This window comes from Flavisericum labens (genome assembly GCF_045446075.1).
GTDB classification, from domain to species: Bacteria; Bacteroidota; Bacteroidia; order Flavobacteriales; family Flavobacteriaceae; genus Flavisericum; species Flavisericum labens.
In genome coordinates this window covers 115,344-173,014 of sequence record NZ_JBJJBQ010000001.1, presented here as the reverse complement: position 1 = coordinate 173,014, position 57,671 = coordinate 115,344, and the positions used below count along the sequence as shown (strand labels likewise).

At 34.0% G+C, this 57,671-nt stretch carries 54 protein-coding genes (2 of these 54 cut by a window edge); 8 read left to right on the top strand and 46 right to left on the bottom strand.

Translation table 11 applies throughout. The features are described 5' to 3' along the window. The 4 genes from porW to ACIEHO_RS00735 all read right to left on the bottom strand — a co-directional run. A protein-coding gene (gene porW, locus ACIEHO_RS00750; RefSeq protein ID WP_406967633.1) for a type IX secretion system periplasmic lipoprotein PorW/SprE crosses the window boundary here: on the bottom strand, nt 1–16 show its 5' portion. It extends 2,543 nt beyond the left edge of the window; the window shows 16 of its 2,559 coding nt (coding positions 1–16); its start codon is at nt 14–16; the stop codon falls past the left edge of the window. A 255-nt stretch (nt 17–271) separates the two neighbouring features. After that, on the bottom strand, nt 272–967 hold the full coding sequence (locus tag ACIEHO_RS00745; protein ID WP_406967631.1) for an ABC transporter ATP-binding protein: 696 nt from the start codon (nt 965–967) through the stop codon (nt 272–274). A 12-nt stretch (nt 968–979) separates the two neighbouring features. Next, entirely contained in the window at nt 980–2,458 is a 1,479-nt protein-coding gene (locus tag ACIEHO_RS00740) for a DUF5687 family protein (RefSeq protein WP_406967629.1), read from the bottom strand. Nucleotides 2,459–2,464: 6 nt separating this feature from the next. Continuing rightward, nucleotides 2,465–2,872 (bottom strand): DUF2059 domain-containing protein, encoded by a 408-nt coding sequence (locus ACIEHO_RS00735; protein WP_406967627.1) that lies wholly within the window; start codon nt 2,870–2,872, stop codon nt 2,465–2,467. Nucleotides 2,873–3,002: 130 nt separating this feature from the next. On the opposite strand from ACIEHO_RS00735, the gene ACIEHO_RS00730 reads away from it, so the two are divergent. Beyond that, entirely contained in the window at nt 3,003–4,067 is a 1,065-nt protein-coding gene (locus tag ACIEHO_RS00730) for a 2Fe-2S iron-sulfur cluster-binding protein (RefSeq protein WP_406967625.1), read from the top strand. A 97-nt stretch (nt 4,068–4,164) separates the two neighbouring features. On the opposite strand, the gene ACIEHO_RS00725 is transcribed toward ACIEHO_RS00730, so the two are convergent. Both ACIEHO_RS00725 and ACIEHO_RS00720 read right to left on the bottom strand, forming a co-directional pair. Then, nucleotides 4,165–5,184: a glycosyltransferase family 9 protein gene (locus tag ACIEHO_RS00725; RefSeq protein ID WP_406967623.1), complete on the bottom strand. Its 1,020-nt coding sequence runs from the start codon at nt 5,182–5,184 to the stop codon at nt 4,165–4,167. Between the two features lie 38 nt (nt 5,185–5,222). Then, on the bottom strand, nt 5,223–5,828 hold the full coding sequence (locus ACIEHO_RS00720; RefSeq protein WP_406967621.1) for a DUF4254 domain-containing protein: 606 nt from the start codon (nt 5,826–5,828) through the stop codon (nt 5,223–5,225). Between the two features lie 145 nt (nt 5,829–5,973). Here ACIEHO_RS00720 and upp point away from each other — a divergent pair, with 145 nt between their 5' ends. Continuing rightward, nucleotides 5,974–6,633: a uracil phosphoribosyltransferase gene (gene upp, locus ACIEHO_RS00715; protein ID WP_406967619.1), complete on the top strand. Its 660-nt coding sequence runs from the start codon at nt 5,974–5,976 to the stop codon at nt 6,631–6,633. Here the strand turns inward: upp and ACIEHO_RS00710 are convergent. Further along, nucleotides 6,622–7,545, bottom strand: coding sequence for a DUF6427 family protein (locus tag ACIEHO_RS00710; RefSeq protein ID WP_406967617.1), 924 nt, complete (start codon nt 7,543–7,545; stop codon nt 6,622–6,624). The genes upp and ACIEHO_RS00710 overlap by 12 nt on opposite strands. Before the next feature lie 74 nt (nt 7,546–7,619). Between ACIEHO_RS00710 and ACIEHO_RS00705 the strand changes: the two genes are divergently transcribed. After that, a complete protein-coding gene (locus ACIEHO_RS00705; protein WP_406967615.1) occupies nt 7,620–7,847 on the top strand; it encodes a DUF6341 family protein in 228 nt (75 codons plus the stop codon). Here the strand turns inward: ACIEHO_RS00705 and purD are convergent. The 24 genes from purD to ACIEHO_RS00585 form a co-directional block, all read right to left on the bottom strand. Beyond that, nucleotides 7,842–9,116, bottom strand: coding sequence for a phosphoribosylamine--glycine ligase (gene purD / locus ACIEHO_RS00700; RefSeq protein ID WP_406967613.1), 1,275 nt, complete (start codon nt 9,114–9,116; stop codon nt 7,842–7,844). The two genes, ACIEHO_RS00705 and purD, sit on opposite strands and share 6 nt — an antisense overlap. 81 nt (nt 9,117–9,197) lie before the next feature. Then, nucleotides 9,198–9,950, bottom strand: a complete 753-nt coding sequence (locus ACIEHO_RS00695; RefSeq protein WP_406967611.1) for a glycosyltransferase family 2 protein — start codon at nt 9,948–9,950, stop codon at nt 9,198–9,200. Further along, a complete protein-coding gene (locus tag ACIEHO_RS00690) occupies nt 9,950–11,239 on the bottom strand; it encodes a phenylacetate--CoA ligase family protein (RefSeq protein ID WP_406967609.1) in 1,290 nt (429 codons plus the stop codon). The genes ACIEHO_RS00695 and ACIEHO_RS00690 overlap by 1 nt, the downstream gene beginning before the upstream one ends. Beyond that, complete coding sequence (locus ACIEHO_RS00685) at nt 11,236–12,255, bottom strand: glycosyltransferase family 4 protein (RefSeq protein WP_406967607.1); 1,020 nt, start codon at nt 12,253–12,255, stop codon at nt 11,236–11,238. Before ACIEHO_RS00685 ends, ACIEHO_RS00690 begins: the two co-directional genes overlap by 4 nt. 13 nt (nt 12,256–12,268) lie before the next feature. Further along, complete coding sequence (locus tag ACIEHO_RS00680; protein WP_406967605.1) at nt 12,269–13,624, bottom strand: undecaprenyl-phosphate glucose phosphotransferase; 1,356 nt, start codon at nt 13,622–13,624, stop codon at nt 12,269–12,271. Between the two features lie 2 nt (nt 13,625–13,626). Further along, a complete protein-coding gene (locus tag ACIEHO_RS00675; RefSeq protein ID WP_406967603.1) occupies nt 13,627–14,613 on the bottom strand; it encodes a UDP-glucuronic acid decarboxylase family protein in 987 nt (328 codons plus the stop codon). 35 nt (nt 14,614–14,648) lie between these two features. Continuing rightward, nucleotides 14,649–16,046 (bottom strand): UDP-glucose 6-dehydrogenase, encoded by a 1,398-nt coding sequence (locus tag ACIEHO_RS00670; protein ID WP_406967601.1) that lies wholly within the window; start codon nt 16,044–16,046, stop codon nt 14,649–14,651. After that, the gene (locus ACIEHO_RS00665) at nt 16,043–17,137 is read right to left on the bottom strand and encodes a DUF1972 domain-containing protein (protein WP_406967599.1); all 1,095 of its coding nucleotides are present in this window, start codon (nt 17,135–17,137) and stop codon (nt 16,043–16,045) included. Before ACIEHO_RS00665 ends, ACIEHO_RS00670 begins: the two co-directional genes overlap by 4 nt. A gap of 221 nt (nt 17,138–17,358) precedes the next feature. Then, a complete protein-coding gene (locus ACIEHO_RS00660) occupies nt 17,359–18,594 on the bottom strand; it encodes an O-antigen ligase family protein (RefSeq protein WP_406967597.1) in 1,236 nt (411 codons plus the stop codon). 59 nt (nt 18,595–18,653) lie between these two features. Then, nucleotides 18,654–19,751 (bottom strand): glycosyltransferase, encoded by a 1,098-nt coding sequence (locus tag ACIEHO_RS00655; RefSeq protein WP_406967595.1) that lies wholly within the window; start codon nt 19,749–19,751, stop codon nt 18,654–18,656. A gap of 33 nt (nt 19,752–19,784) precedes the next feature. Continuing rightward, nucleotides 19,785–20,474 (bottom strand): acyltransferase, encoded by a 690-nt coding sequence (locus ACIEHO_RS00650; RefSeq protein ID WP_406967593.1) that lies wholly within the window; start codon nt 20,472–20,474, stop codon nt 19,785–19,787. Then, nucleotides 20,455–21,651, bottom strand: coding sequence for a hypothetical protein (locus ACIEHO_RS00645; protein WP_406967591.1), 1,197 nt, complete (start codon nt 21,649–21,651; stop codon nt 20,455–20,457). The genes ACIEHO_RS00650 and ACIEHO_RS00645 overlap by 20 nt, the downstream gene beginning before the upstream one ends. After that, nucleotides 21,641–22,687: a hypothetical protein gene (locus ACIEHO_RS00640; RefSeq protein WP_406967589.1), complete on the bottom strand. Its 1,047-nt coding sequence runs from the start codon at nt 22,685–22,687 to the stop codon at nt 21,641–21,643. Before ACIEHO_RS00640 ends, ACIEHO_RS00645 begins: the two co-directional genes overlap by 11 nt. Nucleotides 22,688–22,690: 3 nt before the next feature. Continuing rightward, nucleotides 22,691–23,953, bottom strand: a complete 1,263-nt coding sequence (locus tag ACIEHO_RS00635; protein ID WP_406967587.1) for an oligosaccharide flippase family protein — start codon at nt 23,951–23,953, stop codon at nt 22,691–22,693. Nucleotides 23,954–23,992: 39 nt separating this feature from the next. Further along, complete coding sequence (locus ACIEHO_RS00630) at nt 23,993–24,937, bottom strand: NAD-dependent epimerase/dehydratase family protein (protein WP_406967585.1); 945 nt, start codon at nt 24,935–24,937, stop codon at nt 23,993–23,995. A gap of 3 nt (nt 24,938–24,940) precedes the next feature. Then, on the bottom strand, nt 24,941–25,666 hold the full coding sequence (locus tag ACIEHO_RS00625; protein WP_406967583.1) for an acylneuraminate cytidylyltransferase family protein: 726 nt from the start codon (nt 25,664–25,666) through the stop codon (nt 24,941–24,943). 62 nt (nt 25,667–25,728) lie between these two features. After that, entirely contained in the window at nt 25,729–26,607 is an 879-nt protein-coding gene (rfbD, locus tag ACIEHO_RS00620) for a dTDP-4-dehydrorhamnose reductase (RefSeq protein WP_406967581.1), read from the bottom strand. Further along, nucleotides 26,604–27,149, bottom strand: coding sequence for a dTDP-4-dehydrorhamnose 3,5-epimerase (gene rfbC / locus ACIEHO_RS00615; protein ID WP_406967579.1), 546 nt, complete (start codon nt 27,147–27,149; stop codon nt 26,604–26,606). The genes rfbD and rfbC overlap by 4 nt, the downstream gene beginning before the upstream one ends. Next, nucleotides 27,149–28,015 carry a glucose-1-phosphate thymidylyltransferase RfbA gene (gene rfbA, locus ACIEHO_RS00610; RefSeq protein WP_406967577.1) on the bottom strand — a complete coding sequence of 289 codons (867 nt, stop codon included), beginning with the start codon at nt 28,013–28,015 and terminating at the stop codon, nt 27,149–27,151. Before rfbA ends, rfbC begins: the two co-directional genes overlap by 1 nt. Continuing rightward, nucleotides 28,016–29,062 carry a dTDP-glucose 4,6-dehydratase gene (gene rfbB, locus ACIEHO_RS00605; RefSeq protein WP_406967575.1) on the bottom strand — a complete coding sequence of 349 codons (1,047 nt, stop codon included), beginning with the start codon at nt 29,060–29,062 and terminating at the stop codon, nt 28,016–28,018. Nucleotides 29,063–29,189: 127 nt separating this feature from the next. Then, nucleotides 29,190–30,239 (bottom strand): hypothetical protein, encoded by a 1,050-nt coding sequence (locus ACIEHO_RS00600; protein WP_406967573.1) that lies wholly within the window; start codon nt 30,237–30,239, stop codon nt 29,190–29,192. Nucleotides 30,240–30,252: 13 nt separating this feature from the next. Continuing rightward, the gene (locus ACIEHO_RS00595) at nt 30,253–31,944 is read right to left on the bottom strand and encodes a DUF6909 family protein (protein ID WP_406967571.1); all 1,692 of its coding nucleotides are present in this window, start codon (nt 31,942–31,944) and stop codon (nt 30,253–30,255) included. A 31-nt stretch (nt 31,945–31,975) separates the two neighbouring features. Further along, nucleotides 31,976–33,478: a GH3 auxin-responsive promoter family protein gene (locus ACIEHO_RS00590; RefSeq protein ID WP_406967569.1), complete on the bottom strand. Its 1,503-nt coding sequence runs from the start codon at nt 33,476–33,478 to the stop codon at nt 31,976–31,978. Beyond that, nucleotides 33,479–34,348 carry a M23 family metallopeptidase gene (locus ACIEHO_RS00585; RefSeq protein ID WP_406967567.1) on the bottom strand — a complete coding sequence of 290 codons (870 nt, stop codon included), beginning with the start codon at nt 34,346–34,348 and terminating at the stop codon, nt 33,479–33,481. 150 nt (nt 34,349–34,498) lie between these two features. Here ACIEHO_RS00585 and ACIEHO_RS00580 point away from each other — a divergent pair, with 150 nt between their 5' ends. Further along, nucleotides 34,499–34,681, top strand: a complete 183-nt coding sequence (locus ACIEHO_RS00580) for a twin-arginine translocase TatA/TatE family subunit (protein WP_406967565.1) — start codon at nt 34,499–34,501, stop codon at nt 34,679–34,681. A 78-nt stretch (nt 34,682–34,759) separates the two neighbouring features. Here ACIEHO_RS00580 and ACIEHO_RS00575 read toward each other — a convergent pair whose 3' ends face one another. From ACIEHO_RS00575 to ACIEHO_RS00565, 3 genes are all read right to left on the bottom strand, one after another. Next, entirely contained in the window at nt 34,760–35,740 is a 981-nt protein-coding gene (locus ACIEHO_RS00575) for a DUF4837 family protein (RefSeq protein ID WP_406967563.1), read from the bottom strand. 25 nt (nt 35,741–35,765) lie between these two features. Continuing rightward, nucleotides 35,766–37,355, bottom strand: coding sequence for a LysM peptidoglycan-binding domain-containing protein (locus tag ACIEHO_RS00570; protein ID WP_406967561.1), 1,590 nt, complete (start codon nt 37,353–37,355; stop codon nt 35,766–35,768). Between the two features lie 76 nt (nt 37,356–37,431). Beyond that, nucleotides 37,432–38,619, bottom strand: a complete 1,188-nt coding sequence (locus ACIEHO_RS00565; protein WP_406967559.1) for a phosphoglycerate kinase — start codon at nt 38,617–38,619, stop codon at nt 37,432–37,434. Between the two features lie 195 nt (nt 38,620–38,814). On the opposite strand from ACIEHO_RS00565, the gene ACIEHO_RS00560 reads away from it, so the two are divergent. Continuing rightward, nucleotides 38,815–39,966, top strand: a complete 1,152-nt coding sequence (locus tag ACIEHO_RS00560) for a DNA polymerase III subunit (RefSeq protein ID WP_406967557.1) — start codon at nt 38,815–38,817, stop codon at nt 39,964–39,966. A gap of 58 nt (nt 39,967–40,024) precedes the next feature. On the opposite strand, the gene ACIEHO_RS00555 is transcribed toward ACIEHO_RS00560, so the two are convergent. The 5 genes from ACIEHO_RS00555 to ACIEHO_RS00535 all read right to left on the bottom strand — a co-directional run bounded on the left by ACIEHO_RS00555 (nt 40,025) and on the right by ACIEHO_RS00535 (nt 47,605). Continuing rightward, on the bottom strand, nt 40,025–40,546 hold the full coding sequence (locus tag ACIEHO_RS00555; protein ID WP_406967555.1) for an OmpH family outer membrane protein: 522 nt from the start codon (nt 40,544–40,546) through the stop codon (nt 40,025–40,027). 250 nt (nt 40,547–40,796) lie between these two features. Then, nucleotides 40,797–41,657, bottom strand: a complete 861-nt coding sequence (locus ACIEHO_RS00550) for a class I SAM-dependent methyltransferase (RefSeq protein ID WP_406967553.1) — start codon at nt 41,655–41,657, stop codon at nt 40,797–40,799. A gap of 167 nt (nt 41,658–41,824) precedes the next feature. Beyond that, the gene (gene mnmG, locus ACIEHO_RS00545) at nt 41,825–43,696 is read right to left on the bottom strand and encodes a tRNA uridine-5-carboxymethylaminomethyl(34) synthesis enzyme MnmG (protein WP_406967551.1); all 1,872 of its coding nucleotides are present in this window, start codon (nt 43,694–43,696) and stop codon (nt 41,825–41,827) included. Nucleotides 43,697–43,769: 73 nt separating this feature from the next. Then, nucleotides 43,770–44,186, bottom strand: coding sequence for an rRNA maturation RNase YbeY (gene ybeY / locus ACIEHO_RS00540; RefSeq protein ID WP_406967549.1), 417 nt, complete (start codon nt 44,184–44,186; stop codon nt 43,770–43,772). Then, the gene (locus ACIEHO_RS00535; RefSeq protein ID WP_406967547.1) at nt 44,183–47,605 is read right to left on the bottom strand and encodes a DUF4175 family protein; all 3,423 of its coding nucleotides are present in this window, start codon (nt 47,603–47,605) and stop codon (nt 44,183–44,185) included. The genes ybeY and ACIEHO_RS00535 overlap by 4 nt, the downstream gene beginning before the upstream one ends. A gap of 190 nt (nt 47,606–47,795) precedes the next feature. Between ACIEHO_RS00535 and gltX the strand changes: the two genes are divergently transcribed. Together gltX and ACIEHO_RS00525 are read left to right on the top strand one after the other, a co-directional pair. Then, nucleotides 47,796–49,307: a glutamate--tRNA ligase gene (gene gltX / locus ACIEHO_RS00530; protein ID WP_406967545.1), complete on the top strand. Its 1,512-nt coding sequence runs from the start codon at nt 47,796–47,798 to the stop codon at nt 49,305–49,307. 9 nt (nt 49,308–49,316) lie between these two features. Further along, nucleotides 49,317–50,837 carry a sialate O-acetylesterase gene (locus ACIEHO_RS00525; protein WP_406967543.1) on the top strand — a complete coding sequence of 507 codons (1,521 nt, stop codon included), beginning with the start codon at nt 49,317–49,319 and terminating at the stop codon, nt 50,835–50,837. Nucleotides 50,838–51,039: 202 nt separating this feature from the next. Here the strand turns inward: ACIEHO_RS00525 and ACIEHO_RS00520 are convergent, their stop codons facing one another. Next, the gene (locus ACIEHO_RS00520; protein WP_406967541.1) at nt 51,040–51,726 is read right to left on the bottom strand and encodes a hypothetical protein; all 687 of its coding nucleotides are present in this window, start codon (nt 51,724–51,726) and stop codon (nt 51,040–51,042) included. A 73-nt stretch (nt 51,727–51,799) separates the two neighbouring features. Here ACIEHO_RS00520 and ACIEHO_RS00515 point away from each other — a divergent pair, with 73 nt between their 5' ends. After that, nucleotides 51,800–52,723, top strand: coding sequence for an SPFH domain-containing protein (locus ACIEHO_RS00515; protein ID WP_406967539.1), 924 nt, complete (start codon nt 51,800–51,802; stop codon nt 52,721–52,723). Nucleotides 52,724–52,782: 59 nt separating this feature from the next. Here ACIEHO_RS00515 and ACIEHO_RS00510 read toward each other — a convergent pair whose 3' ends face one another. The 6 genes from ACIEHO_RS00510 to ACIEHO_RS00485 form a co-directional block, all read right to left on the bottom strand. Continuing rightward, nucleotides 52,783–52,995: a hypothetical protein gene (locus tag ACIEHO_RS00510; RefSeq protein WP_406967537.1), complete on the bottom strand. Its 213-nt coding sequence runs from the start codon at nt 52,993–52,995 to the stop codon at nt 52,783–52,785. 109 nt (nt 52,996–53,104) lie between these two features. Then, nucleotides 53,105–53,452 (bottom strand): hypothetical protein, encoded by a 348-nt coding sequence (locus ACIEHO_RS00505; RefSeq protein ID WP_406967535.1) that lies wholly within the window; start codon nt 53,450–53,452, stop codon nt 53,105–53,107. Nucleotides 53,453–53,561: 109 nt separating this feature from the next. Beyond that, on the bottom strand, nt 53,562–54,194 hold the full coding sequence (locus ACIEHO_RS00500; RefSeq protein WP_406967533.1) for a response regulator: 633 nt from the start codon (nt 54,192–54,194) through the stop codon (nt 53,562–53,564). Beyond that, nucleotides 54,181–55,845, bottom strand: coding sequence for an ATP-binding protein (locus ACIEHO_RS00495; protein ID WP_406967531.1), 1,665 nt, complete (start codon nt 55,843–55,845; stop codon nt 54,181–54,183). Before ACIEHO_RS00495 ends, ACIEHO_RS00500 begins: the two co-directional genes overlap by 14 nt. Before the next feature lie 249 nt (nt 55,846–56,094). Continuing rightward, entirely contained in the window at nt 56,095–57,249 is a 1,155-nt protein-coding gene (locus ACIEHO_RS00490) for a GNAT family N-acetyltransferase (RefSeq protein WP_406967529.1), read from the bottom strand. Nucleotides 57,250–57,316: 67 nt separating this feature from the next. Further along, nucleotides 57,317–57,671: the 3' portion of a DUF1761 domain-containing protein gene (locus tag ACIEHO_RS00485; RefSeq protein WP_406967527.1), read on the bottom strand. Its footprint extends 125 nt past the window's final position; the window shows 355 of its 480 coding nt (coding positions 126–480); its start codon lies beyond the right edge, outside the window; its stop codon occupies nt 57,317–57,319.

Sequence of the window (57,671 nt, the reverse complement as noted above, 5' to 3'; positions counted from 1 at the left end):
TGTAGGATGTTTTCATTCACTTAAAAATTTTTATTCCTAAACATGGAATAAAATAAAATTTTTCTGCATTAATCAACCGCTTCGCTTTCGCACAAAAAATTATATTTCTTATTTTATAATTAAAAAAATAAATTTCTTTGTGCTCATTTCAATGCCGGTATTTTTAGTCTAAATAATAACTGTAAACTCGCTTTATTATTATAATAGAGTGGTAAAAATAAGCATCTTTTTGAATTTAGCTATAAAATGTAAAGACTTTTAAATAAAACGTTTAATTGGTAAAATGTTGCTCTAGTTCTTTTAAAGTGGCTTGATTAGTAACTAAATCTTTTACAATTTCACCTTTTTCTAAAACTACAATACGCTCACACACATCGGTAACATGCAACAAATCGTGGCTAGAAACCAAAACGGTAACGCCTCTCTTTTCGGCCAAATCTTTAATAATTGCTTTCAATCGAATTTGCGTGGTGGGATCAAGATTTGCAAAAGGCTCATCTAAAACTACTACCTCAGGATTTCCAATGAGCGCCCCAACTATGCCCGCTTTCTTTTGGTTGCCTTTACTCAAATCACGCAAATATTTTTTTTGCCCTAGAATTTCGCCATGGAAAAAATCTTCAAACTGAGAAACCAAATTATCAACATCGGCTTTATTTTGCCCTCTTAACTCTCCGATGAAATAAAAATATTCTTCTGGCGTTAAATAGCCAATTAAAAAACTTTCATCGATAAATGCTGAAGTAAAAGGTTTCCAATCTTCACTTTCATTGACTTGAACATTGTTGTTTTTTAGATGCCCTGTTGTTGGCTGAATCAAGTCTAGCAACAAACTAAAATAGGTTGTTTTACCAGCACCGTTGTTGCCCACCAAACCAAAACTTTGCCCTTTAGGAATATCTAAAGACGGTATATTCAAAACTTCCTTGCTGCCGTATTTTTTTGTAAGACTGTTAGTAATGATCATAATTGGATGGATTTAGGTATTTTGGTCAAAAGCACTAATCATTTTGTATTTAGATTTGCGGTATTTAGCTGTAATGGATTTCATTATTTTTTGGTGAATTACAATGCCAATAACGCCTAATACAGATAGAACCAAACAGGCTATTTCGAAATTCATTAAAAAATATACCAAGGCAAAAAGCCCCATTGGAATTAATAACAATGGAATTCCAATTAGCCATTGGACCGCCCCAGTACCTTGATAATTAAAGGCTGCTTTTTGGCTTAAATCAATTTTTTTTCTGTTAAACGAACCGCCATACAAAATAACATGGGTGTTTACCCCAACATTGTAAATAGCGGCCGCAAAATGCGCCAATAGAATTTTCCATCCAAAAAACACATATGGAATACCAAGTACAAACAAAACCAATATACTAGCGGCCATTAATGTGAATTTAGACTTTAAATAGTCTTCGTATTTTATATTCTGGCTCATTAAAAGCTTGTAGTAGCCGCTGTCCCAAGCTGGGATAAATTGCCCAAAATTTATTAAAAATATCCCTGTGGAAAACACCCCAATGAAAACAAAAAACCAAGGCCAGTTTTGGTATTGTTCCTGTGGATAGAAAAATAGGCCGTAAAGCAATCCAATAGCTAAAATCCAAACAGCGGATTTTGTTCGTTTATTACGCCAAATAAGTTTTAGATCCAATTGCAAAAACGGAGCTACATCACCAAAGTTTTTTGTCCACTCTAAATTAGATGCATTAACTTCTTTTACAACAATTTTTAGCCCACCATCTAAAAACATTTTTTGCTTCAAGAGTTTAAAATTAAGCACGTAGCAAAGCGTTAAAACTATAATCAGAACGATAACATAAATTGGGTTTTCATAAACAGAATTAAAAGCCATTCCAAAAATGCTATTTAAGTCTAAAACATTAAAATGGTTCAGTGCGAACATACCTCCAGATAGTAAAATAATGGGCAAAAAAGACAGTTCTGTTTCCGCCGAAAGGCTTTCAACAATAAAGTTGATGAAGTTTAAAATAAAAACAGTTAAAACCAATGCCAGCATCCACGAAAGTACTGAGGTTAAAGGATAGTCATTCATAATTAAGGTTACGCCAAATGGAATAATAGCAAAAAGAGGTAGCACATTAAAAAACGACATGACCGATTTTCCTAAAACGTAATTGACCATCTGGCTTCGTTTTATAGGAAGGGTGAGCATTGGTTTTACGCTCATTACTGGTAGTTTTTGAAAGAAAAAGCGAAGAACCAAATCGAACAAAATCCAGTAAAAAAGAGCATTGTTTACCATTCTTAAAGGGTCTTGTTCAGGATATAATTCTTTTAGTGCAGGATATAGCACAATACCGGTTCCTAAAAAAACCAATAAAAAATAAAGCCCAAAAAAGCCTAAAAGTATTTTTATGGCAACACTTTTACCAAGGCTAGCCGACCTGTAAAATGATTTCCATTCTAAACCTATAAAACGCCCTATCATGCTTTTTTATTGATGCTTTTGTGCAATACCTTGCACTTCCATGCCCCAAGTTTGTCCAAAGGCCATGGCCTTTTGGGTTAGACCAAGTTGTTTTTTGGCCAATTTTCTACCTAAATCTGAGTTGTAAAACGCTGTAAGTTCTTTTATTTCTTGGGGCGTAAATTCAGCCATATAAAGTTCGGCCATTTTATCGTATAATCCGCCTAATGTGCCTTTTGCCTCTTTAACATAGGCTTCTTTTTTATCGGCCGGAACCATGGTTCCTATTTGGTCTATGGCGCTCACAAAAGCATCACCAGCACCCGTAAGTTTTAAGAACTCAACCGTTTCATTTTTATAATCTGAATTGTCCTGTGCTTGTATTTGTATAACGAATGCCACAGAAAGGAAACATACTAGTAATACTTTTTTCATGCTTTTTGTTTTTCTAGTTAAAGTTCTTTGTTTAAATTTAATGTATTGGTGAAGTTTTTCAGCCATTTGTTACAACCAAAGTTAAAATTTACACTTCAACTTCACTATTTTTGCTAAAAATTATTTTTACATGTCATCATTTCACACACTTTCAATAAAAAATATAACTAGAGAAACTGATAAATCTATAAGTATTTCGTTTAATGTACCAGACAATTTAAAAGACACTTTTTCTTTTCAGGCGGGGCAGTACATTACCTTAAAAACTAAAGTTGAGGGCAACGAAGTGCGCCGCGATTACTCATTATGTGCTTCTCCTAAAAGTGGTGAACTTAAAGTGGCTGTAAAAGAGGTGAAAGACGGTACATTTTCATCTTATGCCAATAGTTCTATAAAAGTGGGCGATTCGCTTGAAATAGCACCACCAAAAGGACGTTTTATTTTCACACCCAACGACTCCAAAACAAAAAATATCGCTCTTTTTGCTGCTGGTAGTGGTATCACCCCTATTTTAAGCATAATTAAATGTGCTTTAGAAGAAGAAGTTTATAGCAAGGTTATTTTAGTTTATGGTAATAAAACTGCCGAAGAAACCATGTTTTTTAGTGAGCTTTTAGAGCTACAACATAAGTACAACGAGCGCTTCTCAATTCAGTTCGTATTCAGCCAACGAGATGAGGACGACGATTCCATCTTCGGAAGAATTGAAAAAAGCACCGTTAACTACGTGATGAAAAACAAGCACAAGCACATTGATGTTGACGCTTATTATCTATGTGGCCCCGAAGCAATGATTCACACCGTAAAAGATGTTCTGACTGGCCATGATGTTGACCCAAATAGAATTCATTTTGAATTGTTTAAGGCTGCAAAACCGGCTGATGTAAAGGAGGATACCACTGCTGCCTCCTCTGGAAAAACAACCATCACCATTACCGTTGATGATGAAACCACTACATTTGAAATGGCCCAAAAACAAACTATACTTGAAGCGGCTATCGACGAAGATTTAGATGCGCCCTACTCCTGCCAAGGTGGTATTTGTAGCAGTTGTTTAGCACGTGTTACCGAAGGAGCAGCCACCATGCGCCAAAATAACATTTTAACTGAAAGTGAAGTTGCAGAAGGCTTAATACTAACTTGCCAAGCGCAACCCACAACACCAACCATTTCGGTGGATTATGATGATGTGTAGTTTTTTTGTCAACCTGAACTCGTTTCAGGTTCTATAAGATTCTGAAATAAATTCAGAATGACTCTTTAGTCCTTTTTAGAAATCTTCGACAACTATTTTAAACGATAGACTTAATTTTTGAAACCACAGTTTCAGGAGAAATACTTCTTGAAGCCTCTTTATAGTTTTCTGGATATTTATTACCGTAAACGGAAGTGGGTATTTTTGGAAATTGGTTTCTATCAGCCAAAAGTGAATAATCTTCGGGTTGGTTAAACGGAGCAAATCCGGCATAAGGATGTGTAACGCCCCAAATTGTTATGGTTTTTACACCCAACATGGCAGCTACGTGTGCATTACCAGAATCCATAGAAAGCATCGCGTCGAGGTTTGAAATAACATCCAATTCTTCATCAAGCGTTAATTTTCCAGCTACACTAATTACGTTTTCAAACGTAGCTTCAAAATGGTTTAAAACGGCTATTTCTTTACTTCCGCCACCAAATAAAACCAATTGGTAATCTTTGTTTAAAACTTCAATGACTTCTTTGGTTAAATCCAAAGGGTACATTTTTCCTTCGTGTGCTGCAAATGGAGCAATCCCAATTCGTTTTTTTGAAGTATTTCCAATAACCTCCTTGATTTTTCCACTTAAATCTACCTTCTCTGGGAAATTAGGATTTGATAAATCAACCGGATACCCTAAACCTCCAAAAACATCAGCGTAGCGTTGGTGCGTTGTTTTTAAAGGTTCAAAACGTTTTCCAGAGGTTAGTTTCTTTTTTTCTTTTCGGCCTTTATCAATTGAAATAAAGCGTTTACTCTTTAAAAACTGCTTTAAGATTTTTGTGCGAAGTACATTATGCAAATCGGCGATAACATAAAACTTCTTTTTATTAAGTTCTCGTGCCAATTTATAAAGCCCAAAAAACCCTTTATGCGAACCCTTTAACTCGGCAGCAACCAGTTCAACATTCTCTAAGTGCCTAAAAAAAGGTATAAAAAAAGCCCGAGTTAAAATAGTGATTTTTAACTCGGGATATTGTTGTATTAACGCACGTAAAACGGGAACCGTCATGGCCACATCCCCCATAGCAGAAAGACGGATAACTAAGATGGTTTTTGAGGGTTTTGGCATCTCAACTTATAGAGTAAAGTTCCTGCTTTTACAGGAATTTATTTCTGTGAACGTAATACAGGGTTTAGCTCATCGTCATTATACATTTTCATTTGTTTATAAACCTTCATGTATTTATCACCTTGTTCAATATCGCTCAATAGCGTATCAATAGCTGTTGAAAGATCGACACGTTGCTCCAATAGAACATCCAACTTCTTTTGGCAAGCAGCGCGGTGTACGTCTGAAGCGTCTTCGCGCGTGGCTTCTTCGTTCATGTGGTATATTTTAAGCGCCAAAATAGAGAGCCTATCAATACCCCACGCCGGGCTTTCAGTATTTATAGTTGCCCCGGGTTTGACGGTTACATCTTTGTATTTATCAAGAAAATAGCCGTCAATATACTCCACCATATCGGTTCTGTCTTGATTAGAAGCATCTATTTGTCGCTTCAACGTTAAAGCCGCCACGGGATCTATTTGCGGATCTCTAATAATATCTTCATAGTGCCACTGAACAGTATCAATCCAACATTTTCTGTATAGTAAATGCTCTATTAAATCACTTTCTGGGTAAGCATTTTCAAAAGTTTGGTCCACCGAATTTATAACGTGGTATTTTTCTATTACGTTTTGAAATATTTTGTTTGCCTTATCTGTAAACATGTTCTTGATTTTTTACACCACAAAACTACATAATTTATACAAGACTATTTTGAATTTCGAATTAGTTATGAAGGTTTTAACTAATCTTAAGAATTGTTGTTTGGTTTGATTAACTTTATGAACACAAAATTATTGGCTACAGTACATGAAAATTCACAATTTATCACTTCAAAATTCAGTATTGAACAGGTTTATATCTGAAATTAGAAATGTAAACGTTCAAAATGACCGTATGCGCTTTAGAAGAAATATTGAACGTATTGGTGAAGTTTTAGGTTACGAAATGAGTAAAAACCTAACCTACCATAAAAAAAATATTGAGACTCCTTTAGGAACTTCATCGGTTAATTTACCGGAAAACGACTTGGTTCTATGTTCTATTTTGAGAGCTGGAATGCCATTACACAATGGGCTTTTAAACTATTTTGATATGGCCGATAATGCTTTTATCTCGGCATACCGCCACCACAAAAACACCTCAGATAGTATTGAAATTATTGTCGAGTATGTAGCCTGCCCAAGTTTAGAAGGAAAAACTTTAATTTTAGCCGACCCCATGCTGGCTACCGGACAATCGATGATAGCCACTTTTGAAGCCTTAAAACCCTTTGGTACTCCTAAAAATATTCATTTGGTTAGTGTTATTGGGGCTCAGCCCGGCGTTAATTTTATTGAAAAATATTTTGATTCATACGTACATTTATGGATCGCCACAGTAGACAAAAAGCTTAACGCTAAAGGATATATTATTCCTGGCCTTGGTGATGCTGGCGATTTGGCTTTTGGCGAAAAACTACAGCATTAAAATTACAAATGGCACTAGAAAAAGTACAGCGACAAATATTTCTTTGAACCACTTATCTTCTAGAATTTCAATATAATTTGAAATAACGAGTGCTAGAGGAGCAAATAAAAATAGAAATTCACTTCCATTTTTTTGAGGAGTCAATATTACAAGTAAAAAGCCGACAAAGACTGACAATACAACTACTTTGAACGACGCTCTGTTAGCCTTCTTTTTTTTCTTGATATTTTGAATATAAAAAATTAAAGACCATAACCCAAAAGATGTCAGCATTGTAATACCCACTAAAAACTTTACTGAATTATAACTTGAGAAATCAAAACTCACTTGCATTACATTATTAAGCAACTCGAAATAATTGTTGTACAATAAAATCGAACAGCCAACAGAAATCACAAAAACAGTGGCTACGCCCAAAAATGGAATAATCCAATGCCTAATATTATTTTCGGTGTACAAAATAAGAGAGGCTAAGATTAAAATAAAAAATAAAATAGCCCAAAAATAGAATAAGCAAGCAATAGCCACCCAAAAGGCCGCATCGAAATATTTCTTTTTCAGTTCCCTTTGCGAACGCACACTAATAATTCGTCTAAATGCAAGAAGGATAAAGAAATTAGACAATAAAACCTTAGCGCTGGTCGTGGTTTCGACAATGGTTAAAAAGAATAGACTGAACAACAGAATTTCATAATTGTTCACCTTAGTTAAACTGTGCTTTGCTACAATAAAGTTTAGAAGTAATATAGAGGCATAAGCGATAAATAAGAGCTGTGCTTGCTTAAATATATATGAAGCCGAAATAGTATCGCCATCGGTATATATTCTTGCCATTAAAAACGCCAATAATGTTATGAAAAATACAATAACAAAATTTACAGGTTTAGATTTATTAAAAAAACTTGTTATCATTATCTGTTTTTGTATTTTTGCGTAGTAAATATACTAACTATAAAATGGTTAGTGAACTTTAAACAAACACAAAAATGAAAGATTTCTTTTACGCGATACAGGATTTATTTGTTAATGTCCTTTTTGCGCCTTATGATGCATTAAGAGCACTTGAACTAGAAAGTTGGTTTGGAGCAAATTTCCTTTCTTGGATTTTTCTAATCATAGGCTTTGTTGCCATGGTGTATTGGATGATTCAATTAAAAGGTTTTAATGATAACAATGAAGAAGATAAAAGCATATCTTCTCATTCTTATTTATAAATCAAATCCAATATCTTTACGATAATTCATCTTATCAAAATGTAGTTTTTCTATATTTTGGTAAGATTTTTTTATGGCCTCTTGGTACGTGTTGCCATATGATGTAATGGCCATGACGCGTCCACCTGAAGTTACTATTTTTCCATTTTTTAATTGCGCCCCTGCATGAAAAGCTATGGAACCTTCAATGCTTTTAACACCGGTTATTTCCTTTCCTTTTTCGTAAGCCTCAGGGTAACCACCTGAAACAAGCATAATAGTTGTTGCCGCACGCTCATCAATTTCAATATTTATTTTGTCTAAAGTACCATTGGCCATAGCCTGTAATACCTCAACCAAATCGTTTTTAAGCCTTGGGAACACAACTTCGGTTTCTGGGTCGCCCATACGAACATTATACTCAATTACTTTTGGGTCGTCGTTTTCTACTTTTATCAATCCGATAAACACAAAACCGACATAAGGTAGCTTATCTTTTTTAAATCCGTTTATAGTTGGTTTTACAATGCGTTCTTCAATTTTATTTAAAAATTCATCAGTTGCAAAAGGCACTGGAGAAACAGCTCCCATACCGCCTGTATTTAGTCCTGTATCACCCTCACCAATCCTTTTATAATCTTTAGCCGTTGGCAGGATTTTATAGTTTTCGCCATCAGTCAACACAAAACAACTCAACTCAATACCGTCTAAAAATTCCTCAATTACAACTTTGGTACTGGCTTGTCCAAATTTAGCATCAACCAGCATACTTTTTAGTTCTGCTTTAGCTTCGTCCAGATCATTTAAAATTACCACACCTTTTCCGGCTGCTAATCCATCCGCTTTTAAAACATAAGGAGGTTTTAAAGTTTCTAAAAATGCATAACCCTTTTCTACAGTTTCGGCTGTAAAACTTTCATAAGCGGCCGTTGGAATATTGTGACGATACATGAATTCTTTGGCAAATTCCTTGCTGCCCTCTAATTCTGCGGCTACTTTTTGCGGCCCAATAACCTTAACTTGCTTTAAAGCATCGTCATTTAAAAAATAATCGTGAATGCCTTTTACTAATGGCGCTTCAGGCCCTACCACAACCAATTCTATATTTTCATTCAACACTAATTCCTTTATAGCAACAAAATCTGTCTCGCTAATATTTACATTGGTTGCTATTTCGGCTGTTCCGGAATTTCCTGGAGCTACAAAAAGTTGTTTACATTTTGGACTTTGCGCTATTTTCCATGCAAATGTGTGCTCTCTTCCGCCTGAGCCTAAAATTAAGATGTTCATGTTCTATGTTTTATTAAAACGACAAAAATAATTGCTTTTGAGTAAAGCTACTAATAGATACAAGGTTTTATTTGTTTTTCGCTAAGCTTTAAGCTTAATAACCACATTGCAAACCAAATAATATGCGGATTTTAAGAACGACAGGTTTTCCACTTCCCTAAATAGCTTCCAATTCCATTTGATTAAGTTGAGCTTGTTTCTGGACATTGAATCTTCTGTTTTTCGGTATTGCGACAATACTTCTTTAAGCCCATAAGCCTTTTCTCCTGTCTTCAGTATTTTTAACCAAAGCCCATAATCTTGCCTTTTTCGTATTAGCGGCATATACACCTTACCCAATTCTGTTTGATTGTAAATAGCCGTTAAACACCCTATTTTATTAGAATATAGCATGTCTTGATAGCTTAACACGGGTTCTGCATTTATGATTTTATTCAGTGGTTTTCCTTTACCATCAATTAACTCATAAGATGTATGGGATAAGTTATAGCCATTATCCAACATAAAACCTATATGTTTTTCTAATTTTTCGGACTGCCATTTATCATCGCTGTCTAAAAATGCTATAAAATCGCCTTGCGCTTCTTTGATAGCTTTATTTCTTGAAACTGCTGCACCAGAATTTTCGTTTAACAGAAACACTTTGATACGCTTATCTTCATTTTGAAATTTTGTTATTACACCCACTGTATTGTCAGAAGAACAATCGTCAACCAATAACAATTCCCAATTTTGGTACGTTTGATTTAATACACTGTTTATGGTTTCTGAAATATATTTTTCAGAATTGTAACAGGCCGTAACTATTGAAACAAGATGATTATTGGCTCCCATCAATTTACTTTTGAAATAAAACTTTTCTTCTTCTTTCCTTTGGTGACATTTAGCTTGGTATTTGAACGAATAGCAAAGTGCATATCTGTTTCGAAATAATTTTCAATTTCCTTAACTAAGACATCCTTTTCATCTTCTGATAAATCCGAAGAAATATTAAAAACCAGCTGTCCTTTTTCCTCTTGCAACACCTGATATTCTAAGTTAAGTCCGTACTTTTCCGATAGATTCTTGAAAATATAATAAAAATATAAACTAGGGTACTTGCCTTGAATACCATAAACGGTTTCGCCAATTCTTCCTAAAACATCGGATAAAATACGGTGTTTTTTGCCACATTTACAAGTGGTATTCCGTGGTGCCAGTTTTATATAATCGCCCAACTTATAGCGTATTATAGGAAACGACAGCATGTGCAAATTAGTTACGAGTATTTCGTTATTAACCTCTTCAACAATAACGCCTTCCATGTTTACATGCATATTGCCATCTAAACATTCAAATGCAATAATTCCTGCTTCGGCCGCACCATATTCGCTAATCATTTTAGTGCCAAAAGCCTTTTCGATTTCTGGTTGGTAGTAATCAAATATTTTTTCTGATGTGCCTTTTACCATTCGAATTTTTATAGGTTTAGGCATACTTCCTTCATTTATAGCTTTTGCGGTTTCATAGATACTAGAGGAATAGCCATGGATATATTTGGTGTGTTTAAGTTTTTTTATGAATTTGAACAACTCGGTTTTTGAATACGAAAACACCCTAAACCTATTTTGTAGGGCATCTAAAAATCTTGTTTTCAATCTATATTTCAATGATGGATTGAAGCCCCAAAAATAGCCATTTCTATCCCACGGGTTCACCCCAAAAATGCTATAATTGTGATTGATGACCGTTCTGTTAAAAGAATCGGAATATTCATTTCTTTTAAAAACCAACGACTCACCCGAAGTTCCTGAGGTTTTTGCTTTAAACGTTTTTTGAAATTTAAAATCTGAATGAATTTCAGTATTATATTTTATAAGTTCCTTTTTGGTAATTATAGGGAGTTTCTCTAAATCTGATAACGAACTTATATCGGAAGGTTTGATGCCTTTTTCTTTGAAGACTTTTCGGTAATATTCAGAATGTTGATAAGCAAATTCAACAATATCTTTCAATTTTTTTAGTTGATAATCTTCCAACTGATTTAATGTGTAGACTTGGGAACTTTCTAAAAACCGATAAATCTCTTTTGAAGATGGATTCCTCAAATTTCTTCCTAAAACATAAATCCATTTAAACATCATACTTTAGTTAATAGTTGGTTCCACTTGTGTTTCATTACTTCCCACTGAAACTCTTCTACCAATTTTCGCGCTTTTTGGGTTACGTCTCCAGAGCCATTAATTATTAACTCTTTAATGGTATTTGCCATGGCTTCATAGTCATTGGGGCATACTAAAAATCCATTGATTTTATCTTTTACAATAAATTTAATGCCACCAACATTTGTGGTTACCACTGGCAGGCCTAACGCCATGGCTTCAACAATACTTACAGGCATATTATCAACATTGCTGGTATTTATAAAAATGTTGTATTCCTCAGATTTTTTATGCCATTCTTCTTTTTTTAGAACCCCTGTAAACACAACTGAATCTTCTAATTTCAATTTCTTTACTAGGCTTTTGACATGTTGTAATGTTCCGTCTCGATCTGGTCCAACCATGCATAATTTCGCATTTGGATATTCATTTTTAAGCTCAAGGAGGGTTTTTATAGCCATTTCTGGATTATAAATCTTGGCAAATGATCTAACGTATAGCAGTTTTGGACTTAAAACATCTCTTTTTTTGAATTTATAATCCTCTATTTTTAAAGTATTGGGAATACAAATGGTTTCAAAACCTGCATTTTGAAAAACTTCAGATAAATATTCCGATGGAGCGACATTTATGTAGGCATTTGAAAAAATAGCTTTAGATAATCTAGGTGATTTTTTTATTCTTTCGGGAAGATTTCCGCCATGCAGAATAGGAATATAAGGCTTTTTAAGGCGTTTTAGGATAAAGGCGCACAAATAGGCGTAATAAAAATTTAGGGTGCTGTAAGTGTCTATTAACACCAAACTGGTGGTTTTTCCATGCTTAAAAATGGCAAGAACCATATCAAGCATTCTAACGACCTTATTTAATTTACTTGACGTTGTTATTACCGTATACCCTTCATTTTTTAGGAGTTCACTAAGAGTTTGTAATGTGGTAGGGTACCCTGTTTTGTTAAACAAGTCGTTCCCTATGTATAAAACCTTTGTGTTTTTCATTATGCTTATTGAGTTAATAAGCCTTTTCTTCTCCTTTTAAAGCGTTGGTTAAAGTTTGAATTATGATTTTAATATCCAGCAACAACGACCAGTTTTCAATATAAAAAATATCATATTTCACCCTGTTAATAATGTCTTTGTCTGTTTCAATCTCACCTCTAAAACCACTTGTTTGAGCTAAACCTGTAATACCAGGCTTTACAAAATGCCGCACCATAAATTTATCTATTCTTTGTGCATACATACTAGTATGACTGACCATATGAGGTCTTGGACCCACAACGGACATATCACCAAAAAGCACATTAAAAAACTGTGGAAGCTCATCAATACTTGTTCTTCTAATAAAAGCACCAACCTTCGTTACTCTATGATCTCCTTTTTTAGCTTGATACAAATGGGCATCTTTGTTTGGAGTCATAGAACGAAACTTATAACAATCAAACTCTTGATAATTAAAACCATTTCTAGATTGTTTAAAAAACACAGGGCCCTTCGATTCTATCTTAATGATAATGGCTAATAAAGGGGTTAACCACGATAGAACAAATATTATGATAAAAAGAGCAAAAGTGATATCGAAAATACGCTTAGTCAATTTATTTACTTTATCTTGAATTGGAATAGTTCTTAATGAAAGAATGGGGATATAATCGTAGTATTCGTATTTCAACTTTTTAGTATAGATATCTTTATTGTCAGGAATAAACTTCAACTCCCTAAGATTATTATCCGCAAAATCGATAAGTCTATTTATTTGCTTGTTACTAAGATCGGCAACTGAAAAATAAATTTCGTTAATATCGTTTTCTATAACATAGTTAAAGCATCTTTGAAGGGAAAAATCATTGCTATTTGCTATAAATTGCTTTTCAAACTTATAGCCAAATTCTTGTCTGGTATTGAAAATATTTATAAGCTGCTTGGTTTTTTCAGTATCACCGACAACTATGACTTTTCTGAAATTCCCCCCTAGTGCCGCCCTATATTTTTTTAATAGAAAAAAGAAAAAGAACTTGAAAAAACTAATTGCAGCAAAAACTGTTACCAAATAATTACTTAAAGCTAGCCTACTAATGTTAGGTTGTTTAAAAAATCCTATAAAGGCATATAGAACAACAGAAAAAAAGATAATTTGACGCAGCAGGAGGGTAATAATTTGTATGGCCTTTGTGTATCTATGAACTTCATAGAATTGATTTTTAAATGCTATTATAATCCAAAAAACAATAGCATATGACAGGAACAAATCAATATTGTTCAAATTGATTTCAAACAAGAGTATAGTTCCTCCTATTATACTTAAATCAACTAAATATAAAATGGGTTTTATGAATTTGGAATAACGCCCTTGTTTAAAAGTACTCAACTTTATTTTTTTATGTGTTTAGTAAAATCTTTATGCTCACTTTTAAACAATTCCTCTGCAGATAATGCCTTAAAATAATTATATGTAATGTTCATTCCTTGGGCTCTGTCAATTTTCGGTTCCCAATTTAGTGTTTTTTTTGCTAAACTGATGTCTGGTTGCCGTTGTAATGGGTCGTTTTGCGGAAGTTCCTTATAAATTATTTTTTGATTTGTCCCTGTAAGTTTAATGATTTCTTCGGCAAATTCCTTTATAGTAATTTCGTTCGGGTTACCAATGTTTACAGGAAACACATAATCGCTAAACAACAGCCTGTAAATGCCCTCTACTTGATCGTCAACATAACAAAATGAACGCGTTTGCGAACCATCGCCAAAAACAGTTAAATCCTCGCCACGCAAAGCCTGTCCAATAAATGCCGGAATTACACGACCGTCGTTAAGTCGCATACGAGGCCCATAAGTATTAAATATTCTAACAATGCGAGTATCCAGACCATGAAACCTATGGTATGCCATAGTAATAGATTCTTGAAAACGTTTGGCTTCATCGTAAACCCCTCTTGGCCCAATGGAATTAACATTACCATAATAATCTTCGGTTTGTGGGTGCACCAATGGGTCTCCATATACTTCTGAAGTTGAAGCAATTAAAATACGGGCACTTTTTTCCTTGGCCAAACCCAACAAATTGTGGGTGCCCAAAGAACCTACTTTTAAGGTTTGGATTGGGATTTTTAAATAATCTATAGGGCTGGCTGGCGAGGCAAAGTGTAAGATATAATCTAATTTTCCATCTATTTTTACGAATTCTGTAACGTCGTGTTCTACAAATTCAAAATTAGGATGATTTTCTAAGTGAGCTAGGTTTTTCTTATCACCGGTAATAAAATTATCCATGGCAATAACATTAAAACCCTCCTTAATAAATCTATCGCACAAATGAGATCCCAAAAAACCTGCTCCACCTGTTATAAGAATTTTGTTCATATGAGAAATTTGTTCAAATTATTATCAACCTCCGCTTACGTACCACTTCCTATTTTATAGCAAACAAAACCAATATCTTGTAATTTTTGAATATCTAAAATACCCCTCCCATCAAAAACAAAAGCCGGTTTGTGCATAGTCTCATAAATTTTTTCCCAATCGTAGGTCTTGAATTCATCCCATTCAGTTAAAATGGCAATGGCATGTGCACCGTAACAGGCTTCATAAGGATTTTTACTAACTTTCAATAAATCTCTATTTTCTTCAGGATTTCTTGAGTTTAGATAATCTAAGTCTACATAAATTTGTTCCTCAGTAACTTTAGGGTCGAAAACCTCAACATGAGCTTGTTCATTTAGCAAATTATCGGCTACCTTAATGGCTGCAGATTCTCTCGTATCGTTAGTGTCCTTTTTAAAAGCCCAACCTAAAAAAGTTATTTTTTTACCAGAAACTGTATTGTAAAGCGCGCTTACTATATTATGTGAAAAACGGTTTTTTTGGTAATCGTTCATTACAACCACCTGTTCCCAATAATCGGCTACTTCGTTAAGTCCATAGCTTTTTGCAATATACACCAAGTTTAGGATATCTTTTTGAAAACAAGACCCTCCAAAGCCTACCGAAGCTTTTAAAAACTTAGGCCCAATTCTAGAATCCATACCTATGGCTTTGGAAACTTCGTTAATATCCGCTCCTGTTTTTTCACAAATAACCGACATGGCATTAATGGATGATACGCGCTGAGCCAAAAAGGCATTGGCCGTTAGTTTTGATAATTCTGAAGACCAAACATTGGTAGTAAGTATGTTACTTTTGGGCACCCACCTGGCATAAATATCAACCAAAGATTGAATTGCCTTTTTCCCCTCCTCTGAATTATCTCCACCAATCAGCACTCTATCTGGTTCTAATAAATCTTGTATGGCCGTGCCTTCGGACAGAAACTCAGGATTAGATAAAATTTGAAATTTTACGCCATTACCCGTATGGTCTAAAATATTTTTTATCGCTGATGCAGTACGTACCGGCAGTGTTGATTTTTCAACAACAATTTTGTCTTGTTTTGCAACTCGGGCAATTTGACGGGCACAAAGTTCGATATATTTTAAATCGGCTGCCATGCCCTTACCCTTTCCGTAAGTTTTGGTTGGCGTATTTACCGAAATAAAAATCATATCGGCACCATTGATAGCCTCATCAACATTTGTTGAAAAGAATAAGTTTCTTCCTCTTGCCTCGTCTACAATTTTATCCAGCCCTGGTTCAAATACAGGAAGTTTACTTAAATCTTTTTCATTCCACGCATCTATTCTGGCCTCGTTAATATCAACAACCGTTACCTTGATTTTAGGATTTTTTTGAGAAATTACCGCCATGGTTGGCCCACCAACATATCCAGCTCCAATGCAACAGATCTTTTTTATTTTCATAATCCATTTACTTCAATTAACAAATCTAGATATTGTTTATTAATAATGTCCCAGTTAAATATAGTTTCTATCTTCTTTTTATTTTGCTTTAATATATCTGAATGTTCGTTTTTGCATAAGGCATCTATTTTTTCTGCAACTTCATTAGGAGATTTAAAATAAAAAGCGTCCTCTTTTAATATAGATTTGTTAAAAATATTATCATGAGCAACAATTAGTGCATTTGATGCCATTGCTTCTAATAACGACGGATTTGTACCTCCAACCGAATGTCCATGAAAATAGAGATTTGAAAAAAAACGTAAATTATTTAAAATTGTAATATCGTAAACACCCCCAATAAACTTAATATTCTTGTTACACTTAAATTTTTCTTTAAGGGTTTTTCCAAATTTATTAACATCATGTTTTCCAATAACTAAAAAAGGGGTTTGATTCTTGGCTCTAACCACACCATCCAATATTGTTTCAATATTGTTTTCTGGTTCCAATCTAGCTATTAGCATATTATATCCAAATTTAGCAAGATTATATTTTTTTAAAAAATCTTCATTTGCCCCAGAGAAAACCTTAGCTCCATAAGGGATGTAATTTGATTTCTTTTTGTACTTCGATTGAATATAATCTTTAATTCCTACCGAGTCTGAAACTAAATAATCACTATTTTTAACGGCTAATTTTTCGGCATACACCAGATATTTTTGCACTAATTTAGAATATTTTGAACGCTTCCATTCTAAACCGTCCATATTTGTAACAACTATTGCCGATTTGGGCATTAATTTATTCCAGATTGAACTGCTCGTGTAACCTAATTGAAGTATAATATGAAATTTTCTTTTTCTAGAATCTATAATACAATTAAGGTCATAGAAAAACTGTCCAATTGCCCCTACCTTTTCTTCAGGGTCTGAACAATGAATTATCTTTACTCCCTGAAATGTTTTTTCCTTATATGGGTGGGTGCTAGAATTATATACATAAACATCATGACCTTGTTTTACTAAGAAAACAGAAAAATACTCTGCAAACTGCTCAAAGCCCCCATGGTAATTTGGAATACCTCTAGTTCCTAATATTGCTATTTTCAAAACATAAATGTTTAAATAAAAGAAAATCAATTCTTTATTTATTGCCAAATGAGTGCGAAGATAGATACAATTAAAGTTCTTGCCAAAAGATTAAATAATTTACTTTATAATGGAATAGGAAATAAAGATTTAAAAAAGTAGTTAGGTTACCTATTAATTTTTGTGAACACCTACTTTTTTATAAGCCACAGCAAGGTATTATCAATCCAACTTGCGAATAATTATCCCATTTCCTTGCTTTTAAAATCAACTCTAATTAATAGACAGTATAATATAATAAATAGAAACAACCCTTTTTGCCTCCACAAAAGTGATTCTGTCATGAATATGAGAAAAATAGTAAAAGCAAACATTATAAATAGATAGTCTTTAGATTTAATTCCATTAAAAAAAACATAAACCAACATTGATATCAATAAAATTAACCCAAATACTCCAGCTTCAGAAAATACTTGGGCATATTGGTTATGATAATTATAACTGTGAAATACGGGGTAAGTGTCATAATTCTTATGTCTTTTTTTAAGGTTTTCTCTTGATGCGAATAACCCAAAACCTTTTAAAAAAATAGATTCCTCTTCTAATTGTTCTTTTAATATTCTTAATTGAAGCAGTCTTATTGAGCTGCCGGTCCATGGATAAATTTTTCCAAATTGTTCTTTATTTATAACCTCGCTAACCTTTGTTCTTTTTTCAAACAGCAATCTCTCTATAAGAGAATTTGCACTAAAGGTAAACGCAGCTAAAGCAAACAATATAACTAATATCACTTTTTTGTTTTTAAAAATTCGTTTACCATTTCGGAATGCGTAAATAATAATTCCAACAAACAAAACCGCCAAAATTGTTTTAGAGGATAATAGTAACAAAAGTGTCAAAAAAAATAGGATTTTTATCTTTTGCGCTGTCCCGTTATCTTTTTTGGATAGTAAATAAAATAAACTTATTGAAAAAATCACAGACACATAAATGGCATTTAAGCCTAAACATCCCACTAGTTCATGATAAGTAAAAACACTTAAGCTTCTTATTTTTATATAATTAATTCCTGCAGTCACTAAAAAAAATACTCCAAATAAAAGATTCACTTTGGTAAATATTTTTAAAATGAAATGATAATCTTTTACCGAAAATTTTGGAATAACATTAAATGCAATAGGTATTAATACGAGAGACACCATCCTTTCTAGCCCAATTATTGTAAGATTTTGATTTTGTGACCAAAAAAAAGACATTGCAAATAATATGTAAAGAAATATTGGTAAAAGAAGGCCGTGTTCAATGCTTAATTTAATTTTGTTCAGAAAAGCATATCGAACTGAAAATACTATAAATAGGCCCAAAACAAAACTACTGGGAAAATACCCTATTAGGATTAACGACAATGTTAATGCTAATAAATAAAGTAAAAACTTTCGAGAGTTTATTAATTTTTTAATTTTCTTGGTTACATTCATTTACCACCTATTACCCTTTAAGACTACATTTTTCAGAGCTAAAAAATAATCAACTAATTTTAAACTATTTCTTTATATGCATTAATTGTTTTTTGAGCAGTAATGCTCCAATTGTACTCAGATATTATTTTATGTTTAATTGCTGAATTGGGAGCCGAAGTATAGGCTTTTTCCACGGCTATCCGAATGGATTTAATATTGTCGGGCTCGCAATAAAAAGCGTTGTCCTCAAAATATTCCAATTGATCTCCTTTATTTGTTATCACAATATTACAACCTAGGTATGCCGCCTCCAAAGAAACTAAACCAGTTGTTTCAAACCAACTGGCTAAAACATGTACTTTAGCCTTAGAATAAATTATTGACAACTCTTCTTGATCTAATTTATCAACAAAAAAAATGTTTTTAGAGGCAATTCCTATACATTTATTATAATATTCAGTAGCGTTTAAAGTTGGAGCGCCAATAATAAAAACATTATAATCAGTATCGTTAAGAGCATGAATTAAATTTAAATGGTTCTTTACAGGAGTTATTTGGCCTACCGAAATTACGCTGTTTTCGAACTTTTTGTATTTATCCTTAGATGAGTTTTCATGTTTAAATACATTAAAATCAATTCCATTAGGTATAACTGAATATTTTTGATTAACCCCATAACGATTAAAAAGCCTTTGATATTCACTTTCTGAATTTGGTAATAGTACTTTAGCTTTTTTTATTATTTTTCTAACTGCATTTTTGTGCCCTAAAAGAAAATAATTAAAATCCGTAATTTTTTCCTGTCCCTTTAAAAATCGCCCAATGGCTTTAAAAAACTCTAAATTATCGCTATTAAATAACTTACTTAATATTCTCCTGGATTTTTTAAAATGATTTTTTTCTGCCTCAGAAAAATCTACAAATACAGTTGAAACCACATAAGGCAAATTAGATTCTTTTATAATGCCCAACAAATCAGAGGGCCTGCAAATATTAAAAAGGTGCAGCAAATCGTACTCAGAATAGTCAAGATTTTGATCTACGGTTCTTATATCCACGCTAACACCATGCACATCACTGTTTTTGTTAATATGTTCTGCTGTTTTTGTTATTTGAGTTGTGTCTCCTCCTGATTGTGTAAAAAGTGTTGCCCTACTTACCATTAATACCTTCATGACATTCTCGATTGCTTTTCTAAATAAAAACTATTAATCTCTAAATTTTATTAATTTAGCCGGTACTCCCCCATATATTCCATATGCTTTATACGTACCACTTGTCAATAGTGCACCAGCGGCAATTACACAACCATCCTCGACAATTACCCCATCTAATATAGTTGCCTTTGCACCAATCCAACAATCGCTCCCAATAACTATGCCTTGACGTTCTGTACCCTGTTCTTTTATTGGTTTTAACCTTGATGAATAAATGTGATTTTCGGAATGAAAACTCACAAAATTCCCCATTATTGTATTATCTCCAATTGCTATTCCTCCAGCACAACCAAAAAAGCCATTAGCCCCTAAACCAACATCATTTCCAACAGTGATACCTTTTCCAATATTTTTAAACGAACCTGTACATTCAATAGACGTATATTTGCCCATTGAACTGTTGTTGCCTATTAGAATTCCTTCTCTAGAAAGTGCATCAAGAAAGCAACCGCTAGCAATTGTTACGCCTTTGCCTAACTTGATTTTTGATTTACAAAGCAATTTTACATTGGAACCTCTGAAAAAATAACCGTCTTTTTTACAAAAAGTTAGCCTTCCCCTAATTAACATAAAAAATCTTCTAATAAGAATAGAAATTAAATACTTAACAGGAATTTGATTACTCAAATTATAATTTTCTCCCTTTATTTTACTCAATAAACTATTTATAATCTTTCTCATATAGATAAAAAATATTGAATTTGGGAAATATATTCATCAAGGCTAAAAGCCATATTACATATTCTGTAGTAGAAGTAATAAAACTACCTGTAAACTGATAAATAAAGATAAAAGTAAAAAGTGTTATGCTAAAAATATTCTTATAGCATTTCCTAAAATAAAATAAAAACAACTGTAGAAACAACCTTATTGCTGCTCCTAAATAACCAAATATGGCCAATGTTTCTGCAAAAGCATTCGGAATTGAAACTCTGTACCATTTTTGGTATCCATAATAATTTTGAATATACTCCTCGCCAAAAACTTTTATTTGCCCCAAACCTATTCCAAAAATGGCGCTCTTTTCATTTATTAAGTGATTTGCAATAAAAAACGAATCTGTTATTCTTCCTTTAGCAGAACCATCATCGCCACTAAAAATATTAACTATTCTTACCGAAATTTCAGTATTAAACAAAAATAAGAGTAATAAGCCAAAAGGAGCTAAAATTAGTAACCCTAATATATACTTGTTTATCCGATAATAAATTACCGAATAATAACAAACAACAATAGCAACAGCTATAATAACAGCCGCAATAACACCAAATGACCATGTTGCAAGTACTGGTATTAATGATAACACAAAATATGTTGTGTTCTTTTTGTTTGCCTTATTAAAAAGCACGTTTAAAAAAAAGTATAACAACACGGGGGTAAATAACAAAGCAAGATACGACGGTTCATAAAAAAAACTTTGAAGCCTGGGAATTCCTGAGCCACCATCCTCTGAATAACTATAATACCGCCAAAATGAATTAGGTATATCAACAACTAAACAAAATAATGCAATTATAAAAAGAAAAAAATTCAACTTAGCGGCAAATTGAAAAAGCAGATAGACCTTATCTCCCAAGTATTTCAAATAATTATGTGCCATCATTACATTGATAAATACCAATAAATAAACGGCGAAACTGGTCAAATAGGAATTTATTTCAATCCCTAGGTTATGATGTATCGCAAAATACATAAGCAAACCAAAAACATAAATAATGGTTGCTAAAAAGTATTTCTTTTTTAGTAAGTTTTTAGTATAGAAAAGTGAAATAAAGTTTGAGTAAAGTAATGGCGCCGGTAAGCCAAGAGCATTGATGCCAAAGAAAAATATTGCTAAAATTTTGTCTCTAATTTTCATCTATCGAATTAACAATATTAAAATATTCAGAAGGTATTGTTTTAATGTAGTTCTTAAAACTTAATTGAGCGTCTAAATTTAAAACCTGTTTGTAAAAAGAGTAGGTCTGTCTTCCACATAAATTGGCATATATCGCAACACTGCTAACAATCATGTAAAACTCTGAATTAAAACTGTTAAAAGCAATATCCTCAAGCTTTAAACTAGAATCTATTTCAAAAAATTTAATTTCATCATTTTGTTCAAATTTTTTGAATAGTTTTAAAATTGTTTTTCTTGATACAATAGATTTGTTTTGATCTGGGTGAAACTTGTAATAAATTGCATTCTTATTATTACTGATAAAATACTTAATAAGCCGTTCAAGAGCCGCCAGATACACTTCTCTTTTTAACAAACCAACCTCTACCAGCGATTCTAACACCAAAACGTCCTTAATATTCTCTAAAGATTCATTTTTATTAAACGAAATCTTCAATAATTGCTTGTTTGGATGTTCACCAAAACAGTGATTCGAAAAGCAATATGAAGCTTTATACTTTGAGTTAGTAACATCAAAAAAATCAGAATAGGAAGAAACTAGATTCCCGAAATTTAAATGGTGATAAATTTGTCGTATACTTTTCAAACCAAAGCTTGAATGTCTATTTATAAAGTCTGAATGAAATTTATTTTTCTCTGTTACTGTATAGTAACTGGCTAATCCCTCCTCTAAATAACAATAAGAAAGGCAGTTGGTATGGTTAATTATAATTTGAAAAATTTCGAAACCAGTAGTAGGCAAGTAAACCGTAAAATCATCATTTATAGAATTTAGAAACCTTCTAACCTTAGTTAGTTCTACCCAAGTTAATATAAATAATGGTTTCTTTTTAATTACTGGAAGCTCATAGCTTTTGTCTAACAAGTTACTTTTATAACCTCTATAGGTACAAACAATAGTGTTTTCCTTGTTGAATTTTTCTGGTTCCGATTTAATTAGTTTCTCTGACACTAAATCGGAAATTGGATTGTTAATCACAAAAAGATGTTTCATTCATTAAATTTTAAACTTATCAAACCAAGGTAATGGGTAGACTTTGTTGCTCAATCTCCAGGTAAGAACAAAAGTAATAAAATATGATATTAGAGATGCTATCGCGGCTCCTTGAATGTCATACAGTTTAATGAATTGATAACTTAAGGCTGCATGCAAAATACCAGTACTAAAAGTTACTAACGCTAATTTTTTAGATTCCTTAAAATAAAAGATATAGTTTAAAACCATTAAATACATTCCATGAATTACTGCAGAAAAAATCAGGTATGGTATAATGCTTGAAGCTTCGGAATAATTATCACCTATTAAAATAGTTAAAATTTTCGGCAAAAAAATATTAGCTAAAACCCCTAAAACTATTAAAATAAAAAAGTATTTGTAGGTAAGATTAACCAACCTTTGTTTATCAATATCTTTTTCATTTTTTAACTTTCTATATAGATACGGAATAATAGCTTGATTCACAGCAGAGACTAGCACAAAAAGAGAAAAACCAACTTGATACCCTGCAGAATAAATTCCAACTGCCTCTTGAGAAATTAAAAATGCAATTAAATATCTATCTAGGCCTGTTTTTATCCAATAACTGATTTGGTGAGGTACTAGGGGAATAGCAAAAGACAAATTATCTTTTGCATATTTTTTAGAAAAGATGATTTTCCTGGATAAGTAATTATCCTTTATCATAAAATACAGAACAATTATTAAAAAAATAATCGAAACTACAAGCATAGCCTCGGCTCTACCAACCCAAGACCTTAAAAAAACTACAACTAAAATTATTGATAATCCACCCTCTAAAAATGATTTAGACAATTGAAAAGCAGAAAACTTAAAAGGCCTCATGTCTAACTGCAACAAATTAGTATAATTTAAAAAATAAATATTGGCTAAAACAATAGGGAATATACAAATAAGCCAAAAAATTGGAATTCCAGAAAGTTCTGCTATAAATGGGCCAAAAAATAATGATAATAAAAGTACCAGCCCCCAACAAACAAATATTATAATAAACGAAGTGCTATTTGATACAGGAACAGAGGTTCTATGAAGCTGATTAAAATTAACGCTTATTGATGATGTTAATCCAAGAGAACATATTATCATAAGTATATAAATATATACAGTAAACAATGATAATGTTCCATATTCACTAGGGGTCAAGTATCTAGTTAGTATAGGTAACAAAATAAAAGGAACCGACTTATTTAGAAACTCTACAACTACATAAATTGATGCCGTTTTAAACAGATTAAAGGACATTATATAACACCTATATTTAACATATTAATTAGTTATAATTTATTTTGCAGGAAATTTAATACTTGCCTCAGCCCAAGTAATCATTTTTTTAATCCCTTCATTAAAACCTGTCTTTCCTTTCCAACCCAAATCCCTGAATATTTTGGAATAATCACCAATAATACCTTTCTGATCGCCAGGAGTTCCTTGTCCATACTCTGTGCTAACCTCATAGGTTAAATTTGACTTTATGCTTTCAATGATTCTCTCAACTGTTACTTTATTCTCATTACACACGTTATATGTTTCAAACATTCCTCCGGAAGTTCTTCCCATAGATAGTAGAACAGACTCCACCACATCATCTATATAAACAAAATCTCTAAACCTATCTTTTGAGCCTTTAATAAGAATATGCTTATTTGATAATGCTTGAGCTAAAAAAATACTGGCCATTCCTTGCTTTAAATTATCGAGGTTTTGTCCTGCACCATATACATTAAAAAACCGCAAAGCAGTGGTCTTAATACCGTATGTGCTATATATTTTTAAATAATTTTCACTTGCTAATTTCCCTACTGCATAAAACGATTTCGGAAATGTATTAGATTCCTCTGTTACTAATGGGTTTTTATGGTCTCCATAAACAGACATTGAACTCGCATAAATAAATTCTTTACAATCAGTTTTTAAAGCTAAATTCAAAAGCAAAATTGTAGATTGGGTATTTGTTTGAAGATCATAAACAGGATCTTCAAAACTAACTTCACCTGAACTCTGACCAGCCATGTGAATAATAGTATCAAAAAAGTAACTTTCTAATTTATTAATAACCTCTATATCATAAACATTTCCTTCAATAAACTCACAGCCATAAGGAATGCATTCTTTATTTCCAGTAGATAGATTATCTACTGTAACCACTTTATTTCCTATATCTAATAAAGATTTTGCTATAGCTGAACCTATAAAACCAGCAGCACCTGTAACTAATATTGATTTCATACTCTAATATTTAATTCCTTCTCCCATTATCCATTTTTCAGTTCTCTGTATATCTTCTAGAATATGAACATCAAAACCTTCTTCAACTATTATTGGTTTTACATTATTACCCATAAATCCCCAAGGTTGTTGTCCTCCTTGTGCTTTTATAGATTTTTCAACATTAAGTGTCCAAAAATTATGGCACAAATAATAACATCCTGGTAAATCTTGTCTATTGGTTGATACCGTTTCTTTGCTAAAATCAAACCAAGTATCAATACAACCATCTTCCCTAAGCTTTTTTGCTCTATAAGGATGATGGTCTTGGTCTATTTTTACTGGAGCGGAAGCTGATAAGTCTTCATTTTCTAATATATTTTTTATTGAATCTTCAATCCATTCCTTTTTTACAACTCCTGAATTAGCCATGAGAACAATTAAAATATCTGGATTTATTCCATCTTCTTTCATCACCTCTAAGGCATGTAATATAACATCTTTGTGCTGCGCTGTTGGAGTAGAATACTCTTCAGGTCTTACAATGCGCTTGTAACCACAATTTTCAGCCGCCTTTAATATTTTTTCATCGTTGCTACTTACATAAAAATCTGTAATTAAGTCACATGTTTTAGCTGCCATTGCGGGATAATATAAAAGTGGTTTGCCAAAAACAGGTAAAATATTTTTATTCAACAATGTGCTATTTCCTCTTCCTGTTAGCAGTGCTACAATTCTCTTTTTTTTCATTTATGCAATTTAATGTGTTTCAAAATCAATTCCTTTTTGCTAAAGATACAAGCTATAAACTTTTAATTTTTAATAGCTTCTCTTTTAATAATTTTATCCTCCCAATTAGCAATCTTTACAGCAAATGTTTCTTTAAATTTTGTTTTATCTAAAACACTAAACATTGGCCTATTGGCGGGTGTTGGATAACTAGATGTTAGTATTGGTTTTAAATTTATTTCAATTTTATTAACCTCAAATATTTTTTTCGCAAAATCAAACCAACTGCAGGCTCCTTCATTACTAAAATGGTAAGTGCCATAGAACGATTCTGATTTATTATTATTCTGTAAACTAATTGTTGAGATTACTTTCATGATGGCGTATGCCAAATCAGAGGCATTGGTTGGTGTTCCAATTTGATCACTAACAATGTTCAATGTTGAATTACTTTCTGCTAAACGCAACATAGTCTTTACAAAATTGCTACAATAAGGAGAATACAGCCATGAAGTTCGAATAATAATATGCTTTGGTAAAATAGCCTGAATATGCTTTTCACCTTCCCATTTTGAAGCTCCATATACACTTATTGGATTGGGTAAATCAGTTTCTTTATATGGGGTGCTTTTAGTCCCATCAAAAACAAAATCTGTTGAAACATGAATTAAAACAGTATTATGCTTTAGACAGGATTCAGCTAAATTTTTTGCTCCATTTGCATTTACATCAAAAGCTCTTTGAGTATCATTTTCAGCCTTATCAACTGCCGTATATGCTGCTGTATTTATACAAAAATCTGGTTTATATTCATCAAAAACTAATTGTATTTGTTCTAAATTAGATATATCCAACTCATCTAAATCAACAAATTTATACTCAAAATCAAGATATTTATTTGTTGTATCTTGAATACACCTTCCTAATTGACCTAATGACCCTGTTACCAATATTTTTTTCATAATTGAATTTGGCTTAAGGGTTTTAGTATCTGATCTTTTTCGGAAATTATAAATTCATTCTCATTTAAAACCCAATCAATATTTAAACTTTTATCATTGTAAATAATTCCGCCTTCTGATTCTTTATTATAATAGTTATCACATTTATAGGAAAATACTGCATACTCACTTAATACAATAAACCCATGAGCAAAACCACGAGGTACAAAGAACTGCTTTTTATTAACTTCTGTCAATTCAACAGAAACGTGTTCTCCGTAAGTAGAAGAATCCTTTCTAAGGTCAGCTGCTACATCTAAAACAGCTCCTTTAATTACACGAACTAATTTCGCTTGAGCAAACTCTCCTATTTGATAGTGTAATCCTCTTAAAACACCCCGTGTTGAATAAGATTCGTTATCCTGAACAAAATTTACTTCTTTACCAATAGCTTTGTTAAATGCATTTTGATTAAAACTTTCAAAAAAATAACCCCGTTCATCTTGAAAAACTTTAGGGGTCATGATAAAGCAACCCTTTAATTTTGTTTCTTCTACAATCATTATTTTTTGTTCAATAAACCTAATAGGTTTTTTCCGTATCCACTTTTCAATAATGGTTTGGCTAACGTTTTGAATTGTTCTTTGCTAATATATCCCATTTCAAATGCCGCACCTTCAATAGCTCCAATTTTAAGGCCTTGTCGTTCTTCAATTACTTCAACAAATTGAGAGGCCTGCATTAAGGATTGAAACGTGCCCGTATCCAACCAAGCTGTTCCTCTATCTAATATGCTTACACTCAATTTTCCTTGTTTTAAATAAGCCCTATTGACATCAGTAATCTCTAACTCCCCTCTATCGCTAGGTTTTATGTTTTTTGCTATCTCCACAACTGAATTATCATAAAAATAAATACCAGGAACCGCATAATTTGATTTAGGGTCATTTGGTTTTTCTTCAATAGAAACAGCTTGTCCATTTTCATTAAATTCAACTACGCCATAACGTTCTGGGTCATGTACTCGATAGGCATAAATAATACCGCCTTTAGGATTATTATTGGCCTGCAATAACTTAGCCAATCCCGTACCGTAAAAAATGTTATCGCCTAAAATTAAGGCAACCTTATCTTGGCCTATAAATTCTTCACCTATTATGAAAGCCTCAGCTAAACCGTTTGGTTTATCTTGAACGGCATACTCAAATCTGCATCCATATTTTTTTCCATCGCCTAAAAGATCTTTAAATAAAGGCAAGTCTTTGGGGGTAGAAATTATCAGAAATTCATTTATACCTGCATACATTAAGGTTGATAAGGGGTAATAAATCATCGGCTTATCGTAAATAGGCATTAATTGCTTGCTTACCGATAAAGTTAGAGGATGTAACCTTGTTCCTGAACCACCTGCTAAAATTATTCCTTTCATTTAATTGTATTGTTTTTCATAATATTGTTCGTACGCTCCACTAGTTACGTTGTTAAGCCAATCCTTATTATTTAAATACCAATCTATTGTAATTTCTAAGCCTTCTTCAAAAGTAACCGAAGGTTTCCAACCTAACTCTTTGTTGATTTTTGAAGCATCAATAGCATATCTTAAATCATGCCCAGGCCTGTCTTTAACATACGTTATTAGATTTTCAGAACTTCCTTTTGCTCTTCCTAACCTTTTGTCCATTTGAGCACATAATACCTTAACTAAATCGATATTTTTCCATTCATTAAACCCTCCTATGTTATATGTTTCTGATTGATTTCCGTAGTGAAAAACCTTATCGATTGCAATAGCATGATCAATAACATACAACCAATCCCTGGTATAATTGCCGTTCCCATATACGGGAAGCGGTTTATTGTCAATTATATTATTAATGAATAATGGAATTAATTTCTCGGGAAATTGATTGGGTCCATAATTATTAGAACAATTACTTATTAGGTATGGTAATTTATAAGTTTCTCCATAAGCTCTAACAAAATGATCCGAACTTGCCTTTGATGATGAATAAGGGGAGTTTGGGTCGTAAGGGGTTGTTTCTGTAAACAACCCTTTTTGTCCTAAAGAGCCATAAACCTCATCAGTGCTTACATGATAAAAAAGCTTGTTTTCAAAATTATCTTTCCAAGTTTCTTTTGCAGCATTCAACAAGTTTACTGTACCAAACACATTCGTTCTAACAAAGGCAAGTGGGTCGGTAATTGATCGATCTACGTGCGATTCTGCCGCAAGATGGATCACTGCATCAAATTGGTGTTTTTTAAATAAATCGTTTATAAATTCAATATCATTAATGTCTCCCCTTATAAAATTATAATTGGGTTCATCTTCAACATCCTTTAAGTTTTCTAAATTCCCGGCATAGGTTAATGCATCTAGGTTATATATCTTGTATTTTTTATAGGTATTAACAAAAAGGCGTACAACATGCGATCCTATAAAACCTGCTCCTCCTGTAATTAGTATTTTCTTCATAATCCGTTGTTTACATCTTTTAATATACCCGTAAAATTAAATCCCCTATTAAACGCTAATTACAATATCAAGAAACTTAAATTAAGGTTTGATAAACATTCTTTACTTATTTAAAAAAGTTCGCTTCTTAATCCTTTTTATAATTATGAAGGTACTTGTTTAATGATATTAAGCCTAAAACCAAAAACGTCATGCCCAATAGCAAACAGGGCACGAGAAACTTGTAAGATTTTAATATCCCTTTTATTTTAACTCCTTTTACCGGAAACTCAGAGATAACATTCAAGATACTGGATTTATTTCCACGTTCTTCATTAAGCTCTACCAAACTGTTCTTCAATTCGTTCATTTTGTTTATTAGAGCAAGTTCTTTATTGTCTTTTGAGCCATCTTCACCTAAACTAATATTGGTGCCCCCTAAATCTCGCTCTGCTTCTTTAAGCATAACCTTTTTGTACAATATCTGTAGAGAATCTATTTCTCTTATCTGCTTTTTATATAGACTATCCTGCAGATTTATATTGGTTTCGCTTATGTTTTTCTGAAGTTTGAAATAATCGTTTCTAGAAATTGAATTAATTATTGATGGTTGTATTTTTTTAGCGATGCTATTATTAGTAGTGACGATGGAAACGGTATGAAAAGGCGCATCAAAAGAATTGAAATTTTCAAGATAGGCTTTAATGTCTATTGCCTTTTGGGTGGTGGTATCCAAACTCCTAACAAATTCATCAAATAATTGTATCTTTTGGTTTTCATCAGAATAGGATTCAACATCAAACTCTCTTATTGCAGAGGCCTCTTTTTTAGATATGTCCAAAACCTCTGAAAGAGCCGTTGAGTCTTTTGCTACTGCCAATTCGTTATAAAATTTTATATTGTTGTACAGCTGTTGAACGCTATTAAAATTAGGTTCTACAACCATGGTTGAAACAAACTTAGGCTCCTTTTTAAAATCTAAATAAGTTCCTGCTGCCACACCTATAACACCAACCATAACCAATTTTTTGAAGTGCTTTTGAACGAAAATCAAAAAATTGATAACGATATTAAATAAGCCTTTAAAAATATTTTCAATAAACTGAAAAAGACGACTAAATGCATTTCCTATTAATTTAAACAACTGGCCTAAATCTACTTCTTCTGATTGCTGCGGTTGTGGTAAATCCTTACTCATAATTGTCTGTTTGTTAATTTAGTATTTGTTCCAATATGGTTCTTGTAATTAAATATGTTGGTTTCACCCCAGATGTACCCAACCCTCCTGAAGCCAAGGTAGCTCCAGTTTCCAATGGGTTATCACTGGCATAATACGCATATCTTACTTTAACGTCTGGCTTGATGCTCCCGCGTACTTTTGATGCAGCTTGAATGGCCTTTTGGTAATGCGCCCCTTCCATTTCTAAACCAATTACCCGCCAAGTAGAGTTGTGAAAAAACTTTAAAATATCCTTGTTTTGTAGGGAAGTTCCTAGGACTGTTATCATGGAGCCTTCATATACATCAACGCCTTGATTTTCTAAATGTCCTTTTTTTAACTCGTTTTCAAAAGGGTAATTATCAGCTGTACCTTCAAAAATATGTGCCGATGGTATCATAATATCTCCCTTGCCTCCTTCAAGAATTCCTGCTTTTCCCATTATTGAAACCGACTCCACATTTAAATGAATTTTCTTTCCTTTTGTTTTATAAGGTTTCAACAACTCGTCGATTGTTTCATAAGCCTGCTCACCAAAAGCATAATCCATCACCAATAGCACTGGTTTTACTTTTTCTACGACTACAGCGTCAACATTAATATCCAGTTTTGATACCTCTATTTTTGATGTATCGAACACCTGAACATCAATATTTGTTCCCGAGGTATCCTTTAAACAGCTCATACCCTTGCTCAACGCTTCTTTTATTACTTTATTTCGTAATGCTTGATTTTCATTATTACTTAAAGACTCATATAGCCTGAAAATATCTTTATCACCTTCATTTTTCGACTTTAAAAACGAATAAGCAAAAAGCGTGTTCATAACACTGTGCATATTAGCACTGATAATGTGGATAGGCCTATCAAAAAGATTATTTTTAAAAAGATAACCCTTTATATTATCCGCCCAAATTTCGCCATGAATATGGTGGCCAATACGTTCTCTTAGTACCGGACTAAATGTAATGGTTCTTTTGTTAAAATCTACTTGTTCGTTTATGGCTAATTTACCCAACCAGTATATAATATGCAAAAAGCGCTCTGGCTGGCTAGATGTAGCAAACTTATCATAGATACTCGTTAGCTCCTTAAAGGTTCTACCTAGAATTGTGGCCACATGGGTTATAGCTACCTCTCTTTCTTCTTGTGACAATTCGCTATTGGCCAACACAGCTTTTTCTAACTTTTTCCAATCTCTTGTGGTAGCACCCTCATCGTTTATAAGTACTTTAGAACTTATTTTATGGGATTCAACAAAAAGAAACGTTAAATGTGTTAGAATATCATAAATATCTGAACGACCTCGAGTAATCTCAATGTTCATTTGTTCAGCATCAATTCTGTAACAGTTTCGTCGACGTTTTTCGGGAATTATGGCTTTAAAATGCGAACTGCCATAACCTTCATCACTGGTTAAATTTATAAAAGAGCACTGTTCAATTCCTATTGGAAGTCTATCGATTACATAAAGCAAACCTTCCAGCTCGGCTTTTTCTTCAGCTATTGAACCATAAATTTCTGGGCGTAAGGTGAGCAATGCTTCTCTTAAGGTCTCGCCCGAAATACCCATAGGCTTGTAAAACCCACGATTAAATAAATGACGCATAGTAATATACATACGCTCAATGGCGTTTGAGCTCTCTTGGGCCCGCGTCCTTGCATGATGTTTTTTATTACTCATTATTGTCATTAAATCCGCGGCAAAGATACTATTATTTGTGCGATTTCACACCTGCAAACCCATCCACAATTTTTCGGTCGTTAGCCAATCTTGGGATTTTGTTTTGACCTCCCAATTTCCCCACTGATTTCATGTATTCTTGAAAGCCTCCTTTTTTAACTTTCGTGATTTTGAGCTGTTGCAAAACCTTGCCTTCAATAAGATCAAAGTAATATGAATTTTGCTTCTGAAGCGATTCATCCAGTTTTTGCGATAAAGCGGAAATGCTTTCTGGTTCATTTTCAAACTCAACAAACCATTCGTGATAAGGTAAACCTTCAACAGGATTTATTTGTGGTGCCACCGTAAACTCTGAAACTCTAATATTGGTGTTTTCTGTGGCTTCCTGCATGGCTTGCTCTACTTCTTTGCCAATAACGTGCTCACCAAAGGCCGAAATAAAATGCTTAATCCTACCAGAAACAATAACACGGTATGGCTTGGTTGATGTAAACTCTACAGTATCCCCAATATTATAGCCCCACAAACCAGCATTTGTAGAAATAATCATAACATAATTAACACCAACTTCAACATCTTTGATGGTGATGCGTTTAGGGTTTTCATTAAAAAACTCATCGGCTTTAATAAATTCATAAAAGATGCCCGAATTGAGTTGAAGTAACATCCCCTTTTCGTTCTGTTGATCTTGGAACGCAAAGAAACCTTCACTGGCTGGATACAACTCTATACTATCTACTTTTCGCCCAATTAAATTTTCAAATTTGGCACGATACGGTTCATAATTAACCCCGCCGAAAATGAACAAATTGAAATTTTTAAAAACTTCTCCTACTTTTTTATTCGTTTTTTGCTGAAGCCTTTCAAAATACATTTGCACCCATGATGGAATTCCTGATATGATGGTCATGTTTTGCGGCAATGTTTCTTCAACAATAGCATCTACCTTGGTTTCCCAATCTTCAATACAATTGGTTTCCCACGAAGGCAATCTGTTTTTCTGAAGATATTTGGGTACATAATGCGCTACAATACCAGAAAGTCTACCCAACTGGATACCATTTTGTTCTTTTAAAATGGGGCTTCCTTGTAAAAAAATCATTTTGCCGTTTACAAAACTGATGTTGCCCGTTTCGTGAATGTACATTAAAATGGCGTTTCTTGCCGCTTCAACATGACTCGGCATGCTTTCTTTGGTAATGGGGATGTACTTGGCTCCTGAAGTAGTCCCAGATGTTTTAGCAAAGTAAATGGGCTTTCCTTTCCAAAGAATGTCTTCTTCGCCAGCAACAACGCGCTCAACGTATGGCTTTAAAGCTTCATAGTCCCTAATAGGTACGCGCTTAACAAAATCGTTATGATTATTTATGCTAACAAAGTCGTGGTCTTTACCAAACTCGGTACTTGTTGCTTCAGAAATTAATTCTCCAAATACCTTTTGCTGGGTTTCAATGGGGCTATCTGCCCATTTTTTAATACGCTTGTACACAAGTTTTGCAAAAGGTTTTGCTAAAAACGATTTTATTGATGTCATTTAGTTAAAATCTATAAAGTTGGTTGGGTTTATGGGGTAACCATCGTTCCAAAGCTCGAAATGCAAATGCGGCCCGGTTGAAAGTTCGCCTGAACTTCCCGCCGTGGCTATAACCTCACCCGATTTAACCAAGTCACCCTGTTCTTTGGTTACAGATGCATTGTGCTTATAAACTGATATTAACCCGTGGCTGTGCTCTAAAATAACAACATAGCCTGTAGCTGCTGTCCATTCGGCAAAAATAACAATACCATCTGCAGCCGCCTTTATAGGGGTGCCTTTAGCCACAACAATATCAACGGCATAATGCTTTCCTTCTACATTATAGGGCTCTGTTATTTGTCCGCTCGCTGGCGGAAACAACACAAAATTTGTAGCCGAAGTAGCCGATTCAAACAAATTGTATTTGTCTTCTTTATCCACTTTTTCGCGCAGAATAGAATCTTCAGCAATGGGTTTTAAATCTACTTCAATGGCCTCTAGTTTAACAGCTTCCACAATAGAATCTTTGTTAAAATCTACACCACTTACATCACCTGTTAATACTTTTTTTATGGATTCGTAATAACGTTCGTTCATCGTCAAAGTTCGCTGCAATGAGTCCGTTTTATAATTAAGCTCTGTAGCCTTCTTTTTTAAAGCCGTTGATGAATACCCAGGGATATACTCCCTAAGTGGCGTGAAGGCAATAATTAAATAAGTTAGGGAAATTAAAAAAATAGCCAACAGCGATCCCATAACAAAAACGTTTAGCCGCGTAAGTTTAAAAGATAAACGCTCCTCGAAAGTATTTTCATTAAGAATAACCATTCGATATTTATCGAGCAGTTTCCTTTTAATCTTTTTTGGCTTATGTTTTTTCTCTTTCATGTTAAACAAAAATAATAGAATTTATTCAATACTTCTGTCATATCACCAAGTAAAGCATTGTTAAACTTCAGACTATATAAAATACTAAAGTTATGCTGAAAACGTTTTTATTTACTTTTAATTATTAACTTTGCTATTAAAATAAAGATTATGAGTTTATATATGTTACCATTAGCTATTGGACCCTGGCAAATTGCACTAATTGTGGTGGTAGTTTTACTTTTATTTGGAGGTAAAAAAATACCAGAATTAATGCGCGGATTAGGTAGTGGCATTAAAGAATTTAAAGACGCCAGTAAGGAAGAAGAAGCTAACGGCGATAAAAAAGAATAAAACTATTTTATAGTTTAAAAACTAAAAGACCAACATATATAGAATATGTTGGTCTTTTTTTATTTCTTTTATTTGTGGTTAGTCCAATTTAACTGACTTAATAATCGCTTCAAGTTCCAGCATATAGTTACGCTTATCTACCGATGGGGCAAAAGCAAAACCTTCAAGAATCACCCAACGCTTATTTATTTTGTCTTCGATGGCGTAATTAATAAACGGCCCGCCCATAAAGGCATTTTTTACATCCCAAACACCTTTAGTTTCCAAGGTAGGCTTATTATCTAAAATAGTTTCTCCGTGAAATGGTGTATAGGCTTCTTCGGTAGCTAGGTAGGAGCCTTCAACGGGGCCTTCAATATATTGTTCTCCAACAGAATCTCTTATTCTAATAATCTGGTTTACAACACTATCATTTCTTATAATTGCTGAATGCGGCAGTGCATAAATCATTAAGTTGCTTGTTCCTGTTGTAATGTCTTTTCTAATCCAGAAAAAATCATCTGTCGATTTTGCGATGCGATAAATGGAGGGAAAATCTACGGTTAAATTCAACTTTTCCTTAATTGATTCAAAACTATGTGGTGATTTCGCCATTTGACGGCGCCTTTCGGTAATTTCGGCATTTCTGAAAGTTTCAATGATTTTCGATTCGTTTTCTTTTAAAATTCCAATAACCTCTTTTTTTGTTTTTCCTTTAACCACAATTACCTTTTGAGGCTTGGCATACACATTTTCTGAAAAATCTATACCTGGTTTAGCGTCTAACTTAATCATTAAAACCGTTCTATTTTTGGTAACAAAACCAGAAAAAACGGCCGGTGGAATTTGGCTAATGGTAAACATAGGTTCATCTTGTGGAAGGCCATAAATAGGTTTTGCAAGCACAGCTCTAACGGCTTCACCAACGCGTCCATCCCACACTTCATTTTCCATAACCACTGAAACATTGTTTATGGCTCCCGAAGAATCTTGAATATAGCGCTGCTCTTTAGAGTTTTTTTTGTCGCCACAAGATGTCAAAAACATCGTGAATATGAATAAAAAAAGAATATATCGCATAATATGAATTAGGTTTTAATAGGAATTAACCTTTGGCTATTTTAAGTTTCATTCCCGGTTGTAATCTATTACCACTAATACCGTTCCAATCTTTAATATTTTGTACAGAAACTCCAGAAAATTTTTGTGAAATACTCCATAGTGTGTCTCCAGATTGAACGACGTAAGTTACAACTTCTCCCGAAATGGGTTTTTGTTTTTTAGTTGCTATTTTTGGCGGTGGCACAGAAACATTAGGTTTTCTTGGAAAGATAGTTAAACGCTGCCCAATTTTAAGATTGTTGCTTCGCAGGCCGTTCCAACGCTTAATATCACTTACCCTAACGCCGTACATTCTCGATATTTTTCCTAAATAATCACCCGATTTAACGCGATAACGAAGTTTTTGATTGGCTTCAATAAGTTGAGGCATGGGTTTTTCACGCTTATCGAATTCTGATTTAGCAAAGGCATAAATTTCTTTTTCATTATTTACAAATTCGCCAACAACTTCTCGAGGTAATCTTAATGTATAATTTTCATCCTTTATAAAGGGAATAATGTCCAGCTTATAAGAGGGGTTTAAAAACTGAAGCTCTTCAATGGGCGTTCCAGTAACCTCTGAAACCTGGTCTAAGGTTATCATTTGTTTTACCCTTATGGTATCGGTTTCAAAATAGGCCAATTGCGGTCTATATTTTTTAAAACCATGCTCTTCGGCATATTCAAAAATATACATATTGGCTAAAAATGCCGGCAAATAACCTGCGGTTTCCCTCGGTAAATTGTGCCTAATATTCCAGTAATTTTTATAACCACCTGAACGCCTTATAGCCTTAGTAACGTTACCCGGACCCGAATTATATGCGGCCAAAGCCAAATCCCAGTCACCAAATATTTCGTATAGTTTGGCCAAATATTTCGCGGCCGCCTCGGTAGATTTTATAGGGTCGCTGCGTTCATCAACATAACTGCTAACATCCAAACCGTACATTTTACCCGTACTGAACATAAACTGCCATAAACCTGTTGCGCCCACTCTTGATTTGGCACGTGGTTTTAAAGCCGACTCTACAATGGCTAGATACTTAACTTCTAAAGGAATATCATAAAGATCCAGTTCGCGCTCAAACATGGGAAAATAAAAGGCGCTTAAGGTCATCAATTTCTGAAGATGTTCCCTTCTACGCTTTAAATATGATTTTATTACACTTTCTAACGATGGATTGTATTCTACATTAAAAGGTGTGCGTGCATCAAGTTCCTTTAAACGCGCCTTAAGGGTATCGGTGGGAAGTTCTGGGTAATCAACTTCTTCAAAAGTTAATTCGGTAACCGATTTGTAAATGGTATCATAGAGGGCATTGCCGTATAATTCTTCCAACCATTTTTCATCTAATTGTGCCGCAAACTTATCATCTTTTAGATTTTTGATATCTAAACTGTCGGCTACAACTTTTATGGTTTTAACCGATTGAGACTGTCCGTCAATTATAGAGTCTCTAAGAAGTTGTTGGGCCTGTTCCAACACCGTATCAACCGTTTTATTGTTTTGCAATGAAACACTGTCTTTCACCTGCGATAAACCAGATAAAACGTTGAGAAATAAAAAAGTAATAAAAAAACGATAAGCCATAAAATTCATTCAGTTTATTGAACGATAATATGGCTAAAATCGTATTTTTTGAGGTAATTTAAAAACTTCAATCCCTTTATTCTAAAATTGCAGCAATACCAGGTAATGTTTTTCCTTCTAAACTTTCTAACATGGCACCACCACCTGTACTTACATAACTCACTTTGTCCTCAAAACCAAATTGTTTTACGGCAGCCACAGAATCACCACCGCCAACTAATGAAAATGCACCATTTTTGGTGGCTTCAGCAATAGAATTTCCTAGTTCGATAGTTCCTTTTGCAAAGCTTTCCATTTCAAAAACGCCTAAAGGTCCATTCCAAAGAATAGTTTTCGATTTCATTACGGCTTCATGGAAAATTTCAATTGATTTGGGTCCAGCATCAACACCCTCCCAACCATCAGGAATTGCGTTAATATTTACTATTTGCGTGTTGGCATCGTTACTAAAGTCATCAGCAGCAACAGTATCAACTGGAATATAAACTCTAACATTCTTTTCTTCGGCGTGTTTCAGGATTTCCAAAGCCAATCCCATCTTATCGTCTTCACAAATAGAATCACCAATTTTTCCGCCTTGAGCTTTAACAAAGGTAAAGGCCATACCGCCTCCAATAATCAGGTGGTCTACTTTATCTAAAATGTTTTCTATTATGGTGATTTTTGAAGACACTTTAGCTCCGCCAAGTATCGCCAATACCGGTTTTTCACCTGTTTCCATAACTTTATTGATGCTTTCGATTTCTTGAGCTAAAAGGTTTCCAAAACATTTCTTGCCTTCAAAAAACTGGGCAACAATAGTGGTTGAAGCATGTGCTCTATGTGCCGTACCAAACGCATCGTTTACATAAATATCTCCTAATTTTGAAAGTTCCTTTGCAAAATCAACATCACCAGTAGTTTCTTCTTTATGAAAACGTAGGTTTTCCAGCAGTAAAATTTGACCAGGTTCTAAAGCAGAAACAGCTTCTTCAGCCTTTTCACCTATGCATACATCAACAAATTTCACTTCAACACCTAAAATATCTTCAACTTTGTCAACGATATGACGTAAAGAAAATTCATCTTGAGCACCTTTTGGTCGCCCCAAGTGAGACATTAAAATACAGCTTCCGCCATCTTCCAAAATTTTAATGATTGTTGGTTTTGCCGATACAATTCTAGTGGCATCGGTTACTTCAAATTTTTCATTCAATGGCACATTGAAATCTACTCGAATCAGTGCTTTTTTATTCTCAAAGTTAAAATCGTTAAGCGTTTTCATATATAAAATTATTTGTCTTTTTAAGTATTTGATTCGCAAATGTAAGTAATTAAAAAGCTATATAAAATGTGTTTTTTAACGAAAACGTTATAGACTGGGAAGTTTTTTTTAAAACCATGAACTTTTAAACCTTTTATGGTTCCATTTTAGAAATGAGCACCTTATTAATATGAAAAATTCATTTACTTTTGTTTAATGCTTTTCAAAAATGTTTTAGGCCAAAAACACATAAAAAACCATTTAACCAAAAGTGTTGATAATGGTAGGATTCCGCACGCCCAATTATTTGTTGGTAAAGAAGGTTCTGGCACATTGCCCATGGCTTTGGCATATGCGCAGTACATTTTATGCTCCAATTCAGGAGGTGAAAATAATACAGGTAATGAATCCTGTAATTTAAAGTTTAAAAACTTTTCGCACCCCGATTTGCATTTCGCATTCCCTGTAACCACAAGCGACAAAGTTAAGAGTAAGCCCGTTTCTAGTTTTTATTTGGAAGAATGGCGGCAACTTTTAGCACAACAGCCTTACGGAAACCTGTTTGATTGGTACAAACTACTGGGCGTTGATAATAAACAAGGACTTATAAGTGTTGAGGAAGCCAGTGAAATTGTAAAATCGCTTTCGCTGAAATCTTATGAAGGCGGCTATAAGGTTATGCTGATTTGGATGGCCGAAAAGATGAATACTCAATGTGCCAACAAACTTTTGAAACTAATTGAGGAACCGCCCAATAAGACCATTTTCCTTCTAATAGCTGAGGACGAAGAGCAGATTATAAACACCATCCGTTCACGTTGCCAAATTCTGCATTTTCCACCATTGGCAGAAGACGTAATAAAAGAAGCTTTAATAAAGGAATATAACTTGGAAATTGGTGTAGCTACGAATATTGCACATCAATCTAACGGAAATTACAACAAGGCCTGTGATATGGTTTACCATGATTCTGAAGATATCCAATTTGAAACTTGGTTTATATTCTGGATTAGAAGCGCTTTTAAGGCCAAAGGCAACAAAGCAGCCATACACGATTTAATTTCCTGGAGCGAAGATATTGCCAAAACTGGACGCGAAACCCAAAAGCAATTTTTGAATTTTTGTTTAGACTTTTTTAGGCAGGCTTTACTTCTAAATTACAATGCCCCAAGTTTGGTTTTTCTAGAACCAAAAACCGAGAAATTCAAGCTTGAAAATTTTGCGCCTTTCGTGCATGGAAACAATATTATGGAAATTAGCAACGAACTGCAAGACGCTATTTACCACATAGAACGCAACGGAAACTCTAAAATTATTTTAACCGATTTATCGATAAAGCTGACGCGGTTGCTACATAAAAAGGAATAAAAAAACCCTATGAAAGCATTCTTTATAGGGTTTAACTGTTTGTTTTACAACTACTTAACTATTCTGATTTTTTATATTCAGCGTTTAAAGCTTCAATCATTGTTTGTGTCAAATCATTTTCTTCTGGGCCGTACATAATCGTAGAGGCTGCTTCAGTAGTCCCTAAAATATAGGTATAACCGTTTGTTTTTCCATATTCCTTAACGAACTTTTTCACTCTACTGATTACAGAGTCTATTTCTGTTTGAAATTCTTGTGTTAATTGCTGTTGCTCGGCCTGCATTTGTTGTTGCAGTTTTTGTTGTTTTTGTTGCAAACCAGTCATAAGCTCTTGCTGCTTACTCTGTGAAGCTGTCTGAGCCGTTTTTTGAGTTTCTTGCACCTCGGCTTGAAAAGCTTGACCAACACTATCAGCTTTCTTTCTGAAAACTTCATCCTTAGTTTGATATTTAGCCTCAATATCTTTCTTTTCTTGATAATCGTTAATTACGATTCCGTTATCAACATATCCAATTTTATTTGGTTTTTGACATGAAGCCAAGACCAACATAGCAAGACACAAATAATTTAAGTTCTTCATGATTGTATTATTAATTCTAATTTAGGTTTTTGTTTTTGATTCGGACAAATGTAACAAAGTATAGCATAAACCAACGCCGAATTATTGCGAATTTAACATATAGTCAAAAACTATCATTATAGAGTCGTTAAATAACTATTTATTATTAAAAACAAATGTAAATAAAGCGTTCTAAGCGACTTAAAAAAAAGATAAAGGTGTTTGGTTGTTTATGCTCCTAATTGAGAAAATCCATTCGTATAAATAAGTCTTACTTATTTTTTATGATATAAATTAAAGAAGAAGCTTCTTTTGTAGACAAGGCCTTTAAATTTGACAGCAATCCAATCCAGACTCCTTTTATCGGATTCATTTTTCCTGATTTGTATTTTTCAGAAAGTAGGCTCACATAAAACGCATCGAACCACATGGGTTTTACTTTTTTTACTTCCAATAAAATACTCGCCATTAATTTTTCCATAGAACTTTTGTCGAAATGCCATAAATGTCTCGGCACGTCAAAAGCGGCCCAAAACTTTTTGTAATGCTTCGCATCGTAACTTTTATAATTTGGAACAGCAATAATTAATGTGCCATTTGGTTTCAATAATTTTTTAAATTTAAAAAGGTCTTCTTCTAAATTAGGTAAATGTTCTAAAACGTGCCAAAGCGTAATTACATCAAAACTGTTTTCTTTAAACTTTAAAAACTCGTCGATATTGTAAACTGAATTATTCGTTTTAATATTAGCTATTTCTCTGGCTTGATCGTTCGGTTCTATTCCATTAACCTTCCAATGATTATTTTTAGCCGTTTGTAAAAAATCGCCTGTACCACATCCAAAATCTAAAAGTGTTTTTTTACCTTCTGAATAGAAATTAATTATACTCAATTTATTTTTTAAAGAAATAGAGCGTACAAGATGGTATGCTTTTTCAAAAAGATCTCGTTTCGAATCGGTATGTGAAATATAATCTTCACTCTGGTAATACTCGGGTAATTTTTCTGCGGAAGGTTGCGGATGCGTTTCCAGAAAACCAAATTTAGAATTCTCAATCAGTTGAAATTCTTCTCCCGAAACGGAATAATCTTTTACTCTTAAATATGGGTTTTGATGGATTTCTTTTGTCACGAATTCATGAATGTTTTATAGGAACAAAATTACTTTTAAGTATGTTTTCAAATGTAATAAATAGGAGTATATTTTGTTATTTAAAGTGGATTCCTGCCCTCGTAGGAATGACAACAATCAAGTTTCAAATTAAATGTTCCACGTGGAACATTTAATAAATTTTGACTTTATCTCCCCATGTAAACCAATAACACAGAAATATCATTTGGTGACACGCCACTTATTCTTGATGCCTGAGACACCGTGGTTGGTTGTACTTTTTTTAGCTTTTCACGCGCCTCAAAACTCATGGACTTGATTTTCGAATAATCAAAATTTTCAGGAATTTTTACATATTCTAATCTACTCAGTTTATCAGCATTATTTTTTTCCTTAGCAATATATCCCGAATATTTCACTTGGATTTCAGTTTGTTCAATCACCTCTCTATCCAAATTGTTTTCTTGAATGTAGGACTCCACATTTTCAACCTTTCTCACATCATCCATATCAATATTCGGTCTAGCGAATATCTTAAAAAGTTTTCCAGATTGCTTTACATGCGCAGATTTCTTTTCTTCAAGAACAGGGTTTATCTCCTCTGGTTTAACACTAAGGTTTTTAAAAAAATCTACAAATTTTTCCGCAGCCTCGTGCTTCTCCTCCATTCTTTTCAAACGCTTTTCCGAAGCAATCCCCAAATCATACCCTTTAGGCGTTAATCTTAAATCGGCATTATCTTGTCTGAGCAGAGTTCTGTATTCGGCACGGGACGTAAACATTCTGTATGGCTCTTCAGTGCCCTTAGTGATTAAATCATCAACCAATACACCAATATATGCTTCATTCCTTTTTAAGGTAAAAGTGTTCTTTTCTTGAACCTTTAAACTCGCATTTATACCCGCCATTAAACCTTGCGACGCAGCTTCTTCGTAACCTGTAGTTCCATTAATTTGACCTGCAAAATATAGACCATTAATTAATTTAGTTTCTAAGGTATGTTTCAATTGCGTTGGTGGGAAATAATCATATTCAATGGCATAACCCGGCCTAAAGAATTTCACATTTTCAAAACCAGCAACAGAACGCAAAGCTTTAAACTGAACATCCTCTGGCAATGAGGTTGAAAACCCATTTACATAAACCTCAACCGTATTCCAACCTTCAGGCTCAATAAACAATTGATGCCTATCCTTGTCTGCAAAACGATTGATTTTATCTTCAATTGACGGGCAATAGCGCGGACCCAAACTTTTAATTCTACCATTAAACATGGGTGACCTATCAAACCCTTCACGCAATAAATCATGAACCAATTCACTAGTATAAGTCATGTGACAAGAACGTTGTTTCTCTAACGGTTTTGTAACATCCAAATAAGAGAATTTCTCCGGATTATCATCACCGGGTTGTTCTGTCATTTTAGAATAATCCAAACTTCTTCCATCAACTCTTGGAGGTGTTCCTGTTTTCATTCTTCCGGATTCAAAACCCAAATCTACCAATTGTTCGGTAATTCCCGTAGCGGCCTTTTCACCTGCTCTGCCTCCACCAAAATTCTTATCGCCAATATGAATCAATCCGTTGAGGAAAGTTCCATTGGTTAGCACCACAGTTTTTGCCTTTATCTCAATCCCCAGAGAGGTTTTTACCCCAATTACGTTTTCACCTTCAATCAACAAACCGGAAACCATTTCTTGGTAGAAATCCAAATTAGGCGTTTGTTCCAAAAGCATTCTCCAGTCTTCAGCAAATCGCATTCTGTCACTCTGTACTCTAGGGCTCCACATCGCAGGTCCTTTAGATTTGTTGAGCATCTTAAACTGAATAGCCGAGGTATCTGAAACGATTCCGCTATACCCACCGAGAGCATCAATTTCCCGCACAATTTGCCCCTTTGCAATTCCACCCATAGCCGGATTACAGGACATCTGCGCAATGTTTTGCAAGTTCATGGTAACAAGCAGTGTTTTGCTTCCCATATTTGCCGCCGCCGCCGCCGCCTCGCTTCCAGCATGACCCGCCCCAACAACTATTACATCATAAACTTCGTTAAACATAACTTTTAGTTTTCATTCTATGTTCCACGTGGAACAATTCATTTTTTTGGACTGCAAATATACGCCGTAATAATTAATTTTCAGCAAGTTGGTTTAAATAGAAATTCTCTTTAGAACGCATAATAGAAGCGTCTTTATCTGACTTATCTTTGTATCCGCAATAATGAAGTACGCCATGAATAATTACTCGATGTAACTCATTTTCAAAAGACACACCAAAATCTATAGCATTATCCTCCACCCTTTCAACTGAAATAAAAATATCTCCTTGTATAATTTTTCCGACCGAATAATCGAAACTAATAATATCAGTCAACGTATCATGACTCAAAAATTCTAGGTTTAATTTGTGTAAATAGTCATCATCACAAAACACATAATTAACTTCTTCAACCTTGTACTCCTCGGTTGCTATGGTCTCTAAAATCCATTTTGAAATTGTTGATTCCGATTTCAATTGAAAATCGGTCTCATAATTGAAATTAATCATGGTGTATTCTTGAAATATTTCTGAACCTTCTTTTTATAAACCGGCTGCAAAGGTAACGCTTGCTTATCTAATATCTCGGTGGTTTGAAAATATTCTTTCGCAGTTGGAATTTGGTTATTAACGCTTCCGTTGAATTGTTTTTTATTGGTTTCAGATTTACCCTTATTATCCTGCCCTTGTTGAAACGTAGCATTTTCCATTTTTAAAAGTTGATGTTTTAAATCCATCATTTTTTGAAGCGTTTGGTTGGTGAAACCCTTATTCAATAAATCCAATTCAATATCTTCCATCTTTCTAACCAGAGCGTCGCCATTTCCTCCTAGCCCTTCCTTTTTTAGTTTATCCTGCAACGCTTGGCGCAGTTGCTGTTGTTGCTGGTAAATTTCATAAAGCAACCCATTCATATCTTCATGGGTTCCTTCTCCTTCTCCACCAGTATCTTTTCCATCCTTTCCTTGTTGTTTTCCATTTTCACCCTTTTTACCTTCACCATCTTCTTTATCACCTTCCTTTTCACCTTCTCCTTTTTGCTTGCCCTCACCTTCCTTTGGTTTACCCTCTTTACCCTTTTTCATACCATCTTCCATCATTTCATTTAGCTCCTCCTGATTCATGATAATATCGGGTAATTGCATATCACCTTGACCTCCTTTGCCAGGAGACATGCTCAAGCTCTCTTGCATACTATCAAGCACATTACTCAAAAAATCAGCTAAATTGTTAGCTGCTGTAACTGTAAATTGCTGACTGGAAACCCCTTGATAAATTTGATTCTCAGCAAATAAACTCAAAGCCTTGTCCATATTGTAATATACATCAGTGATTTCTTTATTAACCTGTTCTGACAATTTGGGTTGACGAAGCGATAACGAAAATAAACTGTCATCAATATGCTCAAAATGTTCTTTTAGGTCATTTTGCTTAACTAAATAAGAAGCATACTTATTGTGGTTACTTTCAATAGCTTTAAACTGATTCATGAGCGCTTCTTGGTCAAAGGAAAACAAGACCAAATTATCCAAAATCTGTCTTAAAGACTCGGAGTCTTCCTGCATCTGATCACCACCACTAGATTGCATTGCACTCCCCATTTTGGCGCTCATCTGTTTCATTTTTTGCGCTGCTTTCTTTTGGCTTTGCTTTGCTTTCTTTAGCTGTTCTTTTTGGCCATTTTGCGGGGCACTTTCATCGCTATCTGGCTGAGCCTCTTGCTCCATTTTTTCCAATTCTTCAGTTGCCTTATTCTGCTCAGCATCTACTTCATTTTCATCAAGCTTATCTCTTGGAATATCGATCGGCTTTTTTAACTGGTTGCTTTGCTTCTCTAATTCTTCTATCTCTTTTTTATATTCATCAAACTTTTCGTTTAGGCTCTCTTGTTTTTCTTTCGTGTTTTCTTCCTTAGGTTTATCTGATAAATTCTCTTGCTCCTCAGCCAACCTATCCAAATCATCACGAAGCTTTTCTAACTTTTTTTCTACGTAAAACCGCTTCGTCAACTCTAAAAGCTGTTCTAAACTTCGCTTTTTATTCTTATTTTGCTTGGCTAATTCGTCAAGCTTTTTAATCAGTTCTTCTTTATTGATTTTTTCCTGAAGCTCTTCAATCTCTTTTAAAAGTTGTTCATCCTTTTTAAGTTTTTCTTCGTTCTCTTTTAATCGTTCTTTTAACTCTTCTTTGTAATCATCCTCTCTGGGATTTTCCTTTTGAAATTCTTCAAGATTATCCTTTAATTTCTTGTTGAAATTTTTCATCATGTCATCTTGCTGTTTCTGACGTTTGAAAAAAGATTCCAACTTCTTTTTATCATTAAAATTTAAAAATGATTTTTCCTTTTGTGTTCTGGTAAGTTCCTCCAATTCCTTTTCCCGCTCATCAAACTTCTCTAAAGATTTGTTTAAATCATTAATAGTTTCACTTTGCTCTTCAAGCTTCTTCTGCTCTTCTTCCTCTCGTGTTCGTTTCCTGTAAGTGAAAACAGTGCTTTTTGCACTTTTTAACCTATTAATTGCATCATTATCAAATACTTGGAAATATAATTCGTATGGAATTCCTGGTGCGATATTCAAATTATTTGGAAATGCCGAGATGAATTCAGAGATATTGGAATTTGACATAGGAATAGCCTCAAATCGCTTGCTTTTCTCATCATTTAGCGGATAATACACCAATTGCAATTTGCTAAACCCATAATCATCACTCACTTGCCCATGAAAATAAAGCGTCTGCAAATCCAAACTGTCCTGTTTCATAGTAATTGAAATTTCAGGATATTGGTCTTTGACAACATCAATACTGAAGGCTAAATTTTCGTAGTTTTTAAGGTTTTTATTGCTTGTACTTAATGTATAATCATAGTTGTTAAAAACCTGCTTTGAGGTTTCAAAAATACCGGATTGGTCACTATTAAAAGCAGTAGTATCGTTGGCATATAAAAACACCTCATCAGTCGATTTAGTTTGTAACCGCCACATTATTTTAGTGCCTTCTGGAACCAATGCATTACCGGTGCTGTTACGTACTTCATCTTTCTTTTTGGTATAATTGGGATAATCTAAAACCATCTTAAAACTAAGTAATGATGGCGTTTCTACAACATTAACACGATAAGGTTTTGAGGTGACATTATTGGCGGTAAGTTGAAAAGCTATTGGTTCGCTAATTTGAGAAAACACATATTCAAAGGCACCTAAATCTTTTTGTTGTAAAAAGTAGGTTTCATTATTATAGACAATTTGTGCGCTTTCTGGAACTACGTCCCCTACCGTTTTTACAATAAGTTTAAAATCTCTATTTTCAATCGCATTTAAATTTTCATTGACCACAAAAAACTGAAACGGAGCTGGTGGTTCGTAAGCGGTTTTATAGTGTACCACACGTTTGTAACTATCACTAAACCAATTGAAATTACCAGATAGAAAGGTTAACAATATAATAGCCACAGGGATAGCAGCATATTTTAAATAACCCAGGTTCTTCTTAAAATTAATGGCCAACTTAAACGGAATGGGCGATAATTCTATCGACTTTTGATCGATACTGGCCAGTAATAATTCTGATGTGGATTGGTTTTGATGTAGTTGTAATACATTCAGAAGCTTGTCATTTACCTCTGGGAAGTGCTTACCAATAATTTTTGAAGCTACTTGGTAATCAATCCCTTTTTGAAGCTTAAACAATTTAGCCAACGGAATAAAAATAAACCTAACGAGCAACCCCAATTCCACCGCAATAAATAGCCAAAATAAAATGGTTCTGGCTGTTGTATTAAGCCATAACACATGTTCTATAAATAAAGTAAGTAGAAAATAGAGCAAACCTATGGCGAAAAACAAAATAGCGCCTTTTAGCAATTCATTAGTGTAATAGCGCCTTATAAATGCCTCAAGCTTGTTCTGTATAATTTTAAAATTATCCATCGATTTATATCAATTGGTTTGATATAACAGAATCAAACCATTTCAACTTACTAAACTACAATTTTATTTTTTACAAGGTTCTTAATTAGCTGTTAATTGTATCTTTGCCACAATCCTGAAAAAAGTTCGGGATAACAATTTTCAATCGATACTTAAATATCACTATTTAAGAGCAAAATTTAAAATAAACATGACCAAAAACGTTCGTGTGCGTTTTGCACCAAGCCCAACCGGACCACTACATATTGGGGGTGTTCGTACCGCTCTATTCAATTATTTGTATGCAAAAAAAAATAACGGAAAATTCATTTTACGTATTGAAGACACCGACCAAAACCGTTACGTTGAAGGTGCCGAGCGATACATTATGGACGCCTTAAATTGGTGCGGTATGGACTTTGACGAAGGCCCTGGAAAAAATGAAAAATTTGGCCCCTACCGCCAAAGCGAACGAAAAGATTTATATAAACAATATGCCGACCAACTTATAGGTTCTGGTAACGCTTATTATGCCTTTGATACGGCCGAAGCGCTCGATTTCCACAGAAAAGACCATGAGACCAAAGGAAAAACCTTTATTTACAATTGGCATAACCGACTTAAATTAAAAAATTCGTTATCGCTTAGCGCGGAAGATGTTAAGGCAAAGCTAGATGCTGGTGAAGATTATGTTATTCGCTTTAAAAGCCCGCAGGACGAAACACTGCATTTAAAAGATATTATTCGTGGCGATATTAAAATCGACACTAACATTTTAGACGACAAAGTGTTGTTTAAAAGTGACGGTATGCCTACTTACCATTTAGCGAATATAGTTGACGACCATTTAATGGAAATCAGTCATGTTATACGTGGTGAAGAATGGTTACCTTCGTTGGCATTACATTATCAATTGTACCAAGCTTTTGGTTGGGATGCACCAGAATTCGCACATTTACCACTCATTTTAAAACCTACCGGAAAAGGAAAACTGAGCAAACGTGATGGTGACAAAATGGGCTTCCCCGTATTTCCAATAGAATGGACGGACCCAAAAACCAATGAGGTATCCAGAGGGTATAAAGAAGACGGTTATTTTCCCGAAGCCATGGTTAACTTTTTAGCTTTTTTAGGTTGGAACCCTGGAACAGAGCAGGAAATTTTCTCGTTGGAAGAATTGGTTCAGGCTTTCGATTTAAAGAAAGTAAACAAGTCGGGCGCCCGTTTCGACCCTGATAAAACCAAGTGGTTTAACCACCATTATATGCAAGAGCAAAATGATAACATTTTAGCCAAAAAGTTTAAATCTATAATACCCGAATTGTCTGAAATTGATGAAAACTACGTTACTATGGTGGTAGGCTTAATAAAAGAACGCGCCACCTTTGTTTCCGATTTTTGGGAACTGAGCCACTTCTTTTTTACTCCACCGACAGCATACGATGAAAAAGCAGCTAAAAAGGCGTTTAAAGAAGGAACTTTAGAACTTATGGAAAAACTGAAAACCATCATTTTACATATTGACGATTTTACCGTAACCGCCTTACAAAAAGATATAAAAGGATGGATAACCGATAACGAAATAGGTTTTGGAAAAGTAATGATGCCTTTGCGCTTAGCTCTGGTAGGCGCTTTGCAAGGCCCCGATGTGTTTGATATTATGTTTATGATTGGGAAGAATGAAACAGTTAAGCGTATTGAAAATGTTATAAAAACATTATAAACAGCTCTGATGAAGCTTTGCATTAAACCACTTTTCACTTTAATATTTTTTATTCAATCTGTCAATTTATTTGCGATAGACCCTAATGGTTTGTTTTCTGACCATATGGTTTTACAACAAAAGGTTAACATACCGGTTTGGGGAACTGGGCAAAATGGGGAGAAAGTTCAAATTGAATTTAACGGATATATTCTTAACACTGTAGTTGAAAAAAATCATTGGCATACTTTATTACCTGCAATGAGCGCCGGTGGTCCTTATGTTATGAAAATAACCGGTGACAATTCTGTTGTTATTCAGGACATATACATAGGAGAAGTTTGGGTTTGCAGTGGTCAATCTAATATGGAAAGAAAAATGTCCCCGCATTGGAAATATCAAACAATAACCAACTACGAAAATGAAAAAAAAGCAGCCAACTATCCATTAATTCGGCAATATTATGTTCCACATAAAACGTCGGACATTCCAATTGAAAACACCAATGGGTTATGGACGGTTTGCTCACCTGAAACCATAGAATCATTTTCGGCTGTAGGGTATTTTTTTGCCAGAGATTTGTTTGAAGCCAAAACATTGCCTATTGGCATTATATTATCAGCTGTAGGAGGCACTCAGGCAAAATATTGGACAAGTAGAGCGGGTCTTTCACAAAACTCTGAATTGATTGCTTTAGTCAATAAATATGACGAAGCTGTAAAAACATTCCCTGAAAAATTAGCAGCCTATAATGCTCAAAAAAATGCTTTGTTAGCAAAATATGAGCACGATAAAAAAATGGCGAAGAAAGCAGGTGAACCGCAACCACGCATATCTAAACCACCACAAGACCCTAACAAAAGAAGGCACGTCAGTTGTTATTTTAACGGCATGATAGCACCGCTTTTAAAATACCCCATAAAAGGTGTGGCTTGGTACCAAGGCGAATCTGATCGCGATTTTGCAAAACAATACCAAGTGCTGTTTCCTGCCTTAATATCCGACTGGCGCAAACACTGGAACATAGGCAAGTTTCCTTTCTTGTTTGTGCAAATTGCTCCGTTTAAAGAAAATAACCCCGAAATTAGAGAGGCTCAATTGCTCACTTTGCAAAACACAGAAAATACGGCAATGGTAGTTACTACAGATTGTGGTGATGCAACAGATATTCATCCTCCATTTAAACAACCCATTGGTTATCGCTTATCGTTGGCAGCAAGAGCTCTGGCCTATCATGAAAATATTGCCTATTCTGGTCCTATTGTAAATAGCTTCAGTATTAAGAAAAATAAAGTTGAAATTTATTTTGAACACGTTTACGGAGGCCTAGAATACAGCGGAAATACCCTTAATGGTTTTACCATTGCCAATAGTTCCAAAAACTTTGTTCCTGCCAAAGCTGAGATAAAAGGAAACAAAATTATTGTTCACAACAATAGTATATACAACCCAGTAGCGGTGAGATATGGCTGGGAAAATGTACCTAAAGGCAACTTATATAATACCGAAAACCTGCCTGCCTCCCCCTTTAGAACAGATATAGGTGATTAAAACATATATTGAAATATTTAAGCCTTTAAGATAGATGTAATCTTCTGTTTTGAAGACTTTTTTGTTTTTATGACATAAAATATTTACTTGACTTTGTAAAAAATTTCAGCCACTTTCGTTTAACGACTGATATAAGTCATTGAAACGACGCATATCCTTGAAGTTAAACAAACATATTTCAAGTTAGCTAAAAAGGTTTGCTTTAAAATGATACCGTAGCCCCAAAAACCAACATACTTTGGTTGCCTTTAAAACGGGCATTTTCACCTTCAGGAATTTCGAAACCTTGCTTTTCCAATTTTTTTAACATATTGGTAAAGCCGTAAATATATTGAGCCTTTAGTTTAAAGTTTTTAATACCCGCGGAAGCCCCAACAGCGCCGTTTAAATGAAACTGGGAAATATTAGTAATATCCTCGGCTGTTAAATTTGCGTAGTTGTTTATATAATAACCTTCTTGGTTTTTATCATCATACTCCAATTTACTATTGTACTGGATCATGGGGCCAATATCGATTGTAAAATGGTTGGGCACCACTTTTAAATGCATAAACATAGCCACCTGAGCGGCAAATAGCTTATAGTCTATAAACTCTTCCTGAGTGCTTTCTAAAGCAGGACGACCCAAAACCTCAACATGGTTTTCTGCAAGTTGCATACCGAAACTTATATTATACCAACGCAATGGAATATCTACAGTGGCCAAAAACCCTCCAGCAAATCCGTTGGATTCTTTAGTTTCAAAATTGTCGGTCAAAATGTTAAATTTTGAAATACCACCAGTAACACTAATACCATTGGTTATATGGTAATTGCCCCTTTGGGCCAAACTATTTGTAACAAAACATAGGGTAATTGCTACCAATAAGAAAAGTCGGTTATAATTCATTTGTACGGATTATTAGCGACCAAATATAGTGTATTTTTGTATTTTAATTTTCTTAAACCTTAAACTAAACATCATGAACTTCTTTTACATCCCCTTTATTGTTTTAGGCCTTTTTATATTTATAGCCTCTTTCTTTATTGTAAAACAACAAACGGCCGCCATTATTGAGCGTTTTGGTAAATTCCAGAGTATTCGCCAATCTGGGCTTCAGCTTAAAATTCCGATAATAGATAAGGTTGCCGGGCGTTTAAGTTTAAAAATTCAACAGTTGGATGTTATTATTGAAACCAAAACTTTAGATGATGTATTTGTACGCTTAAAAGTATCGGTTCAATACCGGGTTTTAACTCAAAAAGTTTACGACGCCTTTTATAAATTGGATTATCCGCACGATCAAATTACCAGTTATGTATTTGATGTGGTGCGTGCCGAAGTACCTAAGATGAAATTGGATGATGTATTTGTTAAAAAAGATGATATTGCCTTAGCAGTAAAAGCAGAATTAAACGATGCTATGTTGGAATATGGTTTTGACATTATTAAAACATTAGTTACCGACATTGACCCAGATGCGCAGGTTAAGGCAGCTATGAACCGTATTAATGCAGCAGATAGAGAAAAAACTGCGGCACAGTTTGAAGGTGATGCCCAACGCATCTTGATTGTTGAAAAGGCAAAAGCTGAAGCTGAAAGCAAACGTTTACAAGGACAAGGAATAGCCGACCAACGTCGTGAAATTGCACGTGGTTTAGAAGAATCTGTTGAAGTGTTAAACCGTGTAGGTATTAATAGCCAGGAAGCTTCGGCATTAATCGTTGTAACGCAACATTACGACACCTTACAATCACTTGGTGAAGAAACCAATAGTAACCTCATTTTATTGCCAAATGCACCTCAAACGGGCAGTAACATGCTAAACGATATGGTAGCTAGCTTTACGGCGAGTAATCAAATAGGCGAAGCCATGAAAAATTCCAGAAAAAAGGAAGATAAATAATTATTAACTTCTTTTTCAAAATATGAAAGCCTGTAGGGTATTAACATACTACAGGCTTTTTATTTACCTTTCTTTTCGTAACCCCGTATCAGCTCTTTTAAGGTATTTCGGTAATCTTCCAATGCTTCTTTATCTAAAGTATGATTTACTTCTCCTTGCGGCAACGTGCCGCGGCTTTCACCCAAATACTTTTGAAGTTCAGGGTATCGTTCTTCAATGGTTCTGGTAAGTGATGAAATTTCGGTTAAAATATCTGTTTTTGCTTGTTCCATTTATGTATGTTTTCTTTTGTAAATAAAATACAAAAAAGTAAGCGAAAAACATCTTAAAGAACTACTAATTTAACCTTCAACCAGTTCTAAATCAAAAAAATTGATTTGTTTAAATTGAGTCGTTCTTGGCTATGCGAGTATCTTCATTATCATTATTTTTTCTCCAAGGCTTGTAGTTCTTAAACTCAGGTCCCATTAATTTTGACTTTTCTGAACCAAATTTAACTACAGCATAAGAGGCTTCAGTTGTATCTTTCCAGGGTTTATAATTTTTGTAAGCTGGTCCGGTTAAATCAGACTTTTTATTTTCTTCGGTATAAATAACAGTTGGGGTAGATTTATGCTTCCAGGGCTTGTAATTTTTGTAAGCTGGTCCCTTTAATTCACTTCTTTTTTGTGCAAAAGCTGCAGATGAAGAAATAAATATTAAGGCTAGAATCAATGTGATATTTTTCATGACATTTCATTTTTTTTTTTATTGTTTGTCACAAAAATAAATACGAAATACACTTTTTAGAGTTACCTAAAACCACGTAATCTACATCCGTATTTATACGGATAAAACCCTAAATTAAGTTAATCTGAGTGGCCTTTTTAATTAACTCGGCGGTGTTCTTTACCTCTAGCTTTTTTAAAATATTGGCCCGGTGGGTTTCAATGGTTCTTGTACTAACAAACAATTTGGAGGCTATGTCCTTGGTGGTAAGCCCATCGGAGATTAAAATTAAAACCTCTTTTTCCTTTTTTGAAAGTATATTTTCACTAACCTTATGCTCAGACATAAAATTTATCATCTTTTCAGATATCTTGGGACTAAAATATTTTTTGCCTTGGTTAACTATACGTACCACTTTTATTAGTTCATCTTCATCGGTATTTTTAAGAAGATAACCATATGCGCCTCCCTTAGCGCATTTGGCAATATAATTACCATCATCATGCATGGATATGATTATGGGTTTAACGGTAGAATTTAAGTCCTTAATTTTGTTTAAAACTTCAAACCCGTCCATATTGGGCATAGTGATATCAAGTAAAACGATGTCAATATCTTTATTCCTTTCAATGGCTTCTAAAAATTCTTGTCCATCGCCTACCGAAGTTATAATGTCAATATCGTCATGCTTTTTCAATAACTCTTTCAAGCCATTTCTAAAAAGTTCATGATCATCAGCTATTATTAGTTTAATTTTCTTCATTTTCTACAGGTAATTCAATTTCAAAAGTGGTGCTTCCGTGTTTAGATTTTATATTAATATCACCGTTACAGATTTCAACGCGCTCCTTCATATTGATAATTCCAGAACCTAATTTAACCGTTTCCATATTAAAGCCTTCACCGTCATCAAAATAAAAAAGTGATATGAAATCGTCAAATTCAGAAAGTGTAATTCTTATGTTTTTGGCATTGGAATGCTTTAATGTGTTATTGATTAGTTCTTGACCAATTCTAAAAATATTGATGGCTTGATTTTTTGTAATCTTACTATCGTTTGGTTTTGATAAATCTTCAAAATCTATTATAACACCTGAGTGCTTTTTTATACCATCTACAAAGTTGGTCAAAGCCGCACCAACGCCAAAATCATCGATTAATGACGGCATTAAGTCGTTGGACATAGAACGGATCTCGGTAATGGTATCGTCCAGTATTTTTTTCATTTCGGCCTTTTGCTTTTCGCTTTCAATTCTATTTTCAATGTAATACTTTAAAGAGGTTAATAAGGGACCTATACCATCGTGAAGTTCGCGCGAAAGCCGTCGTCTTTCGTTTTCAAGACCATCAACCATTAGCCTTTTAGTATTAATACGGCTCTTATTTTCTTTATTTCTAAATTCAATAAGTTTATCACGCATCTTTATTAAACTCTTTCCCAATAAATCATTTTGACTTTTCGGAGCGTATTTAGAATTCAAATTCATTTTTCCAATTTCATTGGAGAATTTTACAGCACCTTGAAGCGATTTTTTTAAGTTCGCCAAGGCGTCAAACATCTCTTTTATTTCGTTTGAGTTTATTACAAAGTCGTTGGTTTGATTGTAGTCACCAGCCGCCATTATTTTCAAGCTTTTCTGCATGTTTGTAATGGGGTTGGTAATAATTCTGGTAAGAAAAAGTGATAAAACAATGGCTACCACCATAATGACAACTATGAGTCCTAAAAGCCTTAATTTTAGTTGTTCCAGAGGTGCTTTAACCTCGCGCGTATCTATTTCTGAAAGTATGGCCCATTTTAAGTTAGAAATTTCGATAGGACTATAAACGCTGTAAACCTCAACACCCCGATAATCATTAAAAACTCCTCTACCGCTTTTACCCGAAAGTGCGTCAATTACACCCTTTGTTTTCACCTCTATGCTCGATGGTTTTCTTTCGGGTAAAAATCGTGATTGAGACCTCATATTAAAATCGGCTCCAACCAAATAAGATTCACCACTGTTTCCCATTCCTGCCCTTTCCAACAATATCTCCTTAATCTTGTTATAATCTATAATCTTCACCTTGGTTTCTTGGCCCACCAACGAAACAAGACCTATTGAAGTGGTGCCTTGTTTATCATACTCGCTAAAATCGTAAATACCAGAAGAATCCAATGCGGTTTCGGGCAACTCGATACTAAGGTTTTCAACCGAATACTGATTGGACTTAGCGTTTAAAAACCCATTCCATTCACTTTTTATTAAATTTTCAACATGTATCTGCTTTAGTGTTTTTATAGAATTCAGTTGAAGTAAAATTCTATCATCCAAAACGTTCGAAAATTGATTGTAAAATGTAATCGACAGCATGAGTATCACCAAAAAAATTAGGCTATTTATAATAATCAATATTAAGGCTCTTAGGCTCATTTGTAAAGTCAATAGTTAGTGAAATACGAAGGGTAACAAGTTAATAAAAACAAATGTTTTTTACCTTTTGTACGTGTTGAAGATAAAATTAAGTTTAAATGTCAGTTCGAGTGATTTTGAGGAATGAAAAATCGTATCGAGAACCATTTATTGATATTGGAACTTTTCTCGATACAAATTTCACTCGTTCTATCGTGAAATTCACTCGAAACGACGAATTCTATCAAAATGCACAACAAGTGTGTTCTGTTATTTAAAAGGATGTCTTTCGTGCCAATCTTCCGAAGGATTCATTAATTTAAAAATTTGCTTAAGCACCGCATTTAAAAATCCATTGGTGTGCTTTAAATATACCACCATAGGCCTCGCCTCTGCTCCTACCGAACTTTTTATTTCCATGGCCGTTCTGGCATAAACCACAGTTTTGAATTTGTTGTTAATAGCAAACTCGAGCATGTCATACAACATATTTAAATATAACTGATTAGGGTATTGGTGTTCTTTATCGTAACCCAAAAAATAGGTTTCTAAATCTTGATTATTGAGTATTAACGTGTAAAAACCAACCAACTCATTTTTTAGATAATACCCATAAACTTTAAAGTTTTCTTTGAGCTGGGATTTTAAGCTATAAAAATGATTTTCTGGCAATAAAAAGGTATTGAATTTGGCATTATTGGAAACATTCAAGTACAACTTATAAAGCTCCGGGGTGTGCCTTTTGATGTCGTCCAAACTCAATTCAATAGGTTTTATGGAGTTTCTTTTCTTTCTTGCCCTTTTGTAGCGGTCGCGGTATTTTTTATTTAGACTCAAAATATAATCCTGAAAAGTTAACCATTCTGGCCTAACAGAAAGCAGCATATTGGGCTGCACATAGATTTGGTAAAGCTTCGCATCCTCGAAAACCTGTTTCGCTTTGTGGATGGGGTCATCTTTAAAAAAATCCTTCAGCGCAATGGCTCTGATTGTTTTGTTCTGATTTTGTTTGATCCGTTCTTTTATATCTTCCAAAGCAGAAGAAATGACTTCAAAAAATTTAGCTTGAGACAGGGATTCCTTTTTATAAAAAATGCCGTGTTGCCCGGTATGCGTAAGGTTACCAACAACTAAAATGTTTCCTTTTAAAACCCGCGAGACCAAATCTTTAAAAAACGTTTTTATGCACGACACTTGCGTATCCCTAAACATGTCTTTTAAATACAACTGTACGCGTTGGGTGATAGCAATTCCTACTAAATCTTGACCACTAAAAACCGCTATGTAGTACCAGTGGATATTTTGTGGCGAGGCCTCTTCCATGGCTTGTAAATAATGCGTTTGCAGAAACACATCGTGTCTTACCAAAGCATCCCAACCTTCGGAAAGTTCTCTAAATGAGTTATAAATTTTATAATGTATCAATACAAAAAAGAAAAGACTGAAAATTACAATTCTCAGTCTCTAAATATATTAAAAGTTTACAAAAAGATTATTTCCAACCACAAATAATGGCTCCCATAATTCCGAGGGTAACAATCCAATATCCGGCATTAATCAAAATGTATTTGGCGCTTTTGCGTTCAAATAAGGCATTTGTTCCTATTATTGGCAATGCAATAAAGATTCCTGCTAAAATACCGTGAAAAGCACCGTGCTTAAATGTTCTAAACTCGTTAGCGTATTCTGCCATAAAAGCTTCATAAGAAGGTTGAACCCCTAATTCGCCTTGAGCTAAACTAAATGCTCCCATTTGATGAATAACCATTGGCATCAAAGACATGGCCAATAAAATAGCAAAAATGAAGGCTAAAATAAAAATCTTTGCCATGTTTCCACCTTTTATT

Bases quoted from the DNA above. Each gene is read 5' to 3' on its own strand.
- ACIEHO_RS00690 (WP_406967609.1), bottom strand. From the start codon at position 11,239: ATGATGTTTAAATGGATTTATGTTTTAGGAAGAAATTTGAGGAATCCA.
- ACIEHO_RS00655 (WP_406967595.1), bottom strand. From the start codon at position 19,751: ATGAAGGTATTAATGGTAAGTAGGGCAACACTTTTTACACAATCAGGA.
- ACIEHO_RS00685 (WP_406967607.1), bottom strand. From the start codon at position 12,255: ATGAAAAACACAAAGGTTTTATACATAGGGAACGACTTGTTTAACAAA.
- ACIEHO_RS00660 (WP_406967597.1), bottom strand. From the start codon at position 18,594: ATGAATGTAACCAAGAAAATTAAAAAATTAATAAACTCTCGAAAGTTT.
- ACIEHO_RS00525 (WP_406967543.1), top strand. From the start codon at position 49,317: ATGAAGCTTTGCATTAAACCACTTTTCACTTTAATATTTTTTATTCAA.
- ACIEHO_RS00515 (WP_406967539.1), top strand. From the start codon at position 51,800: ATGAACTTCTTTTACATCCCCTTTATTGTTTTAGGCCTTTTTATATTT.
- purD (WP_406967613.1), bottom strand. From the start codon at position 9,116: ATGAACATCTTAATTTTAGGCTCAGGCGGAAGAGAGCACACATTTGCA.
- ACIEHO_RS00495 (WP_406967531.1), bottom strand. From the start codon at position 55,845: ATGAGCCTAAGAGCCTTAATATTGATTATTATAAATAGCCTAATTTTT.
- ACIEHO_RS00725 (WP_406967623.1), bottom strand. From the start codon at position 5,184: ATGCCAAAACCCTCAAAAACCATCTTAGTTATCCGTCTTTCTGCTATG.
- mnmG (WP_406967551.1), bottom strand. From the start codon at position 43,696: ATGTTTAACGAAGTTTATGATGTAATAGTTGTTGGGGCGGGTCATGCT.
- ACIEHO_RS00645 (WP_406967591.1), bottom strand. From the start codon at position 21,651: ATGAAAATTAGAGACAAAATTTTAGCAATATTTTTCTTTGGCATCAAT.
- ACIEHO_RS00595 (WP_406967571.1), bottom strand. From the start codon at position 31,944: ATGAGTAATAAAAAACATCATGCAAGGACGCGGGCCCAAGAGAGCTCA.
- rfbD (WP_406967581.1), bottom strand. From the start codon at position 26,607: ATGAAAAAAATATTGGTAACAGGGTCATTAGGTCAATTAGGAAGGTGT.
- ACIEHO_RS00705 (WP_406967615.1), top strand. From the start codon at position 7,620: ATGAAAGATTTCTTTTACGCGATACAGGATTTATTTGTTAATGTCCTT.
- ACIEHO_RS00565 (WP_406967559.1), bottom strand. From the start codon at position 38,619: ATGAAAACGCTTAACGATTTTAACTTTGAGAATAAAAAAGCACTGATT.
- ACIEHO_RS00560 (WP_406967557.1), top strand. From the start codon at position 38,815: ATGCTTTTCAAAAATGTTTTAGGCCAAAAACACATAAAAAACCATTTA.
- ACIEHO_RS00720 (WP_406967621.1), bottom strand. From the start codon at position 5,828: ATGTTTACAGATAAGGCAAACAAAATATTTCAAAACGTAATAGAAAAA.
- ACIEHO_RS00740 (WP_406967629.1), bottom strand. From the start codon at position 2,458: ATGATAGGGCGTTTTATAGGTTTAGAATGGAAATCATTTTACAGGTCG.
- upp (WP_406967619.1), top strand. From the start codon at position 5,974: ATGAAAATTCACAATTTATCACTTCAAAATTCAGTATTGAACAGGTTT.
- ACIEHO_RS00745 (WP_406967631.1), bottom strand. From the start codon at position 967: ATGATCATTACTAACAGTCTTACAAAAAAATACGGCAGCAAGGAAGTT.
- ACIEHO_RS00695 (WP_406967611.1), bottom strand. From the start codon at position 9,950: ATGGGAGCCAATAATCATCTTGTTTCAATAGTTACGGCCTGTTACAAT.
- ACIEHO_RS00580 (WP_406967565.1), top strand. From the start codon at position 34,499: ATGAGTTTATATATGTTACCATTAGCTATTGGACCCTGGCAAATTGCA.
- ACIEHO_RS00500 (WP_406967533.1), bottom strand. From the start codon at position 54,194: ATGAAGAAAATTAAACTAATAATAGCTGATGATCATGAACTTTTTAGA.
- ACIEHO_RS00630 (WP_406967585.1), bottom strand. From the start codon at position 24,937: ATGAAATCAATATTAGTTACAGGTGCTGCTGGTTTTATAGGTTCAGCT.
- ACIEHO_RS00555 (WP_406967555.1), bottom strand. From the start codon at position 40,546: ATGAAGAACTTAAATTATTTGTGTCTTGCTATGTTGGTCTTGGCTTCA.
- ACIEHO_RS00625 (WP_406967583.1), bottom strand. From the start codon at position 25,666: ATGAAAAAAAAGAGAATTGTAGCACTGCTAACAGGAAGAGGAAATAGC.
- ACIEHO_RS00730 (WP_406967625.1), top strand. From the start codon at position 3,003: ATGTCATCATTTCACACACTTTCAATAAAAAATATAACTAGAGAAACT.
- ACIEHO_RS00505 (WP_406967535.1), bottom strand. From the start codon at position 53,452: ATGAAAAATATCACATTGATTCTAGCCTTAATATTTATTTCTTCATCT.
- gltX (WP_406967545.1), top strand. From the start codon at position 47,796: ATGACCAAAAACGTTCGTGTGCGTTTTGCACCAAGCCCAACCGGACCA.
- ACIEHO_RS00670 (WP_406967601.1), bottom strand. From the start codon at position 16,046: ATGAAAATAAAAAAGATCTGTTGCATTGGAGCTGGATATGTTGGTGGG.
- ACIEHO_RS00600 (WP_406967573.1), bottom strand. From the start codon at position 30,239: ATGAGTAAGGATTTACCACAACCGCAGCAATCAGAAGAAGTAGATTTA.
- ACIEHO_RS00640 (WP_406967589.1), bottom strand. From the start codon at position 22,687: ATGAAACATCTTTTTGTGATTAACAATCCAATTTCCGATTTAGTGTCA.
- ACIEHO_RS00585 (WP_406967567.1), bottom strand. From the start codon at position 34,348: ATGAAAGAGAAAAAACATAAGCCAAAAAAGATTAAAAGGAAACTGCTC.
- ACIEHO_RS00735 (WP_406967627.1), bottom strand. From the start codon at position 2,872: ATGAAAAAAGTATTACTAGTATGTTTCCTTTCTGTGGCATTCGTTATA.
- ACIEHO_RS00575 (WP_406967563.1), bottom strand. From the start codon at position 35,740: ATGCGATATATTCTTTTTTTATTCATATTCACGATGTTTTTGACATCT.
- ACIEHO_RS00570 (WP_406967561.1), bottom strand. From the start codon at position 37,355: ATGGCTTATCGTTTTTTTATTACTTTTTTATTTCTCAACGTTTTATCT.
- ybeY (WP_406967549.1), bottom strand. From the start codon at position 44,186: ATGATTAATTTCAATTATGAGACCGATTTTCAATTGAAATCGGAATCA.
- ACIEHO_RS00635 (WP_406967587.1), bottom strand. From the start codon at position 23,953: ATGTCCTTTAATCTGTTTAAAACGGCATCAATTTATGTAGTTGTAGAG.
- ACIEHO_RS00710 (WP_406967617.1), bottom strand. From the start codon at position 7,545: ATGATAACAAGTTTTTTTAATAAATCTAAACCTGTAAATTTTGTTATT.
- ACIEHO_RS00510 (WP_406967537.1), bottom strand. From the start codon at position 52,995: ATGGAACAAGCAAAAACAGATATTTTAACCGAAATTTCATCACTTACC.
- ACIEHO_RS00520 (WP_406967541.1), bottom strand. From the start codon at position 51,726: ATGAATTATAACCGACTTTTCTTATTGGTAGCAATTACCCTATGTTTT.
- ACIEHO_RS00650 (WP_406967593.1), bottom strand. From the start codon at position 20,474: ATGAGAAAGATTATAAATAGTTTATTGAGTAAAATAAAGGGAGAAAAT.
- ACIEHO_RS00535 (WP_406967547.1), bottom strand. From the start codon at position 47,605: ATGGATAATTTTAAAATTATACAGAACAAGCTTGAGGCATTTATAAGG.
- ACIEHO_RS00590 (WP_406967569.1), bottom strand. From the start codon at position 33,478: ATGACATCAATAAAATCGTTTTTAGCAAAACCTTTTGCAAAACTTGTG.
- ACIEHO_RS00675 (WP_406967603.1), bottom strand. From the start codon at position 14,613: ATGAACAAAATTCTTATAACAGGTGGAGCAGGTTTTTTGGGATCTCAT.
- rfbC (WP_406967579.1), bottom strand. From the start codon at position 27,149: ATGATTGTAGAAGAAACAAAATTAAAGGGTTGCTTTATCATGACCCCT.
- rfbB (WP_406967575.1), bottom strand. From the start codon at position 29,062: ATGAAGAAAATACTAATTACAGGAGGAGCAGGTTTTATAGGATCGCAT.
- rfbA (WP_406967577.1), bottom strand. From the start codon at position 28,015: ATGAAAGGAATAATTTTAGCAGGTGGTTCAGGAACAAGGTTACATCCT.